General features: G+C 69.3%; 50 protein-coding genes (2 of these 50 only partly in view). 20 read left to right on the top strand and 30 right to left on the bottom strand.

Going from position 1 to position 56,111, the window contains the following annotated elements:
• The 5 genes in view from F0U63_RS46980 to F0U63_RS46960 are tightly spaced (at most 51 nt apart) and all read left to right on the top strand, a layout consistent with a single transcriptional unit that may run on beyond the window.
• A protein-coding gene (locus F0U63_RS46980; RefSeq protein WP_395841721.1) for an SNF2-related protein crosses the window boundary here: on the top strand, positions 1–2,363 show its 3' portion. Its footprint begins 586 nt before the window's first position; the window shows 2,363 of its 2,949 coding nt (coding positions 587–2,949); the start codon falls outside the window, past its left edge; the stop codon is at positions 2,361–2,363.
• A gap of 11 nt (positions 2,364–2,374) precedes the next feature.
• On the top strand, positions 2,375–2,746 hold the full coding sequence (locus F0U63_RS46975; RefSeq protein WP_395841719.1) for a hypothetical protein: 372 nt from the start codon (positions 2,375–2,377) through the stop codon (positions 2,744–2,746).
• 51 nt (positions 2,747–2,797) lie between these two features.
• A complete protein-coding gene (locus F0U63_RS46970) occupies positions 2,798–3,430 on the top strand; it encodes a hypothetical protein (protein WP_395841717.1) in 633 nt (210 codons plus the stop codon).
• 39 nt (positions 3,431–3,469) lie between these two features.
• On the top strand, positions 3,470–3,859 hold the full coding sequence (locus tag F0U63_RS46965; RefSeq protein WP_395841715.1) for a hypothetical protein: 390 nt from the start codon (positions 3,470–3,472) through the stop codon (positions 3,857–3,859).
• A gap of 29 nt (positions 3,860–3,888) precedes the next feature.
• On the top strand, positions 3,889–4,302 hold the full coding sequence (locus F0U63_RS46960; protein ID WP_395841713.1) for an Imm50 family immunity protein: 414 nt from the start codon (positions 3,889–3,891) through the stop codon (positions 4,300–4,302).
• Positions 4,303–4,317: 15 nt separating this feature from the next.
• Here the strand turns inward: F0U63_RS46960 and F0U63_RS46955 are convergent, their stop codons facing one another.
• Positions 4,318–5,418, bottom strand: a complete 1,101-nt coding sequence (locus F0U63_RS46955; RefSeq protein WP_395841711.1) for a sterol desaturase family protein — start codon at positions 5,416–5,418, stop codon at positions 4,318–4,320.
• A complete protein-coding gene (locus F0U63_RS46950; RefSeq protein ID WP_395841709.1) occupies positions 5,415–6,653 on the bottom strand; it encodes a phosphatidylserine/phosphatidylglycerophosphate/cardiolipin synthase family protein in 1,239 nt (412 codons plus the stop codon). The genes F0U63_RS46955 and F0U63_RS46950 overlap by 4 nt, the downstream gene beginning before the upstream one ends.
• A gap of 171 nt (positions 6,654–6,824) precedes the next feature.
• Here F0U63_RS46950 and F0U63_RS46945 point away from each other — a divergent pair, with 171 nt between their 5' ends.
• Positions 6,825–7,244, top strand: a complete 420-nt coding sequence (locus tag F0U63_RS46945; protein WP_395841707.1) for an immunity 26/phosphotriesterase HocA family protein — start codon at positions 6,825–6,827, stop codon at positions 7,242–7,244.
• Positions 7,245–7,392: 148 nt separating this feature from the next.
• On the opposite strand, the gene F0U63_RS46940 is transcribed toward F0U63_RS46945, so the two are convergent.
• Together F0U63_RS46940 and F0U63_RS46935 are read right to left on the bottom strand one after the other, a co-directional pair.
• Positions 7,393–10,206, bottom strand: coding sequence for a TonB-dependent receptor domain-containing protein (locus F0U63_RS46940; protein WP_395841705.1), 2,814 nt, complete (start codon positions 10,204–10,206; stop codon positions 7,393–7,395).
• Positions 10,207–10,235: 29 nt separating this feature from the next.
• Positions 10,236–11,213, bottom strand: coding sequence for a hypothetical protein (locus F0U63_RS46935; protein ID WP_395841703.1), 978 nt, complete (start codon positions 11,211–11,213; stop codon positions 10,236–10,238).
• A 313-nt stretch (positions 11,214–11,526) separates the two neighbouring features.
• Between F0U63_RS46935 and F0U63_RS46930 the strand changes: the two genes are divergently transcribed.
• Entirely contained in the window at positions 11,527–12,195 is a 669-nt protein-coding gene (locus F0U63_RS46930; RefSeq protein ID WP_395841701.1) for a PaxA, read from the top strand.
• Positions 12,196–12,217: 22 nt separating this feature from the next.
• Here the strand turns inward: F0U63_RS46930 and F0U63_RS46925 are convergent, their stop codons facing one another.
• The 5 genes from F0U63_RS46925 to F0U63_RS46905 all read right to left on the bottom strand — a co-directional run bounded on the left by F0U63_RS46925 (position 12,218) and on the right by F0U63_RS46905 (position 18,095).
• Positions 12,218–12,859 (bottom strand): DnaJ domain-containing protein, encoded by a 642-nt coding sequence (locus F0U63_RS46925; protein WP_395841699.1) that lies wholly within the window; start codon positions 12,857–12,859, stop codon positions 12,218–12,220.
• 13 nt (positions 12,860–12,872) lie between these two features.
• On the bottom strand, positions 12,873–14,408 hold the full coding sequence (locus F0U63_RS46920) for an Hsp70 family protein (RefSeq protein WP_395841697.1): 1,536 nt from the start codon (positions 14,406–14,408) through the stop codon (positions 12,873–12,875).
• A gap of 29 nt (positions 14,409–14,437) precedes the next feature.
• Positions 14,438–16,390: a serine/threonine protein kinase gene (locus tag F0U63_RS46915; RefSeq protein WP_395841695.1), complete on the bottom strand. Its 1,953-nt coding sequence runs from the start codon at positions 16,388–16,390 to the stop codon at positions 14,438–14,440.
• Positions 16,387–17,529 (bottom strand): hypothetical protein, encoded by a 1,143-nt coding sequence (locus F0U63_RS46910; protein ID WP_395841693.1) that lies wholly within the window; start codon positions 17,527–17,529, stop codon positions 16,387–16,389. The genes F0U63_RS46915 and F0U63_RS46910 overlap by 4 nt, the downstream gene beginning before the upstream one ends.
• Before the next feature lie 128 nt (positions 17,530–17,657).
• A complete protein-coding gene (locus F0U63_RS46905) occupies positions 17,658–18,095 on the bottom strand; it encodes a hypothetical protein (protein WP_395841691.1) in 438 nt (145 codons plus the stop codon).
• Positions 18,096–18,498: 403 nt separating this feature from the next.
• Between F0U63_RS46905 and F0U63_RS46900 the strand changes: the two genes are divergently transcribed.
• The gene (locus F0U63_RS46900) at positions 18,499–19,179 is read left to right on the top strand and encodes a Crp/Fnr family transcriptional regulator (protein WP_395841689.1); all 681 of its coding nucleotides are present in this window, start codon (positions 18,499–18,501) and stop codon (positions 19,177–19,179) included.
• A 335-nt stretch (positions 19,180–19,514) separates the two neighbouring features.
• Here F0U63_RS46900 and F0U63_RS46895 read toward each other — a convergent pair whose 3' ends face one another.
• Complete coding sequence (locus tag F0U63_RS46895) at positions 19,515–20,159, bottom strand: hypothetical protein (RefSeq protein WP_395841687.1); 645 nt, start codon at positions 20,157–20,159, stop codon at positions 19,515–19,517.
• A 179-nt stretch (positions 20,160–20,338) separates the two neighbouring features.
• Here F0U63_RS46895 and F0U63_RS46890 point away from each other — a divergent pair, with 179 nt between their 5' ends.
• A complete protein-coding gene (locus F0U63_RS46890; protein ID WP_395841685.1) occupies positions 20,339–21,262 on the top strand; it encodes a WD40/YVTN/BNR-like repeat-containing protein in 924 nt (307 codons plus the stop codon).
• Positions 21,263–21,289: 27 nt separating this feature from the next.
• Here the strand turns inward: F0U63_RS46890 and F0U63_RS46885 are convergent, their stop codons facing one another.
• Both F0U63_RS46885 and F0U63_RS46880 read right to left on the bottom strand, forming a co-directional pair.
• Positions 21,290–21,979, bottom strand: coding sequence for a suppressor of fused domain protein (locus F0U63_RS46885; RefSeq protein ID WP_395841683.1), 690 nt, complete (start codon positions 21,977–21,979; stop codon positions 21,290–21,292).
• Between the two features lie 96 nt (positions 21,980–22,075).
• Positions 22,076–23,266, bottom strand: a complete 1,191-nt coding sequence (locus F0U63_RS46880; RefSeq protein ID WP_395841681.1) for a GNAT family N-acetyltransferase — start codon at positions 23,264–23,266, stop codon at positions 22,076–22,078.
• Positions 23,267–23,444: 178 nt separating this feature from the next.
• On the opposite strand from F0U63_RS46880, the gene bioA reads away from it, so the two are divergent.
• The 3 genes from bioA to F0U63_RS46865 all read left to right on the top strand — a co-directional run bounded on the left by bioA (position 23,445) and on the right by F0U63_RS46865 (position 26,227).
• Positions 23,445–24,782, top strand: coding sequence for an adenosylmethionine--8-amino-7-oxononanoate transaminase (gene bioA, locus F0U63_RS46875; protein ID WP_395841679.1), 1,338 nt, complete (start codon positions 23,445–23,447; stop codon positions 24,780–24,782).
• Positions 24,783–24,875: 93 nt separating this feature from the next.
• Positions 24,876–25,136: a GlsB/YeaQ/YmgE family stress response membrane protein gene (locus F0U63_RS46870; protein ID WP_002623802.1), complete on the top strand. Its 261-nt coding sequence runs from the start codon at positions 24,876–24,878 to the stop codon at positions 25,134–25,136.
• 353 nt (positions 25,137–25,489) lie between these two features.
• Positions 25,490–26,227, top strand: coding sequence for an alpha/beta hydrolase-fold protein (locus tag F0U63_RS46865; RefSeq protein ID WP_395841677.1), 738 nt, complete (start codon positions 25,490–25,492; stop codon positions 26,225–26,227).
• 3 nt (positions 26,228–26,230) lie between these two features.
• Here the strand turns inward: F0U63_RS46865 and F0U63_RS46860 are convergent, their stop codons facing one another.
• Entirely contained in the window at positions 26,231–26,815 is a 585-nt protein-coding gene (locus F0U63_RS46860; RefSeq protein ID WP_395841675.1) for a GNAT family N-acetyltransferase, read from the bottom strand.
• Between the two features lie 46 nt (positions 26,816–26,861).
• Here F0U63_RS46860 and F0U63_RS46855 point away from each other — a divergent pair, with 46 nt between their 5' ends.
• A complete protein-coding gene (locus tag F0U63_RS46855; protein WP_395841673.1) occupies positions 26,862–27,740 on the top strand; it encodes a 5'-3' exonuclease H3TH domain-containing protein in 879 nt (292 codons plus the stop codon).
• A 1-nt stretch (position 27,741) separates the two neighbouring features.
• On the opposite strand, the gene F0U63_RS46850 is transcribed toward F0U63_RS46855, so the two are convergent.
• Genes F0U63_RS46850 through F0U63_RS46840 form a run of 3 tightly spaced genes read right to left on the bottom strand, consistent with a single transcriptional unit; the run spans position 27,742 to position 31,468 of the window.
• Positions 27,742–29,046, bottom strand: a complete 1,305-nt coding sequence (locus F0U63_RS46850) for an acetyl-CoA carboxylase biotin carboxylase subunit family protein (protein WP_395841671.1) — start codon at positions 29,044–29,046, stop codon at positions 27,742–27,744.
• Complete coding sequence (locus tag F0U63_RS46845; RefSeq protein WP_395841669.1) at positions 29,043–30,908, bottom strand: sulfatase-like hydrolase/transferase; 1,866 nt, start codon at positions 30,906–30,908, stop codon at positions 29,043–29,045. The genes F0U63_RS46850 and F0U63_RS46845 overlap by 4 nt, the downstream gene beginning before the upstream one ends.
• Positions 30,905–31,468, bottom strand: coding sequence for a hypothetical protein (locus F0U63_RS46840; protein ID WP_395841667.1), 564 nt, complete (start codon positions 31,466–31,468; stop codon positions 30,905–30,907). Before F0U63_RS46840 ends, F0U63_RS46845 begins: the two co-directional genes overlap by 4 nt.
• A gap of 378 nt (positions 31,469–31,846) precedes the next feature.
• On the opposite strand from F0U63_RS46840, the gene F0U63_RS46835 reads away from it, so the two are divergent.
• The 5 genes from F0U63_RS46835 to F0U63_RS46815 all read left to right on the top strand — a co-directional run bounded on the left by F0U63_RS46835 (position 31,847) and on the right by F0U63_RS46815 (position 38,482).
• Positions 31,847–32,224 carry a helix-turn-helix domain-containing protein gene (locus F0U63_RS46835; protein WP_002623795.1) on the top strand — a complete coding sequence of 126 codons (378 nt, stop codon included), beginning with the start codon at positions 31,847–31,849 and terminating at the stop codon, positions 32,222–32,224.
• A gap of 88 nt (positions 32,225–32,312) precedes the next feature.
• Positions 32,313–35,234: a TonB family protein gene (locus F0U63_RS46830; RefSeq protein WP_395841665.1), complete on the top strand. Its 2,922-nt coding sequence runs from the start codon at positions 32,313–32,315 to the stop codon at positions 35,232–35,234.
• 146 nt (positions 35,235–35,380) lie between these two features.
• Positions 35,381–37,336, top strand: a complete 1,956-nt coding sequence (locus F0U63_RS46825; protein WP_395841663.1) for a PAS domain-containing protein — start codon at positions 35,381–35,383, stop codon at positions 37,334–37,336.
• Positions 37,337–37,352: 16 nt separating this feature from the next.
• Positions 37,353–38,009: a hypothetical protein gene (locus F0U63_RS46820; RefSeq protein ID WP_395841661.1), complete on the top strand. Its 657-nt coding sequence runs from the start codon at positions 37,353–37,355 to the stop codon at positions 38,007–38,009.
• Between the two features lie 2 nt (positions 38,010–38,011).
• Positions 38,012–38,482 carry an SMI1/KNR4 family protein gene (locus F0U63_RS46815; protein WP_395841659.1) on the top strand — a complete coding sequence of 157 codons (471 nt, stop codon included), beginning with the start codon at positions 38,012–38,014 and terminating at the stop codon, positions 38,480–38,482.
• 241 nt (positions 38,483–38,723) lie between these two features.
• Here the strand turns inward: F0U63_RS46815 and F0U63_RS46810 are convergent, their stop codons facing one another.
• The 7 genes from F0U63_RS46810 to F0U63_RS46780 all read right to left on the bottom strand — a co-directional run bounded on the left by F0U63_RS46810 (position 38,724) and on the right by F0U63_RS46780 (position 46,560).
• On the bottom strand, positions 38,724–39,308 hold the full coding sequence (locus F0U63_RS46810) for a head protein (protein WP_395841657.1): 585 nt from the start codon (positions 39,306–39,308) through the stop codon (positions 38,724–38,726).
• A gap of 212 nt (positions 39,309–39,520) precedes the next feature.
• A complete protein-coding gene (locus F0U63_RS46805) occupies positions 39,521–40,435 on the bottom strand; it encodes a metallophosphoesterase (protein WP_395841655.1) in 915 nt (304 codons plus the stop codon).
• Between the two features lie 205 nt (positions 40,436–40,640).
• Entirely contained in the window at positions 40,641–42,089 is a 1,449-nt protein-coding gene (locus tag F0U63_RS46800) for a hypothetical protein (RefSeq protein ID WP_395841653.1), read from the bottom strand.
• 240 nt (positions 42,090–42,329) lie between these two features.
• Entirely contained in the window at positions 42,330–43,019 is a 690-nt protein-coding gene (locus F0U63_RS46795) for a hypothetical protein (protein ID WP_395841651.1), read from the bottom strand.
• Between the two features lie 176 nt (positions 43,020–43,195).
• The gene (locus tag F0U63_RS46790; protein WP_395841649.1) at positions 43,196–43,819 is read right to left on the bottom strand and encodes a hypothetical protein; all 624 of its coding nucleotides are present in this window, start codon (positions 43,817–43,819) and stop codon (positions 43,196–43,198) included.
• A 1-nt stretch (position 43,820) separates the two neighbouring features.
• Positions 43,821–44,699: a hypothetical protein gene (locus tag F0U63_RS46785; protein WP_395841647.1), complete on the bottom strand. Its 879-nt coding sequence runs from the start codon at positions 44,697–44,699 to the stop codon at positions 43,821–43,823.
• 976 nt (positions 44,700–45,675) lie between these two features.
• Complete coding sequence (locus F0U63_RS46780; RefSeq protein WP_395841645.1) at positions 45,676–46,560, bottom strand: hypothetical protein; 885 nt, start codon at positions 46,558–46,560, stop codon at positions 45,676–45,678.
• Positions 46,561–46,627: 67 nt separating this feature from the next.
• Here F0U63_RS46780 and F0U63_RS46775 point away from each other — a divergent pair, with 67 nt between their 5' ends.
• Both F0U63_RS46775 and F0U63_RS46770 read left to right on the top strand, forming a co-directional pair.
• Positions 46,628–49,156: a TonB family protein gene (locus F0U63_RS46775; protein ID WP_395841643.1), complete on the top strand. Its 2,529-nt coding sequence runs from the start codon at positions 46,628–46,630 to the stop codon at positions 49,154–49,156.
• Positions 49,153–49,980, top strand: a complete 828-nt coding sequence (locus F0U63_RS46770; RefSeq protein ID WP_395841641.1) for a hypothetical protein — start codon at positions 49,153–49,155, stop codon at positions 49,978–49,980. Before F0U63_RS46775 ends, F0U63_RS46770 begins: the two co-directional genes overlap by 4 nt.
• A gap of 33 nt (positions 49,981–50,013) precedes the next feature.
• Here the strand turns inward: F0U63_RS46770 and F0U63_RS46765 are convergent, their stop codons facing one another.
• The 7 genes from F0U63_RS46765 to F0U63_RS46735 all read right to left on the bottom strand — a co-directional run.
• A complete protein-coding gene (locus F0U63_RS46765) occupies positions 50,014–50,775 on the bottom strand; it encodes a hypothetical protein (RefSeq protein WP_395841639.1) in 762 nt (253 codons plus the stop codon).
• Positions 50,772–52,112, bottom strand: a complete 1,341-nt coding sequence (locus F0U63_RS46760; protein ID WP_395841637.1) for an AAA family ATPase — start codon at positions 52,110–52,112, stop codon at positions 50,772–50,774. The genes F0U63_RS46765 and F0U63_RS46760 overlap by 4 nt, the downstream gene beginning before the upstream one ends.
• A gap of 75 nt (positions 52,113–52,187) precedes the next feature.
• Complete coding sequence (locus F0U63_RS46755; RefSeq protein ID WP_395841635.1) at positions 52,188–53,414, bottom strand: Ig-like domain-containing protein; 1,227 nt, start codon at positions 53,412–53,414, stop codon at positions 52,188–52,190.
• Between the two features lie 101 nt (positions 53,415–53,515).
• Positions 53,516–54,247: a putative metal-binding motif-containing protein gene (locus F0U63_RS46750; protein WP_395841633.1), complete on the bottom strand. Its 732-nt coding sequence runs from the start codon at positions 54,245–54,247 to the stop codon at positions 53,516–53,518.
• 43 nt (positions 54,248–54,290) lie between these two features.
• Positions 54,291–54,941, bottom strand: coding sequence for a hypothetical protein (locus F0U63_RS46745; protein ID WP_395841631.1), 651 nt, complete (start codon positions 54,939–54,941; stop codon positions 54,291–54,293).
• A gap of 6 nt (positions 54,942–54,947) precedes the next feature.
• The gene (locus F0U63_RS46740) at positions 54,948–55,523 is read right to left on the bottom strand and encodes a hypothetical protein (protein ID WP_395841629.1); all 576 of its coding nucleotides are present in this window, start codon (positions 55,521–55,523) and stop codon (positions 54,948–54,950) included.
• A gap of 59 nt (positions 55,524–55,582) precedes the next feature.
• A protein-coding gene (locus F0U63_RS46735; protein WP_395841627.1) for a hypothetical protein crosses the window boundary here: on the bottom strand, positions 55,583–56,111 show its 3' portion. Its footprint extends 161 nt past the window's final position; 529 of the gene's 690 nt are visible here — the last part of the coding sequence; the start codon falls outside the window, past its right edge — the gene reads right to left on this strand; it ends in the stop codon at positions 55,583–55,585.

The raw sequence follows: 56,111 nt of genomic DNA, 5'->3' as shown, positions 1-56,111 counted from the left end.
CCATCGCCGTCTCGGATGAGATCGTCTACCCGCGCGCGCTGGTGGAGGATCGGGGCGGGCAGTTCGTCATCACCGTGGCGAAGGATCCGCGCATCACCGACGTGGTGAGCCCGGGGGTCGCCGTCTGTGGTGACGCACTGGCCCGTTTGGGCGAGACGAAGGTGACGGGCGCGTGGCTGGAGAACCTGCCGAACACGCGCACCTACCCGGCCGAGCAGATCGGCGAGATCTCCTCCAAGGTGCTGCCGGAGCTGGCCAAGCGCATGCCCATCGACATGCGCAGCCGGCGCCTGCCGTCGCTCGACCGGGATCTCAAGCCGCGCATCCTGGTGGAGTTGCAGCAGTTGGAGTCGGGCCTGTCGGTGATGCCCACGCTCGTCTATGGCGCGCCGCCCTCGGTGCGCATCGACAACGGGCGCATGGTGTACCTGCGCGGCTCGGTGCCCGTGCGTGACGAGGTGGCCGAGCAGAAGCTCATCCACCAGTTGCGCGACGAGCTGAACCTGGTGCCCGGGCGGCGCGTGACGGTGCAGGGCCAGGAGATGGTGCGCTGGGCGGACAAGCTGCGGCGCTGGCGGGGAGACCTCGCCGGAGACGCGTCGGGCGTGGTGAGCCCGGACATGCGGCTGGTGCCCTCGCTCCGCGTGGAGTCCAACGCGCAGGGCCCCGGCATGCCCGAGGTGCGCTTCACGCTCGACTTCCAGGTGGAGGGCGTCAAGGGCGGACCGAAGACGGTGGACGCCGCGGCGGTGGTGCGTGCCTGGAACGAGGGACTGGGGCTCGTGCCGCTCGAGGGCGGTGGCTGGGCGCCGCTGCCCCGGGCGTGGCTGGACAAGAATGGCGCGCGCGTGGCGGATCTGCTCGCGGCGCGGCAGGCCGATGGCAAGGTGGCCGCCTTCGCCCTGCCGGAATTGAAGACGCTGTGCGAGACGCTGGAGCAGCCGCCTCCGCCGGGGTTGGATCGCCTGGCGCCGCTCGTCGAGGGCTTCGAGAAGCTGCCAGCGCCCGTGTTGCCGGCGGATCTCACCGCGACGCTGCGCGCCTATCAGTTGCAGGGTGTGAGCTGGCTGGGCTTCCTGAAGAGCGCGGGGCTCGGCGGCATCCTCGCGGACGACATGGGTCTGGGTAAGACGCTCCAGACGATCTGTACGCTGGGTCCGCGCTCGCTCGTCGTGTGTCCCACGAGCGTGCTGCCCAACTGGGCCGGGGAACTCAAGCGCTTCCGCCCCTCGCTCAAGGTGTGCGTGTACCACGGGCCCGGCCGAGCGCTGGACGAGTCGGCCGATGTGACGATCACCACGTATGCCTTGTTGCGGCTGGACGCGGCGGTGCTCGGGGGGCGCACCTGGGACGCGGTGGTGCTCGACGAGGCGCAGGCCATCAAGAATCCGGAGAGCCAGGTGGCACGCGCGGCGTTCGGCCTCCAGGCGAACTTCCGTCTGGCATTGAGCGGCACGCCGCTGGAGAACCGGCTGGAGGAACTCTGGAGCCTGATGCACTTCACCAACCCGGGGCTGCTCGGGGCGCGCCGGCAGTTCGAGGAGAAGGTGGCGCGGCCCATCGCGGATGGGCAGAAGGGCGCGGCGGAGGGGTTGCGCCGGCGCATCCGTCCCTTCGTGTTGCGCCGGCTCAAGCGCGAGGTGGCGCCCGAGCTGCCGCCGCGCAGTGAGTCCGTCATGCACGTGTCGTTGGATGAGCGCGAGCGCTCGGTCTACGACGCGGTGATGGCGGCGACGCGCGCGGAGGTGGTGGCGCTGTTGAACGAGGGGGGCAGCGTGCTCAAGGCGCTCGAGGCGCTGTTGCGGCTGCGTCAGGCGGCGTGCCACTCGGCGCTCGTGCCGGGCCAGAGGGCGAACACGTCCTCGAAGGTGCAGACGCTCGTGGAGGCGCTGGGCACGGCGGTGTCGGACGGTCACAAGGCGCTGGTGTTCTCGCAGTGGACGTCGCTGCTGGATCTCATCGAGCCGCACCTGAAGACGGCGGGGATTGCGTTCGATCGGTTGGATGGCTCGACGGCGAACCGGGGCGAGGTGACGGAGCGCTTCCAGGGACAGGATGGGGCGTCGGTGCTGCTCATGTCGCTCAAGGCGGGCGGCACGGGTCTGAACCTGACGGCGGCGGACCACGTGTTCTTGATGGATCCCTGGTGGAACCCGGCGGCCGAGGCACAGGCGGCGGACCGGGCGCACCGCATCGGGCAGGAGCGGCCGGTGATGGTCTACCGGCTGGTGTCGCAGGGCACGGTGGAGGAGCGCATCCTGGGGTTGCAGGAGAAGAAGCGCGCCCTCTTCGAAGCGGCCCTGAGTGAGGCCTCCACCGCGACGGCCATCACCCGGGACGACTTGCTCGAACTGTTCGCCTGAGCGGCCCACGAATGTTCAAGCCGGGACCTGACACCGAGGGGCTGCGCCAGGAACTCGAGAGTTCGAATTCCTGGCTGTTCGAAGGCCAGAACTCGCGGCTACTCTCCGCCTTGAGGGCGGTACGCCCTGGATGGAAGAAGGCCTTTGTCGTGGACTGGATTCCAGAGCAGGGCGAAGACATCTACACGGTGGTCGTCGGTCCGGAGCTCCTGGTGGTCGTCGAGGTGGACAGGTTGTCAGTCTCGGTGGAGCCAATCGTCGAGGTATTTTCTGTTCGTGACTACAAGAAGGCTCATCCGTCTCTGACGGTCTCGAGTCGGCGCAAGCTCGAGTTGGCGCTGGAGATGTTGCGGCAGTTGGAGTCAACCACGAGCGTGGAGTGAGCACTGAGCGTGCGCGAGCCACCGGATGGGTGGGGCGTGAGGGGGGGCATCATGGGGATTTTCTTCGCGGACGGACGAGAACTGCTCGAGAAGTATGTTTCGGGTTCAAGAGAGTTCTTCTCCTCCATTGAATGCCAGTTGAACGTCTACAAGGCCAGGCCCGTGGGGCCTTCTGGCTTTGACCAGTTCCCGGAGGGACATGCACTGGTCGAGCGGATGCTCCGCGATTCCATGATCCTTTCTTCGGGAGAGGCCTCCGTTCCGCTGTTGCATCCGCTCGATGGAGATGGCTTCAGCATCGTACGAAAGGAGGCATTGAGCGGCTGCCTCTCTTTCGGGTCGCCCGACTCCGACTTGCGGAGGGAAGTGGACGCTCTCGAGCATCTCCGCCGGGAGTTGAAGAAACAGGCGTTGCGCGAACGTTACGGACACCCTCTTTCGCCCGACCCACCCGCCGCATTGAAGGACCTCTTCCAAGGAAGATGGATGGACTCGAAGCTCCTCGAGTTCGTGCTGCGGCATTCGTCACATGCCTGTATTTGGAATTGGGGGGAGTTTGGCCTCCACTTCTTGAGCCTCAGCCTCACCAGGGGAGGCTCACGCGATTTCATCAAGACTGCCGCGAGTGAACAGGGAGTTGCGTTGATCGACGCCGGCTCCATCGACAAAATCCCAACCTGGTGACGGAACTCGTGTCCGTGGTCGGGCCCCGAGGAGGACAGGATGAGCGCATTCCATCTGGACGTGCATGATGCGGAAGTCGTGGCGGTGGAGAACCACCGCGAGGCGAAGAGGCTGATCTTGAGACTGCGGACGCCCGATGGCACGGACGCCCTCCTGGAGTTTTCGGGAGTGGAGGACGTGGAACTGGGACCGTTTCGCGAGCAGAATGTCTTGCTTGATTTATATGTCTGGTCCGCGTCGCGTGAGGGAACGAGCGAGCGATGTCGCGAGTTGGAGATCCCGGCTCGGTGTACGCGAGCCATCCTGGCCGGTGAGTTGGTGCTTTACGAAATTGATTCGTCCGTCGGGCTCGGTGGATACGTCCTCGCGAAGGATGCAAGGGGCGCCCACGGGCGAGAGAGCAATCTCTCAATCGAGTCTGGGCGGTGAACGGTTGGTTTCGATTTTGAGGAATGTGTATGGACTGGGTGGATTTGCTCGATAAAACGGTATTTCTCCGAAATTTGTATCCGGTCGCGCCTTCGCTGCGGAAGGTGCGAGTACTCGAGGTGGGACTGTTGGCTGATGATGGCGACACGGTGAGTATCCGGTTCGATTTGACCGATTTCCCCGCCGCGCCTCCGCTGAAGTGGATCAAAGCGTGTGCCAACACGGCTCAAGTCAGGCTGCTGTGTATTGGTGTGTTGGACCTTGAGCTGCGGGGATGGACCTCCAACATCATCGCGGACATCGACATCGCGAGGAGCGAGGAGAAAGGCCTGATCGTGACGGCCTCGGCGGAGGGGGTCCGCTTCCGAGGTGTCTTCGAGTTCATCTGGGTGGATTCGGTTTCGGGCTACATGCAGGAGGTTCGAGCCCTGAAGCCCCTGTAAACGAGGCCGTGGGGCTCAGAGCGCCATGATCAGGAAGGGCGCCGCCACGAGCCGCAGTGCCTCCACGGGGCGTGCCCATCGCCGCCCCTCCAGCACGCCCCCGAGTCCTCCCAGCGAGGCGAGGAACCAGGCCACGAACGCGAGCCGCACGGCTGGGGACAGGGAGGAGATCCGCACCTGGAACGCCAGGATGAGGGCCAGTGACAGGCTGCCCACGAGCAGCACGTAGATCGCCACCCGGCGCGGGGCGTGCACCTCGAAGCGAGGCCGATCGGGAGGGACGTCGAGGGAGGTGGCCTCCACGCCGGGAGGAGTCCACTCGGGGGGCATGAACGGCACCTTCAGCTTGTCGAGGAAGCGGGGCGTCTCGCGGATGGTGGCCGCGAGTTCCCGGAAGGGGCTCAACGCGGCCACGAGAGGGTTGAAGGTGCCCACCGGTTTGACGGTGCCGTAGGTCACCCGTTCACGCTCGGCCTCGAAGGTGCCGAACATCCGGTCCCAGATGATCAACATGCCGCCGTGGTTCTTGTCGAGATAGCGCCCGTTGCAGGCGTGGTGCACGCGGTGATGCGAGGGCGTGACGAAGATCCACTCCAGGGGTCCGAGCGTGCGGATGAGCTCGGTGTGGACCCAGAACTGGTAGAGCGTGTTGAGCGCCACGGCGGTGGCGAACATGGCGGGGGGGAAGCCCAGCAGGGCGAGCGGCAGGTAGAAGACGCGCGAGAAGAGGGGCTGGATGGGACCCTGCCGCAGGGCGACGGACAGGTTGTAGTCCTCGCTCTGGTGGTGGGGCGCGTGGGCGGCCCAGGTCAGGCGGATGCGGTGCGAGGCGCGGTGGAACCAGTAGTAACAGAAGTCGGTGCCGAGCAGCAGCACCACCCAGGCCCACGCGGCCGTGGATGGGATGTCGAAGAGGCGCAGCGAATACAGCGTCACATAGGAGCCCGCGAGCAGGCCCGCGCTCACGGCGGCGAAGACCGTCTGGGCCGTGCCGAGGCACAGGTTGGCGAAGACATCCGGGCCGCGGAAGACGCGCCGGTGCTGGAGCCTCCCGCCCAGCCACTCGATGGCCATCAAGATGAAGAACAGGGGCGTGGACAGGAGGATGAGGTTCATGGCGAGCCGCTGATGTTGGGCGCGGTGTACGTGGCGTGGGGATCCACGGTAGAGGCATACGGGCTCGTCCAGTTGTCCGAGAAGAAGCGCTCGAGCTGGCGAGCGAAGGCCTGCCCCTCCACGATGACGCCCACGTTGCGGCTCTGGGTGAAGTAGTCCTTCTCCCAGTTACTCGTGCCCACCCACGCCCGCTCGCCATCCACCACCAGATACTTGGCGTGCACCACGCGAGCGAAGGGAACGAAGCCTCCCGACCAGGGCGGCACGGTGAACAGCTTCACCGTCAATCCCGGCGGGGCCTGGAGGGCTTGGAGTCCCTCGATGGTGCCCTTGCGCTGGCTCCAGTCCGCGACGAGCAGTTCCACCGTCACTCCGCGCGCCGCGGCCCGCTTCAGCGCGTCCTCCAGGTCGGTGAAGACGGTCCCATCGCGTCCCTTCGTCTTGTAGGTGAGCACCTGCACCCGCACCGAGCGCTTCGCGCCATCGATGAGGCCCACGAGCGTGGGCAAGTCCCACGTGCCGGGGTCGGGCAGGTAGCCCTGGGGGCTCAGCGCGGGCGTCACCGACACCTCGCCTCCCTCGACGCGAGCGGAAAACGGGCCACCCGCCGAGGTAGCCACGGTGGGCTTGGGCTCTCCTCCCGCCAGGGCCCAGTCCTGCTCGAAGACATCCGCGAGCGCGCGCACGATGCCGGGGACGTGCACGCGCAGGCCCAACTCCTGGATGTGCTCCAGCGAGCGCCAGTCGAAGTTCTGGCTGCCCAGGTACGCCTCGCGCCCGTCCACGACGAAGTACTTCGCGTGCAGCACGCCGCCCATGGAGGCCGCCGTGTCCATGCGGCGCACGGTGATGCCGGGCCGCTTCGCCAGCCGCTCGAGCGTCTCCGGATAGGTCTTCGCGAACTTCTCCTCGGCGAGCACGCGCACCTTCACGCCCCGGTCCGCCGCGGCCTCGAGGGCCTGAATCACCGTCTCCAGGCGGCTGCCCGGCGCGTTGCTCAGATAGAACTCGGCGAGGTCGATCGAGCGCGTGGCCCCGTTGACCATGTCTGGCCAGACCTCCCAGGCGTCGGGGATGTCCGGGTGATCCATCCGCGCTTCCACCGGGCTGCTCTCCACGAGCACCAGCTCGGGGCCGTCGGTGGGGCGTGGAGTGGGGTGCACCGCCCGGGTCGGCGTGGTGCACGCGAGGGACAGCACGAGAGGAAGGAAGAGGCCACTCCGGAAGCGGAACATAGCAGCGGCACTCTAGACGATGGCCCGCCACGCGGCGATTCCGCTCATGCTGCGAGTGATTGAGCGGCTTGGGTCAGGACCCGTGGGCTGTATATAGGAAGCCCCTCGAGAGGGGGGAGGACCATGAACGAGAAGACGAAGCGAAAGCGGATTCGGCGAGTGGAGGGGGCAGTGGTCTCCATCGACCTGGGGGACGGAACTCATGGCTTCGGGCGGGTGCTCGAACGTCCCCTCTTTGCTTTCTATGATCTGCGCGGTGAGCGCATTCCGCCCATCGAGGAAATCATCGCCAAGCCCGTGCTCTTCAAGATCTGTGTCATGGACCATGCGGTCACCGCGGGAACCTGGCCGGTGGTGGGGAGCAGTCCCTTGGAGCCCTCCATGCGGGAGAGCCCGTTCTTCTTCAAGCAAGACGGTCCCGGCAGATTCTGGCGCTATCGCTCAGGTCAGGAGACGCCCGCTTCGCGGAGTGAAATCGAAGGTCTCGAGCGAGCCGCGGTGTGGGAGCCCATCCATGTGGTGGACAGACTCAAGGACCACTTCGCGGGCCGCGAGAACATCTGGGTCAAGTCCTTGATGCCCCAGGATTGAAGCGGACCGGGTGAACCCTGGGGAATTCGTGCCTGGGGTTCATCGCGGACCTCGCTTCGCACTGGTCGCGTTTCCCCAAGGAAGGGGAAACGCTCCGGTGGGCGAGGCGGTATCCCAGAACCGCTCGGGACACCGCCTCTGCTTACGGCTAGTTGCGGAAGCGCAACAGCAGCTCCGCCTGCAGGCCGCCGTTACGGCCGCGAGACAGGCCGTAGTTGGAGTTGGTGGTGGCGTACTGGTCGATGATGCTGGTGGTGGCGGTATTGTTGAGCACGTTCACCACCATCGCGGTGATCTCGAACTTGTTCTTGATGTTGAACAGGCGGCCCACGTCGTAGCGGGCCTGGGCGTCGATGACGAACAGGTCGGGATTGCGCAGCTCGGAGATGCTGTAGGGGTCGTTGAAGTTCGCCACGCCCCGGTTGACCGCGTAGCCCGTGCCGCGCGGCGAGCGGTACAGGGTGGTGTTGGGGTTGCTGAGAGACTGGTACTGCCACAGCGGCGTGCCGGTCAGGTAGCGCATGCGCACGCCGAAATCGAGACCGAAGGAGGTCGCGTAGTTGACGGCGCCCTTGAGCGTGTGGCGGATGTCGTCCGGCGTCGGGCCCTCGAAGAGGTACTTGGTGCGCGGGTTGTTGCCGTAGCCGTCGAAGTAGCTGGCCACGGTGCCGTTGTTGAAGCCCAGGGTGTAGCTGGCCAGCAGGTCCCACCCGCCCAGCTTGCCTTGCGCCCACAGGTCCACGCCCTTGTAGTCGCGCCACGCGTCATCCGGGTTGTTGATGCGGTACACCGAGCGCGCCACGCCATCCACGTAGCCGACGATGCGCGTACCGGAGACGTCCCAGATCTGGTTGATCTCCTCGTCCACCCACATGTTGTTGTAGCGGCGATAGGTGAGGTCCGTGCCGAGCGCGACGCCCTCGCCCACCTCGCGGTGCAGGCCGAGGCTCACCTCATCCACGCTCGTGGGCGTGTGCGTCTTGTCGAAGGAGCGGCCATTGGCACCACCGGACTGGCGGCAGTCGTTGGACAGGGTCTCGCCGGGGCCGCACGGGGTGAACTGGCCGTTGCGGAAGGTGGAGGTGTACTGGAGGATGTCCGGGTTGGCGCGCTGCGCGATGAAGACGTCGCCGACCTCGTTGGAGCGGCCGTAGTGCGCCTTGAGCAGCGTCTTGCGGTCGTTGGTGATGTCATACGTCGCCGACACGCGCGGCCCGATGCCCACCAGGTTGGTCACGAAGGCGCCATCGTTGCCGTAGAGTCGGCCCACGTCGGCGCGCAGACCGGCCACCAGGGTGAGCTGGCGGTTGACGGTCCAGCGGTCCTGCGCGAAGAGGCCCAGCTGGGCCACGCCGGCGCTGGTGGTGTTGCTGCCCAGCTCGTTGTTGGTGCCGTAGTAGCTCGTGCGGGTGTTGCAGAAGCCGAAGGTGCTCGGGTCGTCCGGGTTGCAGATGCCGCCACGGTCCGTGTAGCGGTAGTTGCCGGTGGTGCCCACGTTCAGCTTGCCCGACAGGTAGCCGAGCTGCACGCCGCCCTTGAGCTGGTGCGCGCCGGCCTTCACCAGGACGGTGGGGTCGAACTGGAAGCGCCACTTGTCCTCGGTGGAGTAGTTGCCCGCGATGCTGCTGGACAGCGAGCCCGAGGAGCCGGTGGTGAAGAAGTTGTCGCTCGCGTCCGCGTGCGAGATGGCGTTCATGTCATCGTTCTGCGGACCGAAGTATGCGTGCTTGTAGGTGGCGCCCGTCTGCAACTGGAAGAGGACGTTGTCGTTGAAGTTGTGGTCGTAGTTGCCGATGAGGAAGTAGCCGCCGCGATCGATGCGCGACTCGGCCTCGGGCGCCGTCGTCGCACTGCCGATGTTGTTGGTGATGGTGTTGTTGTCGATGTTGAAGGCGAAGGACACGCGGTCACGGCTCGTGGGCTGCCAGGTGAGCTTGAGCCGGGCGAGCTTCGTCTGGGTGTCGCGGGGCCGGTTCTCCTGCTGGCCCCGGATGGTCAGGGGGATCTCGCGCAGCGAGAAGTTCCACTGGCCGCTGGCGTAGAACCACAGCCGGTCCTTGACGATGGGACCACCGAAGGCGAGCAGGGGCGCGTAGAACGTGGTCTCCGCCTGCCGGGTGGTGCTGTTGAGCAGGTTGCCGGTGCTCACGGGCTGGTTGGAGGCGTACTGCGTCTTGGCGGCGCTCCAGGCGGGCTGCAGCACGAGCGTCGCGTCGTAGGTCCAGTTGTTGGAGCCCGTCTTGGTGACGATGTTCTGCACCACGCCCAGCGCGTTGTACTGCGCGTCCAGGCCACCGGTGATGACCTCGAAGTTCTCCACCGCGTAGTAGTTCATCGTGGCGGTGATGGAGCCGTCGGACACGTCCGTGGTGTCCATGCCGTCCACGTAGAACTTGCCCCAGCGCGACAGGCCGCCGCGAAGGCTCGGGGCGTTGCCCGGGCCCACGCCCGCCACGAGCTGGGCGATGGTCTGCACCTGGTTGTACACGGGCGTGGCCGCCGCCTTCTCCGCCGTCACCACCGCGCCCGTCTGGGCCGAGTCCGGGTTGATGATGGGGTTGACGCGCTCCTTGATTTCATAGGTGGCCACCGCCTGCGTCTCGGTGAACACCTCGAGCTTCACGTCCACCGGCGTCGTCTGGCCCAGCAGCACGGAGATGTTGGTGATCTTGATGGGCGTGAAGCCCTCGACCTTGACCTCGATCGTGTAGCCCTGGCCGGGAGGCACCTGGGTGAACTCGTAGCGGCCGTCCTCGCCGCTGCTGCGCTCCTGGGGCTGCTGGAGCGCGGGGCCGCTGAGGGTGAGCGGCACCTCGGACAGCGGGGTGCCGGTGGGGTCATACACGTAGCCGGACAGCCGGCCGTAGTTCTCGCCCGCGGCGAGCGCGGGCAGCGGCAGGACGGCGAGCGCCAGGAGCGCCAGCAATAGCGCCCGGCCGCGAAGCGGAAGGGAAGTCGTCATGGGGGCGATCTCGGAACGGGAAAGGGGCTTCACTGCTGGGGCTTGGGCGCCAGGAAGAGCACGCCGGTGTAGGTGTTGACCTGGCTCATGATGACGGTGCCCTCGGGGCAGGGCTCGGCGTAGCAGAGCGTCGTGGGGTTGGGCGGGACCGACGCGGCGGCGGCCTCACGCAGTCTCACCACGGGGGACCAGTCCGCCTCACCGGGGCGGGCCTGGAACAGGAGCCTGGCGTCGGGATCGGTGGGCTGGGCGCCCGACGTGGTGGGCTTGATCCACACGCCGTCCATCGTCTTCACGTTGCCGTTGTCGGCCACGGGCACCGGCCCGCCATCGAAGTAGGCGAGCAGCAGGCCCTTGTACCAGCCCCACGAGGTCACCACCGGGTTGGCTGCCGGGGAGGGCGTCACGGGCAGGTACGTCAGGTCCACCACCGCGCGCAGGGACAGGGTGTCGCTGTCGTCGGGGGAGCCGCCGAAGACGCCGTCCTTGAGCGACTGGTCATTCTTGATGGCGTTGCAGGTGTACTGCGACACGCCCGCCCAGTTCTTCACGCGCACGAAGGGGAGCACCAGCGGCGCGTTGTTCCCGGTGACCGCCAGCGGCAGCGTGTCGAACACGGAGTACTGCGTGTCCTCGCGGTACGCGTCGGTGCGCTGGTTGTATTCCTTGCCAGGCTTGCAGCCTTCCGGGAAGTCATAGGCGATCGCCTTCACCGAGTCGGCGGCGAGGGTCGCCTCCGGCAGGCTCGACTTCGCGATGAGGCCCAGGTTGTAGAAGGGCCGCTCCTCGCCATTGAACCAGGCCTTCACCTCCTGGTAGCAGAGCGCGGTGTTGAGGGCACCCGTCTTGCTGTCCCGGGCGCCGCAGCCATTGCGAGGCTTGAACCGCGCGTCGAACGCCGTGCCATCGATGAAGCTCTGGTATGGATCGACCGGCTGCGAATCACCACACGACATGGCACTCAACGCCGTCAATAGCGTGAGCGCCCACTTCTGCTTCGTTCGCACGAGAGCCTCGGGGGAAATGGAGGAGGGGGCTCACGGCACGAACGCCCGACTGCGCGCGACACCGCGGCCGGGACGGTCATCTATCAACACTTCGTACCAATTTCCAATAAGGGGGTGGCTTTTCACATGGAGTTCACCCCTTGACCCGGGGAGTAGGGAAGACAGCGCCTGGGACTGTGGTATTGAGAGGAAGACCCTCTCAGCTCCAGGCCCCATGTTCGAGCAGCAGACTGCTTCCACATCTTCCCACTTGGCCGGTCCTGCCCTGTTTTCCGTGGTTGTCCACGTAGGGCTGATTGCTGCGTTGGTGTTGATGGCCACGCCGAAGGCGAAACCAGAGGAGAAGAAGGAGGTGGAGCTGACGTTGATGCGCCAGTTGCCTCCGCCTCCGCCACCGCCTCCGCCGGGTGGTCCGCGCCCCGTGGTGCAGCAGCAGCGCAAGCCCACGCCTCGCAAGGAGATGGTGCTGCGCAAGCCGGAGAAGATCGAGCCGATCAAGGAAGAGCCGAAGAAGCCCGAGCCCGAGCCGGAACCCGAGCCGGAGCCAGAACCCGAGCCCACGCCCGCGGCGGAGAATCCAGCGGGGGTCGCGGGAGGCGTGGAGGGCGGAGTGGCCGGGGGAGTGGTGGGGGGCGTGGTCGGTGGGACGGTGGGCGGGCAGCTGGGCGGCACCCTGGGTGGCACGGGCGAGGTGGTGAAGCCCAAGAACGTGCCCCCGTTCGTGATCCAACGCGACGTGGTGCGTCAGACGCCGCCGCGGCTGTCCGAGGTCTTCAAGCAGTCTCACCGCGGCCAGGGCACTCTCACGGGCCTCTACCGCATCTGCGTGTCCACCGAGGGCAATGTCTACGAGGTCACCGCGGTGAAGTCCGTGCCCGGCGCGGACTCGGACATCATCTCTGGCATCCGCGATGGCTGGCAGTACAAGCCGCAGAAGGTGCCGGTGTGCTTCCTCTACAACATCCCCATCACCATCCAGTGACGCGGGGCGCCTGGCGCCCCTTCTAGCGTCCCTTGAGGTAGCGGCCGGACTGCTTGTCGACGAGCTCGAGGCTCACCTGGGCTTCGCGGCACTCGGGGTGCAGGTGCAGGGCCTGCTCGAAGCTCTCGCGGGCGCGATCGAAGAAGCGGGTGCTCAGGTACTGGTGGCCGCGGCACACCAGCTCCATGGCCTGGTAGCGCGGCGTGGGCAGCAGCCGGGCGGCCCGGGAGAACATGCCGAGCGCCTTGCCGTAGTCCTGCGCCTCCAGGGCGAGCATCCCCAGCTTGTAGAGCTGCTGCGCCGCGGTGTCCGGCGGCGGCCGCGGCGAGGGCACGTAGACGGGCACGCCCCAGGCCGGGGTGGGCGCGGAGCCGGGGCGCACCGGAATGGAGGGCCGGAGCCGACTCGGGGCCATCTTCTCGCTCCACTCGCGCCGCTTGTCCGGCTGGCTCAGCGTCTCGAAGGCCTTCTTGGCCACGAGGAACACCTCCAGCGCCTGGGCCTTCTCCTCGGGGGATTTGGCGCGCAGCCGGTCCGGGTGCGAGTGCGCGGCGATGCGCAGGAAGGCCTTGCGGATGGCGGGCAGGTCCTCGGTGCCCTGGAGCCCGAGCACCGTGAAGGGGTTGGGCGGAGGCGTCTGATCCGGGGGTGCGTCCTGGGACATGGCGGGGGCCCTCTCAGGGGGAGGCGGCGGTGGGGGGGCGCAGCGTGGCCTGGGCCTTGCGGCCGGTGGCGGGCTCGCGCGCCGTCACCTGGAGGATACCGTCCGCGTCGATGGTGAAGTCCACCGCCACGCGCACCGCTCCGGCCGCCGCGGGCGTCAGCTCCGTGAGCCGCAGCTCGCCCAGGTAGCGGTTGCCATCCACCGTGGGGGACTCGCCCTGGTACACCTCCAGGTCCACGTGCGTCTGTTGATCGAAGGTGGTGGTGAACACCTTCGTCTCGCGCGTGGGGATGGTGGTGTTGCGGGGGATGAGGACGCTGAAGCGGCCGCCCTCGGTGCGGATGCCCAGGCTGCGCGAGAGCACGTCCAGCAGCAGCACCTGGGGCGCCGCGGGCGAGTCCCCGGCGACGATGTCCGCCTCGAGCGCGGCGCCGAGCGCCACGGCCTCGTCGGGGTTGACGGAGCGCTCGCCGGGGCGGCCCAGGTAGCGCTCGGCGCGCGCGCGCACCGCGGGCATGCGCGTCATGCCGCCCACGAGCACCACGCGGTGGATGTCCGCGAGCGCCAGGCCCGCGTCGCGCATGGCCTGCTCGCACGGGCCGCGCAGCCGCTCCAGCTCGCGCTGGGACAGGTTCTCCAGCAGCGTGCGCGAGAAGGACGGCAGGGACAGGTGCAGGGGCTCGCCCCCGCTGGTGGTGGTGAGGTAGGGCAGGTCGAGCGCCGTCTGCTCGCGCTCGGACAGGACGCGCTTGGTGGACTCGGCGGCCTCCTTGAGGCGCCAGAGCGCCTCGGGGTGGGTGCCCAGGTCCTGGCCCGTCTGCTTGAGGAAGATGCGGCGCAGCGCGTCCACGAGCAGCTCGTCGATGTTGTCGCCGCCGAGTTGGTTGTCGCCGCACGTGGCGAGCACCTGCACCACCTCGCCCTCCACGTGCAGGAGCGAGATGTCGAAGGTGCCCCCGCCCAGGTCGAACACGGCGATGTTCTCCGCGCGCGACTCGTCCACGCGGCAGGCGAGCATGGCGGCGGTGGGCTCGTTGAGCAGCCGGTGCACGGTGAGCCCGGCGCGCTCGCCCGCGAGCTTCGTCTCCTGGCGCTGCACCTCGTCGAAGTAGGCGGGCACGGTGATGACGGCGCCATCCACGGGCTGGCCGAGGTTGTTCTCGGCGCTCTCCTTGAGGTAGCGCAGCACGTGGGTGAGCACCTCGGAGGGGCTCTTGAGCTGGCCGTGCACGCGCACCGCGGCGTTGCCGGCGGCGTCGGCGGCCACCTCGTAGGGCAAGAGCTTGCGCATGGCCTGCACGGCGGGGTCCGCGAAGCGCCGGCCCACCAGCCGCTTGGCGGCGAAGATGGTGTCGCGCGGGTGGAGCGCGGCCTGGCGGCGCGCGGCGCTGCCCACCGTCACCCGGCCCGAGGCATCGAAGGCGACGACGGACGGGGTGGTGCGCTCGCCCTCGCGGTTGAGCAGGACGCGGGCCTGCCCCGTGGCGGGGTCCACCCGGGCCATGCAGCTGTTGGTCGTGCCCAGATCGATTCCGAGAACGATTCCCATCGGCGCCCCTCGTCCGCCGGGCCGCTCTTTCAGGCCGATGCCAGCAGCCCGACCTCGGTGAAGAGCAACGCCACCCGGCGCAGGGCCACTTCATCCTCCGGACGCTTGAGTTCCGCAAGCGCGCCGGAGAGGGTATTGCCCGGCTTGTTCAGCAGCGAGGCGGCGCGCAGCTCGGAGGCCGACAGGCTCAGATCGTTGGCCGTCACGGGGGCATCCAGGTTGCGGTAGAGCGGCTTGTGGCGCAGCGGCTCCTGCTCGCGCACCAGGCGCTCCAGGGGGTAGTGCATGCGCAGGCCCTCGTTGAGCAGGGCCAGGCCCCCCAGCCGCTCCTCGGAGCCGTCGTTGATGGGCGTCTCGTGCTCGAAGAAGGCGTAGCGGCCGCGTGCCCAGGTGAGCAGGCCGAGCGCCACGGAGCGGCGGTGCTCAAGCGTCCACTCGGCGAGCTCCGCGGGGGACAGGGCGCGCGAGGACAGCAGCGCCTCCAGCAGCCGGCCGGAGAAGGGGCGCGTGCCCTCCACCGCGCGCTGCCACTGCTCGGCGGACAGCTTGCCCTTGCTCAGGAGGAAGGGGCCGAAGCGGTCCGCGGCGAGGCTCGAGCGCACGGCGATGATCTGCCCCGCCTTGAGGAACAGCTCCTTGTGGACGCGGTTGTCCTCGAAGTGCAGCCGGCCGGTGACGCGCGCGAGCATCAACCGCGCCATGACGCGCAAGGGGGAGGCGAGGGTGAGGTTGCCGGCGTAGCGGGGGCGGGGGGCGGTGGCGCGCCGGGCGGCGAGGCGCTCGCGGGCGGCATCCGCCGTGGCGCTCAGGCGCGGGAAGGCGGAAGGGGACAGGAAGGGGCCGCCGGACTGGGACACCTGCACGTCGGGCGAGAGCTTGCCGGAGGCGAAGAGCAGCTGCACGTCCTCCTCGCCCAGCTTCATGAGGTAGAGCCCGCCGCCCGGCTCGCGCACGGTGTACGTGGGGCTGGGGGCCGTGGGCGGGGCCTCCTGGGCGAGCAGGCCCGGGGGGATGGGCGGCTGCACGGGAGGCGCGCGCACCTCGGGCTCGTAGCAGGTGGCCATGAGCGCGGCGAGGTCGCGCTGGGACACGCGCAGGCCCGCAGACAGGAGGAACTCATCCAGCGCGTCGAGCACGTCGGCGGCCGTCTGGTAGCGCTCGTCCGGGTTGGCCAGCACGCTGCGGTTGACCACGTTGCACAGCGGCTCGGGCAGGAAGGGGGCCGCGTCCTGCAGGCGCAGGGGCCGGGCGCGCAGCGCCACCGTCTGCTTGAGCACGTCCATCACCGTGCCCTGCTTGAAGGCATGGCGCCGCGCGAGCATCTCGTAGAGGGTGATGCCGAGCGCGAACACGTCGCCGCGCCCGTCGGCCTTCTTGCGCGCGAGCTGCTCGGGCGGGATGTAGCCCGGCTTGCCGCGCACGTTGTTGGTGCTGCCCGAGTTGCCCACCAGCGCCACGCCGAAGTCCAGCAGCTTCACCTCTCCCTCGAAGGAGATGATGATGTTGGTGGGGTTGACGTCGCGGTGCACCAGGTGCAGGGGCTCGCCCGCGGCCGAGCGCGCGCGGTGCGCGTAGTCCAGGCCCTTGAGCACCTCCATGGCGATGTAGCAGGCGATGTGCACGGGGATGCCCTGGCCGCGCGCCGCCACGCGCCGCATCAGATCGTGCAGATCGCGGCCATGGATGAACTCCATGGCGATGAAGTACTCGCCGCGCTGCTCGCCGAAGTCGAAGATCTGCGCGATGTTCATGTGCTGCAGGAGCGCCGACAGCCGCGCCTCCTCGATGAACATCTTCACCGCGGACTCCTGGAGGATGGCCTCGGGGAGCACGCGCTTGACGACCACGGGCTTGGCGAAGCCACCGGCCCCGAGCGCCACGCCACGGTAGATGTCCGCCATGCCCCCGCGCCCCAGGTGGCTGAGCAGGACATAGCGGCCGAAGCGCGCCGGCAGGGTGGGGTGGCCAGACGGGTTGCTCATTTCCTACCGGTGGGACCGGGCTCGTTCTGCTCGGCGAGCACGTCGTTGAACATGTCCTCGCTGATGACGAGCGTGCCAGGGCGCTCCATCAGGGGGACGGTGGGGGTGATGCTGGAGGGCGTGCGGGTCGCGGTGGGCACCCGCGCGCTGGCCCTGGGCATGACGGGCGGCGGGGGCGGCGGCATCCCCGGAACCAGCGGCGACATGGTCGGCACCGGCGGAGGCAGTGACGGCGGGCCCACCGAGAACTCGTCGAGCGGCCCGAAGCGGATCTCCCGGCTGGTGGGTCTGCGCTCGGGCTTGGAGGGCGGCGGGGGCGGCGCGGGCGCGGCCTCCTCGTCCTCGGTGCCGAGCGACTCCAGCAGGTGCTGGGCGAGCTGCATCGTGTTGTTGCCGAACAGTTGCTCCGTGGGCTTCAGGGCGGAGCGCGGCCTCGCGGTGGGCTCCGGCACGGGCGCCGGCAGGGCCCGCTCGGAGGGAGGCGGCGCGGCGGAAGGCGCGGGCGGAGCCGGGGTGAGCAGGGCCACCATCTTGCGCAGGTCCGCGAGCGTCTGCTCCTTGGCCATCAGCGTCTCGTCCCGGGTGGCGAGGCCCCGCTCGAGCTCGGCCACGCGCTGGGCGAGCCGCTCCTTCTCGGCGCGCAGCCGGGCCACGTCGTCGTTGCCGGCGCGGGGCCGTTCGGCGGCTGATTCCGCGCCCTCCAGCCGCTGGCGCAGGGAGAGCAGCTCGCGCAGCCACATCCGCTTCTCCTCGCGCAGGAGGGCCTCGTGCTCGTGCCGGTCCGCGGCCTGCTGCTCGAGGCCGAGCTCCAGGTTCTCCCCCACGGCGCCGAGCGCCGCGCGCAGCTGCTCGAGCCCCTGGAGGGCGTGCTGCAGCCGCTGCACGCACTGGCCCTGCTCCTCGATGCGCTCGAGCAGCCTGGGCATCACGGGAGGCGACGTGTCGCGAGCGCTCCGGCGCAGCTCGTCGCGCTGGGTCTCCAGCCGGTGGAGCTCCTGCGACGCCTGCCGCAGCGCGGCGGTGAGCTGCTCGGTGATGTGCTCGACCTGAGGGCCCAGGTCGGCACAGCCCCGCCGCGCCGTCTGGAGCTCCGCCGGGAGGCCCTTGAGCGGCTCCCTGCTGGTTGCGTTCCTCATCACGCTGCGTTCACTCCCTCCACGAGAAGCGGTGCGCCATGAGAGCCCGCGCCCGCGGGATGATACCGCACCCTTCCGTACGGGATTCCAGCGGACGTGGCTCGCCCGCTGCCCAGCCAGCCGTGCGGTGTTCACTTGCCGCGAGAGGACGAGGGCTGGGAGGTGGAGGGCGGGCCCGGCGAGGTGGAGGGCACATCCGGCCGCAGGCGCAGGGGAGGCAGGGACTCGAAGTTCTCCAGGGCGAGTTGCCCGAGACTCGCGTTCGCCTCGGGCAGCCGCTCGATGTCCTCGGCGAACCAGGGCGTGTCGAGGATGGCGGCAGGGGGAGGCGGCGGTGGCAGGGGCGAGGCGGTGGGGGCCCGGGCGGGCGGCCTGGCCTCGGGCTCGAGCCCCTCGGTGTCGATGTCGGACTGGGACAACTCCACCGTGAAGGTGCGAACGGGCTGGGCGTCGGCGGGCCGGGGACCGGGCACCTCCACCATGGGGCGGCGACGGGGGCGGGCGGCGCCTTCCGCGGCGGCCGGGGAGGGCTCGGGCGTGCGCGGCACGTCCAGGGGACGCACACTCACCTGGAGCGCGGCCCCGCACCCCGCGCAGCGGATGACCTGGGTGCCCGACGGCGTGTTCGGTACCAGTGTCCCACAACGGGGACATTGGGGCGGCCGGGGAGTGGGAAGGGTGGATGATGCCTCTGCGGTCATGCTCGTCGGTTTTCGAGGACCACCTTCGTGGCATCCACGCGTGCTGCTCCCCATAGGCGTTACACCCGCCCCCCCTCTCTTGGCAAGCGGACCCTGGGGGTGGGAATGTGTCATGGCCCCTCGCTCGGACTGTTGGCCCGCGGTCCTCGCCATGCCCACGAGCGAGCATTCCGCGCGGGGAGGGTCACCAAATTCCTTTTGGTCCCGGGAACCAGCAAGTAGAGACTTCTCCGCTTGCCAGTTCTCCCTGTCTGGTCGCCGAGGTTGATTCATGCCGCCCTATTCGCAGCTGCTGGCGCAAATCCCCATGTTCGAGCAGCTCTCGGAAGAGGACCTGGGGCAGCTCTCGGGGCTGATGCAGCAGCGGCGCTACGCCAAGGGCGAGGTCATCTTCCACAAGGGAGACGTGGGGACGGCCTTGTTCATCGTCCGCCGGGGCGAGGTGGCCATCCGGTTGAGCTCCTCGGAGGGCCGGGAGGTCATCCTCTCGATGCTGCACCGGGGCGATTCCTTCGGTGAGCTGGCGCTGCTGGATGGAGAGCCGCGCTCGACGGACGCGGTGGCGCGCGAGGAGACGCACCTGTTGAGCCTGCACCAGGAGGACTTCCGGCGCTTCCTCTCGGAGCGGCCCCGGGTGGCCATGGGCCTGCTGGCGGTGCTCAGCCGCATGGTGCGGCGCGTCACCCAGCTGGTGCATGACGCCGCCTTCCTGGAAGGGCGCGCGCGGCTGGTGCGGGTGTTGCTGGAGCTGGCGCGCATCCAGGGGCAGCCGGGCCCCGGGGGCGTCGTGCTGCCCAAGCGCACCCAGGTGGAGCTGGCCAATCAGTGTGGCGTGACGCGCGAGAGCGTCAACAAGTGGCTGCGCCACTACGTGCAGGACGGCCTGCTCACCCTCGACGGCGGGCAGATCACCCTGTTGGATGTCGAGCGCCTGCGCCGGGACATGGAGTAGGACGACCACGGGACCGCGCCCCCTTGGCGCGGCCCCCTCCCTCTCCCCCTGGGCTCGTCGACGTCGGCCGTTTCCCCCCCTCCACGGCCTCGGCGTTCTGCTCTCCCACGTGAGGCCACCCCTGAAGCGTGGCCTTCGCGCGTCCACGCCCGGGCGGAGTGCCCTGGGCGCGGCGTTCGGGATCGACGGAACGCGAGTTCCCGAGCCCAGGTCTCTTTTTAGCTCCAATGAAAGCGGAGGGCTGTGAACGGCTTCACAGCTTGGGTGTGAAGCCGTTCACAGACAAGCGCGGCCGTTTGTGCATGTTCCGGCCGCGGGAGCCGCGAGGGCGAGGCTCAGAAGGTCGCGCCGAGGTTGAGGGTGCCCGTGTAGGTGCCGCCGTTGCTGAAGGCCTCGTTCACCGGGGTGCCCGGGGTGGTGGAGGGCACGGCGGTGGCGAACTGCTGATCGATCAGGACGTTGTAGTTCACGCGCGCATCCGCGGTGAAGTCGCCGATGTGCAGGCGCAGTCCGCCGCCGAGCGGCACGTTGCCCACGGTGTCGTCCTGGAAGCCCGCGGCCTCGGCGCGGACGTTGTAGCGGCTGAGGCCCACGCCCGCGAGCACGTAGGGCTGCAGGGGCGCGGCGGTGAGGCCGAGGGTGGCCACCGCCTGGGCGCCGTTGCGCATCACGTCCGGGCCCCGCGTGGTGCCGGACGTGGTCACCGTGCCGCGGTTGAAGTTGTTCGACGCGCCCGAGTAGCCGAGCTCCAAGCCCAGCACCTTGGACGGACGGAGCATGAGCGTGGCCCCGTAGGCGGCGCCCGGGCGGATGTCCGCGCCGAGCGCGCTGGTGTAGCCCTCCACGCCGCCGCCGACGAGCACGGACACGCCGCGCATGTCCGCGCTGGACTCCCGGTTGTCCTCACGGGCCAGGGCCGTGCCCGCGCCCAGGGTCAGCACCGCCATGCCCGCCACCACTCCCACTGTTGCCTTCTTCATGTGTTCCTCCCCCTTTGAACTGGCAGGAAGCTGGAGGGGGTCCTCGCCGGGCGCCACCGGGCAGGCAGGGAGGCGGGCCCCCGGGCGCTCCTGTCTTGCCTCCCTCACCTGTTCGCTTCCCTGCTCTGGAAGGGGCTGGCATCTTCCCGCCGCACTTCTTCGCATTCCGAGGTTCACGCGTGCCGGAGAGAGACTGGGAGCGTCTGGGAGAGCTGGCTGGAGGCCTGAAGGCCAGTGCGGTCGGAGTGGGCCCCGAGGGCTTGGGGTGGGTGGGGGGGGTGGAGGAGCCCGCGGAGGGGGGCCTGTTGGAGCGGATGAAGGCGCGGCGCGCCCGGCTGCTGCGCGTGGCGGCGGGCAGCCCGACGAGCGTCTGGGAGGGCGCCGGTTGGGTGCAGGCCCTGGATTGCTCCGGCCCGGTGGGCGCGGCCATCGTCGGCACGCTGCGCGCCTCGGGCACGGGCTCGGACTACCACCTGCTGGTGTCGGTGGATGGGGGCCGCGAGTGGCAGGCGCGAGGGCTCGTGGGCGCGCCGACCCTCACGCAGGTGCTGGCCATCAGCGAGCGGGAGCTCTGGGTGCTGGGGGCCGGGTTCCTCGGGCGCACCGCGGATGGGGGCGCCACGTGGACGGAGGTCCGCCTGGCCGGCGAGCGGGAGCCGCGCACCGAGCGGTTGCGGCGCGTGGACGGGGGCGTGGCGCTCCTGGGGCAGGGCCTGTCGCTCTCGCTGGACGGAGGCCAGACGTGGAGTCCCCGCGAGGTGGGGGCCGCGCGCGTGGTGGACGTGGACGGGGCCTTCGTGGCCGCGCTCGTGGAGGGCCAGACGCGGGTGGGCGAGCGTCAGGACACCGGGGTGCGCTGGGGCGAGCCGTTGCCCGCGGGCCGCGAGCCGGTGCGGCTGGTGGCCACCGAGGGCGTGCTGCGGGTGCTCACCCGCGGCGTGGACCCGGCCCGGGGCAGCGAGCCCGCGCTGCACGTGAGCGAGGATGGGGGAAACACCTGGTCCCATCACCCGCTGCCGCTCGGGCCCCGGGTGGACATCTCCGGCCGGGAGTGGGCCCTGGGCGTGGACGCGGGCGGCGTCCTCCTGGGCCGCCTCGCGTGAGCGCCGGGCTTGCGTGAGGGGTGAGCGTTAGAGCGGCACCTGCTCCCGCCCCGGGTGGGTGATGTAGCCGGTGCCCGCCGCCACCAGCTTCGCCATCAGCCGATCCATGCCGTTGGAGCGGCTGAAGGCCATCTCGTTCTTCGTCACGCCCACCAGCGTGAGCAGCTGCACGCGGCCCGACTCGAGCTGGAAGTGCGCGGGGCGCGAGGGATCCGTCACGAAGACGAAGCCGTTGAGCTTGGAGTCGCCGCCCGTGAGCGTGCCCTCCACCGGGTAGCGGTGCCCCACGGCGAACAGCCGCGCGCACACCAGGTTGTAGGCCATCATGTCCATCAGCCGCAGCACCGGCCAGCGCTCCTCCTCGGGCGTGTGGATGACCATCTCGTAGCCCAGTCCACTCGGCGCCCCCTCCTGCACCTCTTCTCCGGGGGCCAGGGTGAAGGGGTTGGACAGGCCGCTCGTCACGTACGTCCAGTAGGGATACTCGGGCGTGGGCGGCGCGACCCGCACGCCCATGGGACCCCAGTTGGGATCAAGCTCCTTCGCCGCGGAGGGCTCGTCGCTGTCCATCCACGCTTCCAGCGCACCCGTCTCGTCCAGCGTGTAGACCTCCTCGCTGATGTTGCCGAAGAGCTTGGGGTACTCCACCTCGTCCCGATCAGCCCAGCAGTCCTCATACCACTGCACGAAGGCTTCATCCGTCTCAGGCGCTTTCATAGCGGAACGACTCTAGAGCGGGTTGCCCCCGGACCCTTCACTTTTCCGTCACAATCCATCGCCCGTCCCACAGAAGGGCGGGCGGGCGGGCGGCCGTCACGCCCCCGAGGCCCGGCCGGGCAGGGGCCAGGGCTTGAGCCCCGCGAGCTGCTCGGCCTGCTCGACGGCCGGTTGCAGGTGCGCGTGCTCGCGGTGGAGGAAGTCGCGCACCGCCTTGTCCAGCGTCCGGTTGAACAGCAGGTGCGCGCTGTGCACCGCCGTGGGCTCGAAGCCCCGGGCGATCTTGTGCTCGCCCCCCGCGCCGGGCTCGAACACGCGGCGCCCCGCCCGGATGTTGTCCTCCACCGAGTGGTACAGGCACACGTGGAAGTGCAGGAAGGGATGCTCCTCGTGGCACCCCCAATAGCGGCCATAGAGGCGCTCGGGCGTGGCGAGGTTGAAGGCCCCGGCGATGACCTGGCCCGCGCGCTCGGCCTGCACGAGCTCCACCGTGTCCGGCATCGCGCGGAAGATGCGCACGAAGAAGTCCTCGGTGAGCTGCACCTGCCCCCAGGGCCCCCGGCTCGCGCACGTGGCCTCGTAGAAGCCGAAGGCGCGCCGGGCATGCTCCGGGCCCACCTCGCCCCCGCGCACCGTGCGCACGGTGATGCCCTGGGTGGCCGCCGCCGCCCGCTCGCGCTTGATTTGCGAGCGGCGCTTGGAGTCGAAGCGCGAGAGGTAGTCGTCGTAGGTGCGGTAGCCCGGGTTCTTCCAGTGGAACTGCAGGGTGATGCGGCGCGCGAGCCCCTGCGCTCCCAGCATGTCCGCCTCGTCCTCGCGCGGGTAGAGGAAGTGCACCGAGGAGCAGCCACTCTCCTTCGCGCTCTCCACCGCCGCGCGCAGGAGCAGCAGCCGCAGCGCGGGCACGTCCTCGCCCGGGGCGATGAGGAAGCGCGCGCTGGTGGCCGGCGACAGCGGCGCGCCCACCACGAGCTTGGGGTAGTACGCCACGCCGAGCCGCTCGGCGGCGCCCGCCCAGGAGAAGTCGTAGATGTACTCGCCCATGCTGTGGTGCTTGCGGTAGGCGGGCGAGGCCGCCACGAGCTTGCCGTCGCGCCAGAGCGTCAGGTGCTGTGGCTCCCACCCCGACTCGAGCGTCGCGCTGCCGCTCTCCTCCATGGCGGCGAGCCACTCATGGCGGATGAACGGAGGCGCCTCGGGTCCGGCGAGGGCGTTCCACTCGGTGGCGGAGACATCGGTGATGGATTCGAGGAGGCGGAGGCGGAGGTTGGCGGCCACGGGCTCCATCTAACGTGTCCCTGCCGCCCGCGCCGCTCCTCCGCACCCCTGGTGCCGCTCGGCGGACAGTCAGGCCACCCCTCGCCCGGCACACGGGCCCCCGTCCACCCCCGCTCCACTCCGGACGCGCTCCCGGCCGGGCCTCGTGGTAGGCACGCGCGCCCCGGTGGCAGTCGGAGGACGTGGAATGCAGCGCTCGGAAGTCGTCGCCCTGGACAAGCGGCATGTGTGGCACCCCTACACCCCGATGGACGAGTACATCGCCCGGACGGATCCCCTGGTCGTCGTGGGCGCCGAGGGGCCCTACCTGTTCGACGCGGATGGCACGCGCTACCTGGACGCCAACGGCTCGTGGTGGGTGTCCACCCTGGGGCATCGCCACCCGCGGCTGGTGCGCGCCCTCACCGAGCAGGCCGGAGCCTTTCCCCACACCTCGCTCGCGGGGGTGACCCATGCGCCCGCCGCGCGGCTGGCCGGGGAACTCGTCGCCCTGGCTCCGGGCGCGGGACGGGACGGGGTGCCCGAGGCGGAGCGGCTCTCGCGCGTCTTCTACTCGGACAACGGGAGCACGGCGGTGGAGGTGGCCATCAAGATGGCGGCCCAGTACTGGGCGCAGAACGGACGGCCCACGCGCACGCGCTTCATCACGCTCTCGGGGGCCTTCCATGGCGAGACGATCGGCGCCACGAGCGTGGGCGGGGTGGAGGTGTTCCGCGACGTCTTCGGGCCGCTGCTCTTCGACGTGGTGCACGTGCCCTCCCCGGCCGAGCCCGCGGGGTGGGAGCGCGCCTTCGCCCAGGTGGAGGCCACGCTGCGCGCGCACCCGGAGGAGATCGCCGCCGTCATCCTCGAGCCGCTCATCCAGGGCGCGGCGGGCATGCACGTGTACGCGCCGGCCTTCCTCCGGGCGGTGCGCGAGGCCACGCGCGCGGTGGACACCTTCCTCATCGCCGACGAGGTCTTCACGGGCCTGGGGCGCACGGGGGCTCGCTTCGCGTGCGACCTGGCGGACGTGGTGCCCGACCTGCTGTGTCTGGCCAAGGCGCTGTCGGGGGGCCTGATGCCCTTCGCGGCGACGCTGGCCACCGAGCGGGTGTTCTCCGGCTTCGGGGGCGGGAGCGAGCGGGCGCTGTATTACGGGCACTCGTACTGCGGCAACCCGCTGGGCGCGGCGGTGGCGCGCGAGGTGCTCGCGGTGTACCGGGACGAGGACGTGCTCGGGCAGGTGGCGCGCAAGGCGCCCCGGGTGAAGGCCGCCTTCGAGCGCATGGCCGCGGACATCCCCGGCGTGACGCGGCCTCGGGCGATGGGCCTGGTGGGCGCGGTGGACCTGGGCGGCGGAGGCTACCTGGCCCGCGCGGGCTGGCGGGTGTACGAGGCGGCGCGGCGGCGCGGCCTGTACCTGCGCCCCCTGGGCGACACGGTGTACGTGGCCCCCGCGCTCAACATCCCGGACGCCGCGCTGGACGAGCTGCTCGCGGGCGTGGAGGCCAGCCTTCACGAAGTGGCTCGCGCGGGCGTCTGATCCTCCGGGTACGCAATAGAAACTCGCCCCCGGTCGTACTTCATGCACACTGGGGTCTTCATCACCCCATTCTAAGGTCGAGGAGGAGCGGAGATGGGCTCGGGCCTGTGTTCGTGGATCATCTTGGGATTCTTCGCGGGCCTCATCGCCCGCGCCGTCATGCCGGGCCGTCAGGCCATGGGCATCATCGCCACCACCCTGCTGGGCATCGGCGGCTCGTTCATGGGCGGCTTTCTCGCCTCGGTGATCCGCGGCGGGAGCTGGCGCTTCTTCCAGGCCAGCAGCTTCATCGGCGCCATCATCGGCGCCATCGTGCTGCTCTTCATCGGCTCCATGATGTCCGGCAGACGTTAGGCATCGGACCTGCTTCTGGTCCGGATTACCGCCTAGAACGAAAAAAGCCGCGAAGACGGTGAAAAAAGGAATACCTCCAGGTATATTGGAGGTGCAGTCAGCGCAAAACCCCTCCAAGGTGCTTCTGGCTGCGGGCTGGCCGCGCACGGACTCGTTGAATGGGAAACCACCGGGTCCGCGCGCGGCCGCACTTTTCTTCCCGGCCTGTCACGCCGCGCGGCCGAGGTGATGGAAACGCAACCCTTGCCCCGCGGTCCCTCTGGCGGGGGCTACCGGTCCCCCCGCGCGGAGGTAGCTTCCGTCACTCGTCCGACCCTCGCCCCTGGCGGTGGACGGACAGTCCGAGGAGCTCCATGGGCGCGGTCACGATGGTGCTGGTGGCGTGGTTGATGACGGGCACGCCAGGGCAGGAAGCGTCTCCTCCGGGCACTCCGGGCTCGTTCGTCGCCAAGACACTCACCCTGCGCGGGGTGTCGTATTCCTACTCCGTCTATCTGCCACCCCACTACCGCCCCGGACAGGTGTGGCCGGTGATCCTGGCGCTGCATGGGGCGAACTCGCGCGGCACGGAGGGCACGCGGCAGCGCTCCCAGCGGCTGGCGGCGGCGGTGCGGCTGTATCCCGAGCGCTACCCGGCCCTGCTGGTGCTTCCCCAGTGTCCGCCCGGTGCGGACTGGAGCGGGGACGTGGCGGACTTCGCCCTGCAGGCCGTGGACAAGACGCTGGCCGAGTACGGAGGAGATCGCCGGCGGGTGTACCTGACGGGGGAGTCCATCGGGGCCCAGGGGGCGTTGCGCTTCGCGGCGCGCTTCCCGGAGCGCTTCGCCGCCGTGGTGTCGGTGTCCGAGCGCTCGGCGGATCGCTCCGTGGTGGAGCGGCTCAAGGGCGTGCCCCTGTGGATGTGGCACGGCGACGCGGACAAGGAGGTGCCCGTCTCCGAGAGCCGCGCCTTCCTGGAGCTGTTCAAGGCCGTGGGCAACACCTCCGTGCGCTACACGGAGCTGCCCGGCCTGGGCCATGACATCTTCGACACCGTCTACCTCGACGAGGCGGTGAGCACCTGGCTCTTCGCCCAGCGGCGCTCCCAGTAAGGCTCAGTCCTCGGGCGGCTCGGGCGCCACGCGCGCCGTGAGGATGTGATCCCTCCAGCGGCCCTCGATGAGGACGGACTGGCGCGCGAGCCCCTCGACCTGGAAGCCCACGCGGCGCAGCACCGCGGCGCTGCGGTGGTTGTCCGGCAGGTGGTTGGCCATCAGCCGGTGCAGCCCCAGGGGCCCGAAGGCATGGTCGCACACGGCGCTCACCGCCTCGCTCATCAACCCCAGGCCCTGGTGGCGCGCGTCGAGCCCGAAGCCCAGCTCGGCGCATTGCAGGGGCCCGCGGCGGATGTCGTTGAGCGACACGCTGCCCAGCACCGGGCTCGTGGTGGGTGGGGCCTCGCGTGACAGCAGGAAGAGGCGCAGGGCCAGACCGCGCCGCCAGTCCTCGGCGTCCTGGGCCAGACGCGAGCGCCACCAGGGGAGGGTGAAGAAGTTGTCCGGGCGCGAGGGCGACACGGGCCCCAGGTGCTCGCGGTTGGCGAGGTGGTAGGCGAGCACGCGCGCGGCGGCATCCGGCGGCAGCAGGGTCAGCAGCAACCGCGGCGTGGTGAGCGGGGCCTGGGAGATGTCCGGAGGCATGCGGCTTGGGAGCGCAGGTACGGCGGATAGGCTACACCTGTGGCCCATGCGCCTGCACCTCGTCGATGGGACCTACGAACTGTTCCGTGCCCACTTTTCACCTCGTCCTGGCGTCCAGGCTCCGGACGGCCGGGACGTGAAGGCCACGGTGGGGCTCGCCGCCTCGTTGCTGGCGCTCCTGCACGACGCGCACGAGGCGGTGAGTCACGTGGCGGTGGCCTTCGACAACCCCATCCACTCGTTCCGCAACGAGCTGTTCGCCGGGTACAAGTCCGACGAGGGCGTCCCCCCGGAGCTGCTCGCGCAGTTCGACGCGGCCGAGGAGGCGGTGCGCGCGCTCGGGCTCACCGTGTGGTCCATGAAGGAGCTGGAGGCGGATGACGCGCTGGGCACCGCTGCCGCGCGCTGGGCGGGCCAGGTGGAGCAGGTGCGCCTGCTGACCCCGGACAAGGACCTCGGGCAGTGTGTGCGCGGCCAGCACGTGGTGCAGGTGGACCGCAAGCAACACAAGGAACTGGACGAGGCGGCGGTGCGGGCGCGGCTGGGCGTGGCCCCGGCGAGCGTGCCGGACCTGCTGGCGCTCGTGGGCGACGCGGCGGATGGCATCCCCGGCCTGCCCGGCTTCGGCGAGAAGGGCGCGAGCCTGCTGCTCGGAGAGTACGGCCACCTGGAGCGCATCCCCGAGGACGCGGCCACGTGGACGGTGCGGCCCCGGGGCGCGGAGAAGCTCGCGGCCACCCTGCGCGCCCATCGCGAGGAGGCGCTGCTCTACCGCCGGCTCGCCACCGTGGTGACGGACGCGCCCCTGCGCGAGTCGCTCGAGGACCTGGCCTGGGCGGGCGTCCCCCGCGAGCGCTACCTCGCGTGGTGTGACGCGATGGGCCTCACCACGCTGCGCTCGCGCCCCCAGCGCTGGGCACCGTGACTCACCCCCAGGTGAAGGGCAGCATCCGCTCCACCTGCTCGTAGCGCGCGAGCAGCTCCTCGCGCGTGGGGGCGCCCAGGTTGACGATGCAGTAGCGGTAGCTGCCCACGTCCTGGTCGTGCTCCGACAAGCGCTCCCCCGGCGCGCACAGCACCTGGATGACGATGCCCGGAAAGCGCTCCTTCACCCGGGCGAGCTCCTCCTCCGAGGGCACGCGCGCCACCCGCGCGTCGCTGAAGCGGCGCATGACGAAGCTCGCCACCGCGCCGTCCCGCCCCGCCCGCCGCCTCCAGGGCACCGGCCGCCCCACCGCCAACGCGAGCTGCGCCTCGTAGGTGTTCATCCCGTCCACCCGCTCGTAGAGGTCCGCGAACTGGTAGGACATGCGCGGGTTCACTTCAATCACCGTCACCCGATCGCTCGCCGCGTCGTGGAACATCTCCACGTTGAAGCACGCGTGGTTGAAGCCGCTGCCCTCCATCAGCCGCGCCGCCACTTCGCGCATCCGCGCCTGCACCGGCTCGGGCAGCACCGAGGGGTACTCGAAGCGCTGGAAGCTGATCGTCCCCGGGTACATCACCGAGTCGACGATTCCCATCACCACGGCCTTTCCCCCCTCGACGAAGCCATCCACCGTCACCTGCGTGCCCGTGAGCGGTGTCTCGCCGATGAAGTACCAGGCGGGCACCCGGGCATCCGTGTAGCGCTCGAGCAGGTGCTGGTAGGGCCGCAAGAGCAGGTGCTTCTCCAGGCGCTCGCGCCACGAGAAGCGCACCGCCTCGCGCCACTCCCGCACGTCGTTCACCCGCCGCGCGCGGATGGACATGGTGCCCTTCACGGGCTTGATGAACAGCGGATAGCCGAGCCGCTCCATCCGGGGCGGTCCGGCGAAGGGATGCAGGGGCTCGAAGTCGGGCGTGGCCTCGGGCACCCACGTCTGCTGGATTTGACGGCTGTAGTACTTGTGGCTCAGCCGCACCACGACCTCGGGCGGGGGCACCGGCAGGCCCAGCTGCTCGCCCACGAGCGAGGCCAGCATGCAGCCCGGATAGTCCCCCGTGCCCACCACGCCCGCGAGCCCCTGGCCCCGCCACGCCTCCGCCGTGCGCTCCACCCAGCGGAACACGTCGAAGCGCAGGCCCTCCCAGAGCGAGGGGCTCTCCACCAGGCGCTCCCCGTCGTAGAGCAGCTCGTAGCGCTCCTCGAAGCGCGTCTCCAGCGCCACCTTGTCCCAGGCTCCCGGGCAGAGGACGAGCACCCGGGGGCGCTCGGGCCGGGATTGCGGTGCGAGCGGTGCGATCCTCACGTGACACCCCGCAGGCTCATCAACCGGGACACCAGCGCCTCGAGGTACGCCTTCTCCGCCCCGGAGACCGTCTCCACGTGCTGCTCTTCCCAGTCCATGCGCAGGCACCGGTCCAGCGTCAGGTCCACCATCAGCTTCTCCCCCCTCAGCAACAAGCCATAATGAGACGTGGTGCGGCGCGAGGGATGGCCCGCCCACACGAGCAGCTCGGGCCGCCGGTCCTCGTGCAGCAGGGACTCGCCCCACACGGGCGTGTCATGGCCGAGCCCCAGCAAGTCCACCACCGTGGGCAGCACGTCGAAGTGCGAGGAGAAGGCCACTTCCCGCGCGGGCAGCCGCGGGTGGTGCATCACCAGGGGCACGTCCAGCTCCTCGCGCGTCACCGCGCTGCCGTGGGACTGGTAGCCCAGCGCGCCGAACGCCTGGCCATGATCGCTGCTGAGCACCACCAGCGGCTCCTCGATGAGTCCTCGCTCGCGCAGGCCGTCGCGCAGCGCTCCGAAGAGCCAGTCCCCCTCCTCGATGCCATTGAAGAAGCGGCCCCGGTCCTCGGCCATGTCGAAGCGGTGGAAGCGCTCCGGCTCGGCGACCCGGTAGGGCACGTGCGTGTGCGTGGCGTGCACGTGCAGCAGGAAGGGCCGGTGTCCCGCCAGCACCGCCGCGAGCCGCTCGAGGCCCCGGGTCAGCAGGGCTTGATCCGCCGGCGCTCCCCCTCCCGGCGTCTCCAGGTCCTCCCGGTCGATGACATGGGAGAAGCCCGCCGCGTCGAGGATCTCCCGCAGGCCATAGTCGGCCGTGCGCGCGGTGGTGAGGTACACGGTGCGGTAGCCCGCCTCCCGCAGCGCGCGCAGGCTCGCCGAGGGGCCCTCGCCATAGCCGCTCGTGTAGAGCGCCCGGTGCGCGTTGTTCGTCGTCGGCGACACGCACGCGTGGTGGCGCGAGCGCAGCGCCCGGGGCCACAGCCCCTCCAGGAAGGGCGCGCGGGCTCCCCCCGGCCTGACGGCGTCCAGGTGGCACTGGCCCACGGACTCGAAGGTGAACAGCAGCACGTCCTCTCCCCGGAGCAGGCCGTGCGCGGCGCTCGGACGGGGAGGGCGCGGGGCCTGGGTGAGCAGCGGCGCGTGCTCCGGCCGGGGCTGGAAGCCGGGGGGCTCGGGCCGGGGTCGCTCGATGAAGAAGTGGCGCACCCCGTCGGGTCCCCCCGCGCGGCGCGAGGGAACGAGCCCCACCGCGGCCCATCCCCCCAGGCCCGCCACGGCCAGCGCCAGGGCGAGCGGTGGCGCCTGCCCTCCGGCCAGCGCGGCCAGGACGAGCAGCGCACTGGCGGCGAACACCTGCTGGCGCGCGCGCGGGGGGGCGCTGGTGGCGGCGGTGAGCGTCAGCCCGGCGCCGAGGACGAGGGCGAGCCCCACCGAGGGGGCTCCGGGCGGCGCGAGCGGCACGCCCGCGTGGACGAGCAGCGCGGTGAGGGGCAGTGTGGCGAAGAGGCGGTGGGCGGCGAAGAAGCGGCGGGCGAAGGCCAGCTCGGCCAGCTCCCGGTACAGCACGGAGAGGATGACGCTGCCCACGCCGCCCGGGCCCAGCTCGATGGTGAAGATGCGGAAGAGCACCGCGTCCAGCCACAGCGCGGCGAAGAGCAGCGTGCCCGTGAGCGTCCCCACCACGTGCCCCACCGGGCCGGCGAGGGCGAGCAGCGCCACGGCCAGCTCCCCGAGCGCCACCCACCCCACGTCCTCCCAGAGCAGCGCGGGCGTCTCGGTGAAGTCGCGGTATTTGACGGCCTTCACCAGCACCAGCAGGGCGGCCGCCGCCGCGGTCAGCTCCACCCAGAGCGCGGCGCACGAGGCCAGCGGCGTCATCATCTCAGGAAGCTCTTCCAGTAGTTGATGGCGTACCATACCGTCACGGCGGCGAGCGCCCCGCGCGCGGCCCCCGGGACGCGCGGCCACAACCACGCCGATACGCCGAGCACGAGCAGCGCCTCGCCGAGCGCCACCGCGCGGCCGTGGTAGCGCACGTCCCAGTAGGAGATGGGGCTGATGAAGCGGTACTGACTCAAGGGCAGGAAGTGACGGTGGGCGTCATGAACGTGGAGGGGGAAGTCCGCCAGGGCGTGCAGGAAGACGCTGGCGAAGAAGGCGGCCAGGGGCGCCATTCCCAGCGCCAGCGCCACGACTCCTCCCCCGAGCGACAGGGGCAGGGAGTGCGCGCCATGGATGAGGTTGAGCCAGAAGGGGCGCTGGTAGCTCTCGCTCCAGATGCGCTCGTCGCTCAGGCCGCGCACGTAGCGCTCGCGCAGGTAGAGCACGGCGATGGGCACGTCCGGAAGCACCGCTCCCACGAGGATGGGGACGGCGAGCGTGGGGGACGCGACGCCGCCCAGGAGTGCGAGGTTGAGGACCGCATGACCCGGAGTCTGCACGCCGCACAGCCTAGGCGGACCCGGCGCCCGGCGGTGAAATCGCCTTCCGACAGGCGGGCAAAACCCGGATAGTCCGCGACCCAACATTGGAGGGTGGTTTCGGGGTGGAGGTAACAGGTCCTCAACCAAGTCCAGGATGTGAAGGGTTCTCCCCTCACCTGTTGGCTCTGGTCCATAATCCCACCTGCCACATCGGGTTCGCCTCTGAGCAGGGTGCCCAGCGGAGCCGTGGGGCGGTGCGTGGGTTCTCCTCGGGAATTCGAGCACTCTTAGAGTCCCCCGTTCTTCCAACTACCCCTCTCATCCTGTCACGGGCCACCTGTCCGACCCTAAGCAGACGGCCTGATGGGTCGCCTTACGGAGGGCCAGGAAACCGCGATGGGACAACCTTCGACCAGCAAGCTCGCAGCGAATGTGGGCGAGCTCGCGCGAGAGGCGCGGGTTCGTGCGGGACTGACCCAGGCGGACGTGGCGGAGCGGGTGGGGCTGGCGACCGAGGTGTACGGGCGGCTGGAGCGGGGCCGGATGTTGCCGAGCGTGCCGTCGCTGCGGCGGTTGTGCATCGCGTTGCGCATGCCGTCCGACTCGCTGTTGGGGCTCAACACCGGCGAGGTGCCGACGTGGGCGGCCGAGTCCACCCCGGAGGAGTACGACGAGGTGCCCGAGCTGCGCCGCCTCATGCGCACCCTGCGCAAGCTGGATGGCACCCAGCTCAAGCTCATCGGCCTGGTGGCCTCGGCGCTGCAGAAGCGCTAGCGGACGCACATCTCCCCCGCTTTGGGACTTGTCTTCGCGGGGCGAGCCCTGGCCTCATGGTCCCCCTTTCCCGGATGGGGGTTTGCGCATGGTGGTCGACGAGCGGCGATGCGGCGTGGGCGGTGCTCTCCCCCTGCTGGGCGTGTTGCTCGCCGTGCTGCTTCCGCTCGCGTCGGCCCGCGCCCAGATGCCCACCTCGCCGCAGGGCAGCGTCGGCGAGCTGACGGACGTGCCCCGCTCCACGGAGGACGCGGGCGTCGTGTCCACCGAGCGCGACGTGCTGCGCGAGGACGGCGGTTTCACCCTGGGCGGCGCGGAGGGCTCGGATGGCGGCACCCCGCGCTTCGAGCCTCCGGCGCTCCTCTCCGACTCGCCCGCGCGCTACCCCGAGGCGCTCGCCGCCCAGCCGGTGGCGGGCACGGTGCGCTTGGAGCTGCTGGTGGCCGAGGACGGCGAGGTGGACGAGGCGCGGCTGCTCCAGGGGGCGCACCCGCTGCTGGATCAGGCCGCGCTGCACGCCGCGACGCGCCTGCGCTTCTCCCCCGCGAAGGTGGAGGGCGTGCCGGTGCCGGTGCGGCTCACCTTCGAGTACCACTTCCAGGCCCCCGTGGCCCCCGCCGACGTCTCCTCCTCCGGCGAGCGTCTGCCGCCCATCTCCTTGCGCGGCCTGGTGCGGACCAAGGGCAACCGCCAGCCCATCATCGGCGCCGTGCTCGAGTTCGACGGGGTGCGCGACGCGCCCGTGGAGACGGACGCGGACGGCCGCTTCGAGGCCCGGCTCGCTCCGGGCACGCACACGGTGCGCGTCACCGCGGCGGGCCACAAACCCGGCTTCTTCCGCGAGAACCTCCAGGCCGGCGAGGCGCTCGAGGTGGTGTACGGCCTGGAGCCGCTCGTGGTGAATCCCTACGAGACGGTGGTGCGCGGTGATCGCGAGCGCACCGAGGTGTCCCGCGTCACCCTGCATGACGCCGAACTGCGCGAGATTCCCGGCACCCTGGGAGACCCCTTCCGTGTCGTCATGCTCATGCCCGGCGTGGGCAGCATGCTCTCGGGCGTGTCCTACCCGGTGGTGCGCGGCAGCCAGCCGGCCGCCACCGGCTACTTCCTCGACGGCATCCGCGTCCCCATCCTCTTCCACCTCTTCCTCGGGCCCGCGGTCATCCACCCGGACTTCATCGACACCATCGACTTCTATCCCGGCAACCCGCCCACCCCGTATGGCCGCATCACCGGCGGCGCGGTGGAGGGCCGGCTCACGCGCCCGCGCGATGATCGGCTGCACGGCAGCGCCTACGCGGACTTCCTCAACGCCGGCCTCTTCCTCGAGTACCCCTTCCAGTCCACGGGCACCAACGTCTCGGTGGCCGGACGCCTGTCGTACACGCCCTGGCTGATCGCGCTCGCGGCCAACGCGCTGCAGCCACCCGGCTTCAACGACTCGAAGCTGGTGCTGGACTTCTACGACTACCAGGCGCGCGTCGAGCAGAAGGTGGGGCAGGGCCGGCTGCGCCTGTTCGCCTTCGGCTCCTCGGACACCTTCGGGTCCCGGGCGGTGACGGACGAGGGCTCCACCCAACTGCTGTCCGTGCTCTTCCACCGCCTGGACCTGCGCTACAGCCACCCCGTCGCCGGCGGCGAGCTGGAGGGCGGGGTCACCGTGGGGTTGGATCGCTTCGCCGTCCAGGGCGACAGTTTTGGCGGCGACGGCCTCACCGTGAACGTGGACCAGCGCAACGTCACCGCCCGTCTGCGCTACGCGCGCGAGCTGGGCCAGGGACTGTCGCTGCGCGGTGGCCTGGAGGTGGAGAACATGCGCGCGCTCGTGTACCTGCTCTCGCGCAGCCAGCTGCCGGAGGGCGGCATCGAGGAGGTGCGCATCGATCAACCCCTGGCGATCGCCACCTTCAGCGGCTTGTGGTCCGAGCTCACCTGGAAGCCCGAGGGCTCGCGCTGGACGCTGGTGCCGGGCCTGCGCCTGGACAACTACTACCTGTCGGGCGGCGTCAACGCGTTCGTGGCCGAGCCGCGGGTGACGGCGCGCCACAAGCTCACGGACACGCTCACGCTCAAGGGCGGCGTGGGTCTCTACCACCAGACGCCCACCACGCTCATCAGCCTGCCCGTCATCGACATCGGGGCCCTCAAGCAGGGCCTGCAGCAGGCGGTGCAGATCTCCGCGGGCGTGGAGTACCAGGGCCTCGCGGGCTTCGACGTGAGCCTGGATGGCTACGTCAACCCGCTGCCGCGCACCGTGGAGCTCACGCCCTTCGGCGCCGAGTCCCCGCCGTCCAACCCGGAGCCGCCGCCGGATCCCGGCGACGGTGGGCCCGGACGTCCCCGGCCGCCCCCCCTCACCGGGGGCCAGGGCTCCGTGCGGGGCCTGGCGCGGCAGGAACAGCCCATTCCGGGCATCAGCGGGCTGGGCGAGCCCAGCCGGGGCCTGTCCTATGGCCTGGAGCTGCTCATCCGCCGTCCCCTGGGCGGCAACTGGTTCGGCTGGCTGTCCTACTCCCTGCAGCGCAGCACCCGCCGCACCCGCTTCTACCGCTACGACGCCAACGGGCAGGCCATCGGCGAGGCCGAGGGCAACCTGCCCTACGTCTTCGACCAGACGCACGTGGCCAACCTGGTGCTCAGCTACAAGTTCGCCAACAACATCACCCTGGGCGGCGTGCTGCACTTCAACTCCGGCCGGCCCGAGACCGGCAACCTCACCAGCCGCACCCAGGTGGAGGGCACGGACCTGCTCGGCCGGCCCGCGTGGGTTCCCGTGGACCTGGACCGGGCGGACCGGCTGCCACCCTTCTTCCGCTTCGACCTGCGGCTGTCCAAGGCGTGGGCCTATGAGACCTTCTCGCTCGAGGCCTACCTGGACATGCTCAACGTCACCCTCAGCCAGGAGGTGCTGGCTTTCAGCTACGAGGGTGGTTTTGGCGTGCCCTTGAACAAGAAGCCCACCTCCGTCCCCATTGCCCTGCCCATCCTCGGCCTCAAGGGTCGTTTTTAACGGTAAAAACGGGAATTCGGCGCGAGGAGACGGGATTTCGAGCCGGCTCCCATGCCATACTGGCATCCGTTCGTACCCGTGCCTCCCGGGGCTTCTTGCCCGGCTGGGAGCGGGTCGACGGGGGGAAGCGCGTGAACACAGCGGGAATGGCCAGGCTCACTCACACCGGGGCCTTACACGGGGAGTATCCCGACCCATACATCCTGTTCCAGTCGGTGCGGAGCGAGACGGGCATCCTGCTCGACTTCGAGTGGACGGCGTTCAACGCGGCGGCCGAGCCGTGGATGCCGGGCCCGTCGCGGGCACTGACGGCGTGGCAGGGGGTGGTGGGCCTGCCGGAGCCGGAGGTGCTCGGCGCGGTGGTGGAGGGGGGCGCGCCGCTCGGCTTCGAGCTGCACGTGCGGCGGGGAGACGAGGAGCGCTGGTTCCAGGCGCGGGCCGTGAAGCAGGGGGACGGGTTCGCGTTGTGGCTGTCCGACCGGACCGAGGCCCACGAGCGCGAGCGCGTGTTGCGCGAGGCGCTGGAGCGGGCGCGCGAGGCGCTGGAGCAGGAGCGCAAGGCGCGTGAGCGCGAGGCGTACCTGTCGCTGGCGCTGGAGACGGCGCACATGGTGACGTGGGAGTGGTCGGAGGCGCGGGGGAGCTTCTCGCTGTCGGCCAACGCCGAGGACTTCTTCGGGGCGCCGCCGGAGGGGCTGGGCAGCACGGTGGAGTGGCTCCTGGGACGAGCCCAGCCCGAGGAGCGGGTGCGCATCGCCGAGGCCTTCGCGCGGATGCGCTCCACGGCGGGGGCCCATGCCTTCCAGTTCGAGGGCCCGTGGCCGGACGGCACGGTGCACACCTACGAGGTGGTGGGCCAGTCCTTCCATGAGGAGGGCCTGCCGTTGCGCGTGCTGGGCGTGGCCATGGACATCACCGCGCGCCTGCGCTCGCAGGAGGCGGTGCGCGCGGCGGAGGAGCGCTACCGCCTGGCGGCGCTCGCCACCAACGACGTGCTCTGGGAGTGGCTGCCCTCCACGGGCCACATCTACTGGAGCGAGGCCTGCCACCGGATGTTCGGCTACCACCCGCAGGAGATGGGCGACGAGGCCTGGTGGGCGGAGCATATCCACCCGTTGGATCGGGAGCGCGTGGTGGGCAGCCTGCATCGGCTGGTGGCGGAAGGGGGCGGGTCGTGGACGGCCGAGTACCGCTTCCGGAGCAAGGATGGCACGTACGTGGACGTGCTGGACCGGGGCCGGACGGCGCGAGACGCGCGCGGCGGGGTGCCGCGGATGATCGGCTCGATCATGGACATCACCGAGCGCAAGCGGGCGCTGGAGCGCATGGCGGAGGAGGCGCGCTTCCGCGAGCGCTTCATTGGCATCCTCGGGCATGACCTGCGCTCGCCGCTGCATGCGATTGCCTTGTCGGCGCGGGAGCTGGGACGGCGGGGAGTGCCGGTACTGCACCAGAGGCTCTTGCAGCGCATCGAGACGAGCGCGGCGCGCATGGGGAACATGATCTCCGACATCCTGGATTTGACGCGGGCGCGGCTGGCGGGACGGATTCCGCTGCACCTGTCGGCCACGGGCTTGCCGCAGGTGTGCCAGCAGGTGGTGGAGGAGATGATGGCGGTGCACCCCGAGCGCACGCTGTTGTTGGATATTGAAGGGGCGTGCGAGGGGGTGTGGGACTTCGAGCGGCTGGCGCAGGTGGTGAGCAACCTGGTGGGCAACGCGTTGGAGCACACGCCGCTGGACACGCCCGTGCGGGTGCGGTGCCGGGAGGAGGGGGCGGGGTGGAGGGTGCTGGAGATCTCCAACCGGGGGACGCCCATTCCGAGCCACCTGTTGGACACGCTGTTCGATCCCTTCCGGCAGGCGGGGCCGGCGAGGACGGGACGGGGGAGTGGATTGGGCTTGGGGCTGTACATCGTCCAGCAGCTCGTGCTGGCGCATCAGGGCACGGTGTCGGTGAGCTCCACGGCGGAGGACGGCACGACGTTCACGGTGCGCCTGCCCCGGGACTCGCAGGACGCGCCCGCCGCCGCGCCCGAGGCGCTGCAAGGGATGGGGGCCCTTCCCTTCCAATCCATGTCCCAGGAGTCTCCCACGGAGTAGGTCCAAGAAGCTTTCCATGAAGCTGCCCGGGACGGCGGTGTTGCTGGTGCTTTTCTCTGGATGCGTGACTGCTCAGGGCTCGGGAGGGTCCGGCCCTGCACCTTCACCAGGAAGCCGACCCGCCACGAAGAAAGAGCTGCCTTGGTTGAAAGTGCCGGGCGGACAGTTGAAGACGACTCTTTATTATGGACCCTGGCAATGCAGACGGGAGTTCATGACCGGATGCCAGAAGGAGTGCGTCCAGCAGGGCTACCAACTCATGGGCTGCATGTGGCTGGTCGACATCAAACTGGACTGGGAGGGGCGCTTGATTGCCTTGCCCATCCCTGTCGCAGGCGGTAGCCGCTATGCTGTCTACCACTGCTGTTGCAACTATCCCGTCTTGCCGAAGGTGAAGAAGGAAGCTGAGCGCAAGAGGTGGGACAACATTCGAGACACTTTCCGGGAGAAGTGGAGCAAGAAGTTTGGAGATTGGCCGACCGAAAATGGTCCTTCGTGGCCGGGCCATCACATCCGGGATCTCTGGCATGGTGGTGATCCGGTGGATCCCAACAACATCATTCCCGCGCAGCCGGATGTACATAAAGTGTTCAACGATCAGTACCCTGTCTGCTATGACGGCAAGGCGCCCTGGAATACAGCAGGGGTCGATCTGCCCTACACGGACAACTGACGATGACGACACCCATGAGAAGCCTGCTTGAGGAGGTCTCTCGTGACCATTTTCCGTGTCCCCCCGCTTCCCCCGAGGACATCGAGGAGTTCGAGCGCCGGGTGAACTGGAAGTTGGACCCAGACCTGCGGGCCTTCTACCTGCACTGTAATGGGGCCTCTCTGATTCGGCGGGAGGATTCGCCCTATGAAATCCTGCCGTTGTCGAAGATTGTCCGCGCCCGGGTGTCTATCCGAGGAATCGATGATGATTCGCGTGGTCCCGCTTCGATGTACAGTGTCTGCTACGTCCGCGATGGAAACTATGTCGTTCTAGACGTGAGCCGACAGGTGGATGGGTGCTACCCACTCATTGATGGAGACCGCGAGACCTGGCCCAATCTGGAATACTGCACACAGATTGCTAGCTCATTCTCGGAGTTTTTGGAACAAGTGCTGAGCACCCGGCGCAGTCTTTATTGGTTGGGGGAATGAAGTCCCTATGCTCTGATTTAGTGGACGCAGGTGTTGCTAGACGGCGAGACGTTGGTCTTTAGTTCGCCGGAATACGCAAGCAGGCGGTAGTGGCGGCGCTTCCATCTCCTAGCGCCTTCACCGGATGTGCCTCCTATTTTCCCAGCACGACCTTACAGCCGTTGCATACCTTCGAAAGCAAGGGGCACCGTTTTACAGGTACGTTTTCTCTTCGCGCTGCGTCCCTCTCAATCGGAGGGCGTCAGGCTGATTTGCCGTCAAGTCTTTCTTGCTCAGACTTCGCGGCCATGGAGATGGGGTACATCACGCGGAGATTCACCCGGTGATGGTACACGACGAGGTGGTAGTCCTCTTCGATGGTGATGAAGACCTGACGTGGTGGCTCGGATTGATGGTCAAGCCACGCCTGGGCTTCCTCGTGCGTCTTGAAGGTCGCGACCGGAGCGGGAAGCCCCTCTCGAATCATGTCCGCGAGATAGAACTCCAGAACGGGATGGGAGATCAGCCTGCGGTGATTCATCTCCGGGATGTACATGACGATGTGGTACTCGCCCGCGATCAACACATAGGCATGATGCGGTGGCCTGGAGGTGGCCTTCAGCCAGGCATCAGCCGTCTCGCGCGTGTCGAAGGTCGCGACCACGAGAGGAGGCGCCTGGGCCTCAAGGCTCTCGCGATAAGCCTGGAAGTCGTAGGTCTGGCCGGTCGCTGACACGAACCTGAGCGCATCCATGGCGAGGAGAAGCCGTTCCTTCTCTTCAGGGGAGGGCGTTTCCTCCCAGCGTCGCCCAAGGGATTCGAGTGCTTCAAAGGGGTTCGTGCCCATGGGCCGCAGTGTTCCTCTTCCTGGACGGGGTTCTCCAGGGCAGCCCAGCACACTCCTGCCTTCGGTCAACATTCCGACAGGTTCAGGGTCTCCGCCAATTCTTTGGACGACGGCTTCCTCGTCCCCTCCGTGCACCTCGCCCTCGGACAGTGCGTTGCGCCACTGTCCGAGGTGCGTGGTCTGCTTTTCGGATCAGACGAGGGACGGCAACTTCAGTGCGCGCTCGCCGCCTCGGCGTGGCGCAGGGTGAAGAAGGCCACCTCGGGATAGGTGCCGCGGCGCAGGTACGGGCCGCCAAAGCCAAAACCCAGACCCATGTTCACGTACAATTGATTGCCACGCACGTGGTAGTGGCCCTGGATGTACGGCTGGCCCGCGCGCCGGAAGATGGCCTCCGTGAGCCCTCGCACCACGAACTGCCCGCCGTGCGTGTGCCCGGAGAACTGCACCAGATTGCCATTCTCGGGCAGCTTCTCGACGGTGGGCGGCGTGTGCGTGAGCACCAGCCGCGTGCCGGACTCGGGCGCTCCCCGGAACGTCGCCTCCACGTCGTCCCGGTGCGTGCGCCCGTCATCGATTCCCAGCACCGTCAGCGGCGCGCCCCGCACCTGCACCACCCGGTGCTCGTTCTGCAACACCGTGTAGCCCAGGCGCTCGAAGCCCGTGCGCAGGTAGTGCGCGTCCACCCAATGATCATGATTGCCCAGCACCGCGAACACCGGCCGGGTGAAGCCCGCCAGCAGCTCGATGACACGCGGCAGCGGCTTGGGGCTGTGCGTCACGTAGTCGCCCGTGAGGAAGATGACGTCCGGCTCGCGCGCGTTCACCTCGGCCACCGCGCGCCGGATGCGCACCGCCGACGTCGCCTGCCCCACGTGGATGTCCGACAGGTGCGCGATCCGCAGCCCGTCATGCTCCCGGTGCATCCCCGGCACGTGCAGCACGTTCTCCGACAGCGTGAAGTGATCCCTCCAGCGCAGCCGCGCCTCGGGCCGCAGCGGATCCGGCCCCGGCGCTTTCAGCTCGTTGCGCCGCATGGTGTTGCGCTGCAGGGACAGTGCGGCGGAGCCAGCAGCGGTCGGGGCGGTCTCAAGGGCGGAGCGGCGGCGGGCGAGTCTCAGGGCCATGCATTTCCTTCCGTCACGGAACGGCTGGAAGTGTAGAGGACACCGGCCACACCCGACGACAGGGGGGCTTGTGCCCGCTCGCCCGGTCTCCAGCCGGTGACAGCGAGCCCCAGCAAAAGGCGGGAGGGTGAAAAGAAATTCCCACCCTCGCCGGACGCATCCCCCCCTGGCCCGAGCGGGGGGGCATCGAGCAGCCAGGGGGTCCTCAGTTCCCGCGCAGCACCGTGAGGCCCGCGTTGGTGAGCACGTAGAGCATCGCCGGCTTCACCGTGGGATCATAGACGAGCTGTGTCACGGCCGCCCCGTCCACGCCGTCCACGTGGGTGAGCTGCTTCTGGGCATCCAGCTTCCACAGCCCGAAGCCCCGCGTGCCGATGAAGAGCGAGCCGTCATCCGTGGCGGCGAGCGAGGTGAGCGCGTCCGTGGGCAGCCCCGTCACCTTGGTGCCATGGGACTCGGTGCGGCGGGAGATGGTGAACTTCCACAGGCCGAAGTCCTTGCTGGCCGCGTAGTAGCTCCCGTCCGTCGTCTGCTGCAGCGAGCGCCAGAAGTCCTTCTCCTCCAGCGAGTTGAGCTCGGGCAGATAGGAATTGAGCTTCTCGACGTTGAGGGTCTCGCTCACCCGGTCCCAGTCCGCCAGCGCCACCGAGGGCGTCACCACGCCGAGGTTCCAGTCATTGCCGATGAGCACGTCCCCGTTCTGCGCGATGCCCAGGCCATAGGTGTAGCCCGCCATCTGTGTCTGGCCGCCATCGGGCTTGGGCTTGAACCACACCGGGTGCCGGTGGCTGTTGTACTCGAGCCCCCGGATGCGGGTGACGCCGTGGTTGGTGCCGATGTAGAGGTCTCCCCGGTGCTGGCCGCGCATCACCTTCACGCAGGTGAAGACGGAGCGGTCCTCGTCGAAGTGGTGATCGTTCGTGTTGCGGATGCCGATGTCGCGCGGTCCGTTGCTGCGCGCCGAGCGGCTCAGGTGCTCCTCCAGCACCACCTGCCCATCCGCCCCGAGCTTCACCACGTCCATGTCCCCCTTCAGGTACTCGTCGTACCGCACGGGGTCGAAGCGCGTGGGATCCGGGTCGTCGTACTGGGGGAAGTTGCTGCCATCCGGGCTGAAGATGAAGGCGGTGTCCAGCTCGTAGGTAAGGTAGCCCACGTAGGCCCGGCCCGCGCTGCCGCCGCAGATGACGCTCGAGCCCAGGGCCCGCCGGTCATACCCGAACCCTCCGGCCGCCTGGCCCACGCCGCTCGTCCACCGGGGGGCGCTGTCGCCGGGCCGCAGCACGCCGATGCGCTCTCCATCCAGCAGCCAGATGTTGTAGGCGTCATCCACCGCCACGCCCTGGATGTTGGCGCCGAGCCCGTAGCGGCTGGAGTAGTTGACGAGCGCCTCGTCCGGCCACGGGCCCACGGTGGGCTCCGCCGCGGGAGGTGGTGGCTCGGCGGGGGGCTGGGGCACGGGGGCGTTCGGCTCCTCCGCGGGCGGAGGCGGCTCGACGGGCCCGGGGTTCGCCACGGGCTCGCTCGTTGGAGGAGGCACCTCGGCGACGATGGGCGCTCCGTCGCCTTCCGGTGGTGCCACCGGCTCCTCCGGCATCCCGCATCCCGTTGCCACCCACGCCCCCAACGCCCACGCCCCCACCCATCCGCGCATGTTCCGTCCTCTTCTTCCGTGGGCCCGGCACGGGCCCTTGTCCTGCGTACAGCAAGCGTCATGCCCAGCAGGACAGTTGCCCGCGAGGGGAACGCCCGGGGCAGGGGAGTCCCCAGGGAGGGAAACGACTTTCACTCCCCAGGTCCTCGCACGGCCGTACGAGGGGTGGAAAAAGGGCCGGGCCCGCTCCCCGAGAGGGAAACGGGCCCGGCGTACGTCCCTGGCGGAACGTGCGAGGTGTTACTGCTGGGGAAGCGGCTGGGTAGACGGGGTGCTCGGCTGGGAATTGCTCGGGCTCACCGGGGCCTTGCTCTTCACGCCCTTGGGGCTGGTGGCGTTGAGTTCCACGGCGACGATCTCCTCACCCTCGAGCTGGAAGCGGGCGCGCACCTGCGACCCCTCGGGGATGACGCTCGAGTCGACCTTCTTCCCGTCGAGCATCACGATGGTCTCCTGGCGCACGTCCAGGTTGGCGTCCGGCAAGCCGGGGCGCACGAGCGTCACGCCGCCGCCCCCCGTGTTCTTCAAGGTGCCGGTGGCGGTGAAGGCCTTGTCCTTCTTGAAGGTGCCCTGGCTGGCGGTGGCCAGCCCCGCCTTGTGGGCGAGCTTGTCCGCCGTCTTCTCGGCGTCCTGCTTGACGTCCTTGGCGTCCTGCTTGACGTCCCGAGCCACCTCGCTCGCGTCCTTCTTGACGTCCCGGGCCGCCTCGTTCACGTCCTCCTTGGCGGCCTGGCCGCTCCCGCCGATGGCCTGCCCCACGTCCTTGGCGGTGTTGTCGATGGCCGGTCCCACGTCGGTGGCATCCACGCCGGTGGAGACGCGGCGGCCCTCGTTGCGCTTCTGCTCCTGTTGAGCCTGGGTGTTGTCCACCTGTTGGGCCATGGCGGCGGTGCTCAGCGTGACGACCAGGGCGGTGAGAAGCTTCTTCATGGTGACCCCTCCAGGGTTGGTTCAGTGGCCTGAATGACCTGCCGCGAAACGTTGGGGACGACACACCGCGGCGCCAACCCGGCCCATGCGACCTCAGGCGGGGAGCCGCCGCCCGAGAGGAGGGGGAGCAGCCGAGCAGGTGGCTGGTTGCGGGCTTAACGCCCTGATTCGCCACCTCATCGCACGATGAAGTCGAATCGTTCCACGGCCGCCTTGAATTCCTCCAGCGTCGCCCCCGAGCGCTTCGCCTCCGCTGGCGCGTAGAGCGCTACTGCGCTCGTGGTGGGCTGTTCCTTGAGCGGCCCATCGAGGGCCACCGGCACGAAGTCTCCCGGCCACGGCACACTCAGCAACTCCCGCCCGTGCTTGATGGGCTCCACGATGGTGAAGCACGGCCACTTCGGAAGCCTGATTGTCCGCATGTCGCAACTGTGGAAAACGCACTCATCAAGCCGAGCCTCCGAGAAGTCACAGTTCGCGATTCCACCGTGCTCCCACCACCTGTCCACGCCAGCTCGCTGACCGAACCCGATACCCGTAAACTTGCCGACGAACCGACACCCCTCGAATCGCATTGACGTGAGCCACTGGTCGGCCACCTCTCGCTTCGCTGTGATGGTGCAGTCGATCAGCCTCCCCCACATTGGCACCAACTGCCTCTCTCCGACGCCGAGGACCACGGTGCAACGCCGCAACGTGAGGTTCGGGCCGAGCCAGTAGATGGCTTCCTTGTCGGTCAGTTCGAGCCGCTCGCCCTCGATGACTCGTTCCTCGTAGCGGACGTTGGAACTCGCGTGCATGTCAGAAGTAAATCATGCGAAAGAAGGTGCTCGCCATTCGCCGCCCGTGAAGCTCGAAGTTCGACTCCGTGCCGGACAGAATCTCATAGTGGTACTTCTGCCCCGTAGGGCTCACCACATCGACGCCACGACTCTTCCAGTCCAACGACGGATACATCTTCCGGAGTTCCCTCTCCACCCACCGCCCTCGCGCCTGGCGCTCCAGCAGGTTCGCGCGGTGAACGAGCCCCCGTTGGAGCATCCGCCTGATGGCCCTCTCTTCCCTCACCCTGAAGTGCTGAGGCCCCCAGAGTGAGGCCACCTGTTTCGCCGCTTCCTGGAACTGGTCCCCAAAGGGATCCGAGGCGGGAATGTCGTTGACGGACACGCCCCGTGGCAGGTGCCACCGCTCACCGTTTCTCTCTACCTGCCTATTACCGCCGCGGTGCCGGTACACCTCGTTCGCAGGTACCCCGCTCGTGCTGGCGCTCGCCGCGCTGTTACGGCTCATCATCGCGCCGGCGAGGGCCCCCTCGGGCCCCACCGTGATCGCCAGGGCCCCCTCCGCAGAGGCGGCCACCGCCTTGACCTGGTCCAACCGCACCACCACCCACTTCGGCGCCCCCTGCCCCGCGAGCTGCACCTGAGCGAGCCGGAAGCTCGGCAGCGAGCGCAACGCCGGGCCTACCTCCGCCAGCGTCCTCCCCGACAGCGCCGTCACTGCAATGATTGTCGCCCGGGCCGCGTCGGTCCCCAGTACCTTCGCGAACCCCGCCCCCGCTTCGCGCAGCTCGTCGAAGGTGGTGGCCTCCCTCGCCTTCATGACGAGCTCCGCCCACCCGTCCATGAGGCCCCACACCGTGTCGATACCGAGCCAGGCCACCAGTGCCACCGTGAGCACGGCCGCCACTCCCTTGGTCGCCGGTTCCGGCAATAGCCACAATCCAAAGTAGAAACTCGCTGTCCACAAAACAGACGTGAGGAGCGCCTTGGGGCTCAGCTCTCGACCCAGTGCTGCGTACGTTTCGTCCAGGACTGAGCCAAAGGCCAGCGCCAGGGCCAGGGTGCTTCGGTCATCCGAGCGCAGATAGGGGCCATCCTCGAAAGTCCGAGGCAGTCGCCGCCTCCTCGGGCGATGCAGAACCGCCCATACATCGCGCGAAACTCGGCCTCGGCTCGCGGGTCGAGTTGAACAGGCCCCCACTGCTCCTCTGGCAGGATGGAATACACCCTCCCCCGGCCGCCGTCAGCCTGTGGGTCCACCTCCGCGCTGAATCTGCCCGCCCCCTCCACGTCTGAGATTGGCCGCACCTCTTGGGCCTGGCGCAGCAACTCCTGCACCTCGAGCAATTCCGCAGCTGCTTCCTGGGGCCCTCCCTGGAGCCTGCGCCCCCGCGCGAGTTGCTCCACGTGCTCCCGAAACTCCGCCTGGGTGATGGGGATGGGCCGTGTTCTCACTCGCCCGGGCGCGACTACCACCACGTCAAGAACTGGAATGCCCTCGAGTCCTGGCTCCGTAGCCGGGCCCGCTCGGGCCGCATCATCCTCGGGAACCTCCGGCCAGGTGCGGCTCCGCGACCCACCCATTCCCGCCATCGGGGCGTGCGTCGCGCACGCCGCTTGGAGAAGCAGGACGACCAGCCAGAACTCCCAGGCCACCCACCGCGGCCGCGTTCGTCGTCCCTGTCGGTTTGGTTCGGTGTGGCCGTGCGGTTTCTCCAAGTTTGGTGCCTCCCCCCGATTGGAATCGCCCCTGGAGAATAGGACGGAATCCTTCCAACCAGACAGGGAGGGACCCAGCCCGGCGGGCTGCACCGGCCATAACGCATGCGACTGTGCGTCGGCCCTACCCCCTGAACGGACCTGGTTCGGCTGGCTTAGCCCTCGTGGGCCACGGTGCAGACGCCTCCGCCATTGAGGTGTGCCTGGTCCACGATGCTCTGGGTGACGAACTCCTGGAGGGTCCGCACGGTGTAGGCGCCCGGCTCGTAGACCACGGGCTTGCCCTGGGCGTCCTTCAGCTCGCGGCCCTGGGCGTCGCGCAGGTCGAGCAGCCGCTGGGAGGCGAGCCCCTCGGGGGTGATGACCTTGTCGGCGTTGGCGGTGGCGGCCAGGGCGTCGAAGCGCAGCAGCACCCCGCGGTGGGTGCCCAGCCGGTCATAGAACATGTGCTCGGCGTGGATGGTGACCTCCGTCTGGGCCACGGAGTTCTCCGGCACCACGATGCCCAGCGTGCCATCCACCCCGTTGACGCAGTCCACCATGCGCGCGTTGACGGGAAAGCCCATGCGGAAGGTGTAGACGCCCACGTTCGCCTTGGTCGCGATCCCCTCCACCCAGTAGCTGTAGCCCTTCGTGCGCATGCGCTCCAGGTCCTCCGGGGACACGTTGCCGTCCGGCAGCGTCGTGTCCGCGCCAGGAGGGGCCACGCGGAAGCCCACGCTCCAGCGGCCCGCGGCGAGCCCCTCGAGGTGCGCGAGTGGCATGTCTCCCTTCTGCACGTCCACCAGCACCTGGCCGGCCGCGGTGCGCTTCTCCCCGGTGGCGGACGTCAGCGTGAAGTCGCCCACCGACACCAGGTACTTCGTGAACTGCACGGACCAGCCATCCTGGAAGAGGTGGTCATTGTAGCCGCGCTGGGTACCGTCTCCGCCACTCAGCGTCACGCGCACCTCGCCCTCGGCCGCGGGCTCGCAGCCCACACCCCCGAGCGCCAGCACCCCGAACAGCGCGCCCCGCTTCATCCACGATCGTGTGCTCATGCAACCGGGGAGTAGTTGCAACTGTGTTGCAAGTCAAGCGGACGGTGGTATACCCGGCAGCCGACCCATGTGGACCTCCTGTCTGTTGTTCTGCCTCCTGGGGGCCGTGGCCGCGCAGCCCGTGACCCCTCCCGTCGCGGTGGAGATCGCGCCTCCCGTGTTGCCCGCCGGGGAGCCCGCGCCAGTGGCGCCCGTCGTGGTGCTCCTGCGTCTGACCATCGACGAGCAGGGCGAGGTGTCGCGCGTGGACGTGCGCGAGTCGGCGGGGGCCGCGTTCGATCGCTCCGCCATGGCGGCGGCCCTGCGCTGGCGCTTCCAGCCCGCGAGGCAGGGGGACGTGGCCGTGGAGGTCCAGGCCGATGTGCCCGTCACCTTCGAGCCTCCTCCACAGCCCCCTCCCGCGCCGCCACCGGAACCCGCCTCGGAGCCGCCCGCCGTGAGCGAGTCCGAACCGACGCCGCCCCCGGCCGAGTCGCCGCCCGCCGAGTCCTCCGAGCCGGAGAAGCCCGCGTTCGCCACCACGGTACGGGGCAAGGCCGCCGCGCCGCCCCCGGCCGCGGTGGGGGACTTTCAAATCTCCGTGGGCCAGCTCGCCGACGTGCCGCGCCACTCCGCCTCGGATCTGATGCTGCTGGCGCCGGGCGTCATGCTCGCCAACCACGGGGGCGAGGGCCATGCGGAGACCATCTTCATCCGGGGCTTCGACGCGGGCGAGGGCAAGGACGTGGAGCTGCGCCTGGAGGGTGTGCCCCTCAACGAGGTGTCCCACGCGCACGGGCATGGCTACGCGGACACCTACTTCATCATCCCCGAGCTGGTGGACTCGCTGCGCGTCACCGAGGGGCCCTATGACCCATCCCAGGGCGACTTCGGAGTGGCGGGCACGGTGGAGTACCAGCTCGGCCTGAAGCGCCGCGGCCTCACCGCCTCGGCGAGCACGGGCAGCTACGCCTCGCGGCGGCTGTCGCTGGTGTACGGCCCTCCGGGGACGAGCGAGGCCAACTTCGTGGGCCTGCTCGTGCGTCAGGGGCCCGGCTTCGGTCCCAACCGGGCCTATGCCAACGCGGGGGTGATGGCCCAGATGGAGCTGCGCCTGGGCGACGAGACGCGGCTGCGGCTGTTGGGGTCGAGCTACGCGGCGCGCTTCTCCTCGGCGGGCGTGGTGCGGGAGACGGACGTGGTGGACGGGCGCATGCCGTGCGAGGCGGACGCGGACTCGCAGTTCTTCTGCCTCTATGATCCGAACCAGGGTGGGGCGGCGCAGCGGCACCTCGTGTCCGCGGAGCTGCGCTCGCGGCTGAGCGGGGGCGGGCGCTTCGTGCAGCAGGGCTTCGCGGTGATGCGGCAGATGCGCATCCGGGAGAACTTCACCGGCTTCCTCAACGACGTGCCGCCCATCGGCGAGTCCCAGCGGGGCGATGCCACCGAGCAGACCTACCGCGGCCTCACCGTGGGCCTGCGTGGCCGCTACACGCCGGGCGTGCGCCTGGGCGATCAGCCCCTGCCCCTGGAGCTGGGCTACATCGCGCGCTTCGACGACGTCCTCACGCGCTCGCGGCGGCTGCGCGCGCAAGGGGGAGCCCCCTACGGCACCCTCTTCGACAACCAGGTGCGCACCACGAACGTGGGCGCCTATGCCTCGTTGCGGCACGCACCGCTGTCCTGGCTCACCCTGCGCGGCGGAGTGCGGCTGGACACCTTCCTCTTCGCCGTGGAGGACCAGAACCGGCCCGCCTCGGATCGGCAAGGCCCGCGCATCCCCGAGGAGTCCATCGAGGCGTATGGCTTCTTCGCGAGCCCCCGCGCCACCGCCGAGGTGCGGCTGTCTCCCCAGCTCACCTGGCTCACCAGCGCGGGCCTGGGCGCGCGCTCCAGTGACGCGGCGGCCCTGTCCGACGCGGAGCTCGCCCCCTATGCGCGCGTGACGGCCGTGGAGACGGGCCTGGGCTGGCGGCTCGGCGGGGAGGGGCAGCCCTATGAGTTCGAGGCGCGCGGCGCCGTGTTCACCACGCGGGTGTCGCAAGACCTCGTCTTCGACGAGACGGCGGGCCGCAACCAGCCCGTGGGTCCCTCCCAGCGCCTGGGGGCCTTCGCCACCTCGCGCTTCACCTTGCTCGAGCGCCTGGACGTGCAGGGCAGTGTGGCCTGGGCCCATGCCACGTTGCCGGCCCCCGGCGCTCCGTCCTGGAAGGTCTGGGAGGGCACGGTGATGCCCTACATTCCCCAGCTCATCGGCCGGGTGGATGCGTCGCTGCGCGGCCAGCTCGACGTGGGCACCTTCCCCGTGAGCTGGATGCTCGCGCTGGGCCACAGCGCCATCGGCCCCAAGCCGCTGCCGCTCGATCGCTTCAGCGAGCCCATCTTCCTCTTCGACGTGGCGGCGAGCGCCCGGTGGAAGGCATTGGAGCTGGGCGTGTCGGTGGAGAACCTGCTCGACGCGCGCTGGCGCGAGGCCGAGTTCAACTACGTCTCCAACTTCCGTGGCCCGGACGCCCCGGCCTCGCTGATGGCCACGCGCCACTTCTCCGCGGGTGCGCCCCGCACCGTGCTCGCCACGCTCACCGTTCATCTGGACCTGCAGGAGGCCGTGCCATGACCCCGACACCACGCACCACCCGCCGTGCCTTCACCACCCTGCTCGGAGCCGCGCTGCTCGGCGCGGGGGCCGCGTGTGGGGGCTCGGGCACCGGCGGCCGGGGGATCGTCTTCCGCATGGGGCTGCGCACTGCTGTTGCTCCGGGGGAGACGCACCCGGGGCACTTCACCACCGACACCGGCTGGCGTGTGGAGCTCACGGCCGCGCGCATGGTGCTCGGTCCGATCTACCTCTTCGAGAACGCCTCGCCCTTGCAGCCGGCGCCCACGGGACGGTGGTGGCGGCGCCTGGGCGAGCTGCTCGTGCCCAGCGCGCACGCGCACGAGTCCTTCTTCTCCGGCGGCAGGGTGCTCGGGGAGTGGGACCGAGAGGTGGTGTTCGACCTGTTGGCGGAGCCGGGACAGGCGCGAGTGCTTGGGCGCTCACCGGGGATCGCCGGCCGGGCGCGCTCCCTGTCGCTGTTGCTCCAGCCGCCCTCGCGGGCCCTGGGCGCGGAGGCGGCGGCGCTGGAGGGGCACTCGGTGTGGCTGGAGGGCACGGCCGAGCGCGAGGGGCAGCGTGTGCCCTTCCTCGTTACGGTGGACTTCCCCGCGCCGGTGGAGATGCAGCGGGTGGACTTCGTGCCCATCGAGGTGGAGCTGGAGGAGGAGGGGCTGTTCGTGCTGGAGCTTCAGCCCCGGCGCTGGTTCGAGGGGGCCCTCTTCGAGCGACTGGAGATGCCCGAGGAAGGGGCGCGGGTGAAGGTGGCCGCGGAGAGCCAGGTGTACCGCGCGCTGTTCGTCAACCTGCGGCGGCACACCGCGTTCTCCGCGGCGTGGGAGTAGCCAGGACTGAGGACGGGCTCGAGAGGCGCGGCCTCATGGCCTCGGGAGTTCCAGCCCCCAGCGTCGCCGCTCGTCCTCGGGGAAGTAGTGGTCGAACACATCGTGAGCGAGCGCTGAGTAGAACATGGTCCGTTGGAGGGCCCGTCTGACATTGCGTCTCCAGGTGTCGCGCACGGCATGCTCGTTGCCCGTCTTCATCAACTCCTGAAGGTGGGTGACATCAGGTATCAAGTAATCCCTGACGTAGCTTTGGAAGAGTTCCAGGAGTGCCTGCCGGTCGAGTTCCAGCACACGAATGGTTTCCGCCCCCTTCACGCTCGCTCCACGAGGCCGGGGCAGCCAGCGATCTGATTTTTCGTCCCGTACGAAGTGGATCGAATCGAGGGGGTCCTCCGATGCCGGATCGACAAGTTGTGGTTGCTCCCCCTGCGGTGGACTCTCCTCGGCCTTGAGCCGGGTCTTCTCGTCCGCCAGGGGGAACTCGTCGTTTTTCGCCCACCGGTTGCAGTTCGGGCAGGCGAACAACAAGTTCTCCCACGTCCATGCGAGCCACCAGTACCGTGACGTTGGCCGGTAGTGTTCGAGGTCGTTGCCAACATTCTCGCAGACCTTCTCGCAGTAGCAGCACTTGAAGGCCTGTCGGCGCCAGAGTGTTTCTTTCACCGCGGTGTAGCGAGTCCCGAGTTCATCGCGGTCATAACCACTCGCGAGAACGATGGCCCGGAAGCGCTCGAGTTCGCCGCGCCGGACATCCGGTAGCTCAGTGGGCTCTGGACCCCTGTCTATCCGGATCATACCTGCTCCCGGGGCACCGGCTCGTAGGCGACCGGTACTCCTTCGGTCTGGAGCCACTTCCGGAGTTCGCTCATCTCCCCTTCTTCCGCGTCACTCCGGTAGGCGTCGGCGGCCAGTCGGAGGTAGCGGTGCAGTTTTTGTGCGTGTTCCTCCGGGTAGACAGACCGGATGTCGAAGAAGCGCTCATAGATCTCTCCCCCCGTGAGCAGGCGGGGCTGTTGCTTCGATTGAGCCCACCGCACGCTTCCCTCCTGATCTGCCTCCAGGATGAAGATCTCGTGTGACTCCAGCCCAGGTAGCACCATCGGTGAGTGGGTCGTCGCCACGAACTGGACTCGCGGCAGTGCGTGCCGAAGCGCACGGATGAGTCCGCGCTGCCAGGTTGGATGGATGTGGAGATCAATCTCGTCGATGAGGACGAGTCCCTCTATTTCATCCAAGGAAACTTGTTCTCCGGCCTCGCTCCAGACTTGTGCGACGAGGTCCACGACCCAAGCGATCGTGGACTGGTATCCCTGGGACATCCAGAGCGCGGGGATCCTGATTTTCTCACCCGAGGGAAGCCGCATGGCGAAGCGGTTCGCTTCGACGAATGTCTTCGAGTCACTGATGCCACCCCTTCCCATCAAGAGGAAGTCATCGACATCAGGAAGCAGTTCATGATCGACGAAGGCCTTTTTGAGTTGGGCACCGAATTCGCGGGCCGTATTGGCATCGAATCGGCTCACGAAGTCCGTGGCGATAAGAGGCAGGCCATCGAACAATGACTGTAGCCGGTCCAGGACTGGAACATAGACGCGTGACGAGGTGCTCAGTGGCTGTGGAATGTTGCGGCTCACGCCATACCCCGCGACAAACCACAGTTTCAATCCGGCCGCTCTGGCTTCCTGGAGTGGATCGATACCTTTCTGCGTTCCTTCTGGCAGCGGGTCCCTCGTCGATGCATCCACGAATCGGGAACTGCCGCGCAGCACTCCGAGCCGCGTGGAGGTCGTGAGCTTGCTTTCGAGGAGTGGCGGGTGCGGCGGTTTCTCTTCCAGGCCGGGATACTCGCGGTACCTGTGGAGGCGCTCACTGAAGCCGAAGGTCGCCTCGATGGTGACCTGCGCATCCTCGCGCCGTTTGTCCGGCATGGTGGTGATGTACGAAGTCCCAAGCTGATTGCCACGTTCGGGGCCGGTCGCGGCGAGGGCGATGGCCCTCAAGAGCGACGTCTTGCAGAGGCCATTCTCGCCAACGAACACCGTCCAGGGACGTGGCTTCCCTTCGTGCAGGAAGGAGATCTTCATGTCGCGAAGCAACTTGAGGTTCGCGACTGTCAGCTCGTGCAGATACATGCTGCCTCCGGGCGGCGGACGCTAGCAGAACCCGCTGGTCGAACCGATCCGGAACGAGGTGCTCGACTGCTCCGCTCAGTGGGCGTGGCGCTCGAGGATGAACTCGAACACCGCGTCCGGCGTGGGCCCGAAGCGCAGGAAGTAATCGCGGTTGCCCTGGGTGGCGGTGAACGAGGCCACGTGGGTGATGCCCGTGCAGACAGGCCGGGCGGCCTCGACCTTCACGGCGACGTCCTTGGACTCCATGCCGTCGTAGGCGCCCACGGCGAGCTCCCGGTCGAGATAGAGCACGATGTGCTCGTCCTGGTCCGGCTTCGAGACGAGCGAGGTGTAGCCGTGCCGCTGCTCGCCGGGCAGTGTGACGCGGTAGCGCGAGTGGCCCGTGTCGGTGAGGGGAGCGAAGCCGAACGGGGGCGCCTCGCCCGTCGTGGCCTGGATCGCCTCCGCCTCGTTCGCGAGCGCGTGGGTGCAGGCGTGCTCCAGCTCTCCGTCCCGCTCCGAGGTCGTGAAGTCCAGCCGGCCGTCCCCGAGCAATGCCGCGGAATCGAGCCGGTTGCCCACCTCGGCGCCGCGCAGGGCGGACAGGTCCAGGGTGTAGCGGGACTTCTCCTCCAGGGTGGCGCCACCGGGGCCGCCGTCCTCGGGGGCGGGCAGGGTGAGCAGCATCTCGCGGCCCTCGTCACGCCACTGACCGGTGATGACGCGCGGCGCGATGCTTGGGTCGGTGTGGTTCTCCAGCTTCACCTGGGCGTTGGTGGTACGCATGGGGACGCTGAAGCGCAGCGACAGTTGCTTGCGCTGATAGATGCCCGGGCGGCGTGCCTCGTGGTCGAAGTACAGCTCCAGGGGATACACGTCCTGGGCGCCCTCGGGGATGCTGGAGGCGGTGAGGACCGGACGCGGGCGATCCGTTCCGGTGCGGAAGCGCAGCGTGTGCTCCACGGGCCGGCCCTCGGCATCCTGGAAGCCCTCGAGCGTGAGGGTGTGCTCCTCGTCATGGCCGATGCGGGTGATGGGCGCGGTGAGCGTGTGGCCGGACCAGGTGGGCGCGCCGAGCTCCAGTCCGGAGGAGGGCCGCAGGGTCCCCTTGGACGTGTCCATGGGCCCGCTGAAGGTGAGGGACACCTGGGTGAGCGCACCGGGGAGCTGCGCCTCGTCGCCACCGGCGGGTGAGGTGGCCGTCACCGAGGGCGCACCCGGCTCCGGGTTGGGGTTCGCGGGGGCCGGCGGATCGTCGCCACAGGCGGACAGTGCCAGCAGGCAGGAGGACAACACGGTGGACAGCAGGGGAGCGCGACGCATCGTTGGGAACTCCTCGGGAGGGTGAAGGACAGGACACGAACGCGACCAGGGCGGCCCCCCAGGAGAGGGAGGCCGCCCCGGCGCGCTTCACTCGGGGACGATCAGTTGCTCAGCGAGCCGTTGCAGTTCTCGTCCACGCTGTTGCCCGGGATTTCCGCGGCCCCGGGGTTGATGCTGGCGTTGCTGTCGTTGCAGTCGTACCGGGCGGTGACGTAGCCGGCCGGCGGCACGCAGGCGGAGAGGATGGAGACGTTGTTGTTGCCGTAGGTGTCGCCGTCCGCGTCCTGGTAGTAGCGGGTGTTGTAGTCCTCGACGCGCTCGGGGATGACGCCCACGAGGTTGCCCGACGCGGTGCCGAGCTCCAGCGTGTACGTGGTGCCGGCGGTGAGGTTGTAGACGGTGTAGTTCGTCAGCCCGCAGCTGGTGCTCACCGTCTGGGCCAGGGCCGAGGCGAGCGTCGTGGCGCCGCTCTTGGCGGTGAAGGTGATGCTCTTGTTCAGGTAGAAGGCCCAGGAGCCCGTGGTGCCCGGGGTGAACTTCACCGTGCCCGTGGCGCCGGCGGGCAGCGTCACGTCGAACTGCTTGTGGGTGCCGCTGAGGGACGGCGTCGAGGCGGTCAGGCCGCTCGTGGCCGTCACGGCCACGTGGTCGGCGCTGGTGTTCGAGTGCAGGCAGGAGTGGCTGGCGATGGAGGGGCTGAGGGCGGTGCAGCCCGCCTCGAGTCCCTGATCCTGGGAGGTGAGCTCCAGCTCCTCGCCCTCGGGAGCGGGACCGCAGGCGGAGAGGGCCAGGCCCAGGAGCGCGCCCCAGGCGATGTGTCGCGTCGGCTTCATGGTGTCGTTCTCTTTCGTGGTGATGCGGCGGATGCCGCGGGGACTACAGGTGCTCGATGACGAGGTAGAGCTCGGAGTGCTCCGTGGGGCCGACGGTGACGGTGTACTGGACCTTGTCCGTCAGCTCGTAGCCGACCATCCGCACGAGCTCGCCCTGGCATGCGCCCTCGCGCAGCTCGGGGGGGATGGGCTCGGTGGCGGCCGGCTCCACGAGCTTCGTGCCCTCGTGGAAGGAGAAGGGCACGCCCTCGTGGCTCAGGTAGGCGATGAAGTCGCCCGTGGCGTAGGACTTGAACTGGAAGGTGCCCACGTACTGGCCTCCCTCCGGGCGGAGCTTCACGGTGTAGAACGTGTGGAAGGCGTCCACGCGTGGCTGGGCCGTGGTGCTCGCCATCACCGTGGCGTAGGGGCCATTGGTGACGTGCCAGCAGGCATGCTCGCCCTTGTCGCCGAAGTCGAACTCCGTGCGCGGCACGTAGTTCGGGTCCACCTCGCAGGCCAGTCGGTCGGTGGCCGCGAGGTAGCCGCGATCACAATGGCACCAGTCCCCCGTGGCCTCGCGGTGGATGTGGCCGTACGGCGCGCAGGGATCACCCTGGGGTTGGGGCGTTGGGTCGTCCGGCTCGGGCGTGGCCGGGTCGCAGGCGGCGAGGGCCGCGCAGGCCGTCAGCAGGAGGAGGGAGTCGAGGCGCATGGCGGCTTACTCGTGCTCGTGCTCGTGAGCGGCTTCCTCGACCAGGAGCGTGAACTGGGCGTCGCTCGCGCGGGAGGCGCGGAACTCGAGCCGGTAGTCCTTGCCCGCCTCGAGCGGGGCGATGGCGATGCTCTTGAGCGCGCCGCACGCGCTGGCCGAGATGTACGAGCGGCACTCCAGACCGACCTCGGTGGTGCCGTCGAAGATGCGCAGGCCCTGGTAGCGCGACAGGAGGAAGGCGTACTCGGTGCTCTCCTCGGCGGTGAAGATGACCGAGCCGCCGTACTGGTTGCAGCTGCCAGGCAGCGTGACGTTGTAGGCGGTGTGGGGGAGGTTCACGTCCACGAACGGCACGGTGCCCAGCGCCGCGGCGGTCACGGCCTGGAACGGGCCGCTCTCCGCGTGGATGCAGGAGTGCTCGATCACTTCCTCCGTCTCGGCCGGATCACACTGAGCGGCGAGCTCCTGCTGCTCGGTGGCCAGCTCCATGGCGGCCGCGTCCTGGGCCTCCGTCGTGCCACAACCGGTCATCAGCATCGCCAGGGCGCAGGTGGACAGGCCCGTCTTGAGCAGGTTCTTCATGGTGCGACTCCTTCTGTGGGTGGGGACTGCTGGGTGATGCGTGGAAAAGGGATGGCCGCTCAGCGCTCGGGGGGCAGCACGGCCCAGGACACGGAGACCTCGCCCGAGGGCAGGTACTCGGGGGGCAGTTGCATGTGGGGCCCCACGCCGCTCAGCTCCAGCCGGGGGACGCGCTGGCGGGCCTCCTCGTAGGAGGCCGCGTCCGGGAAGGTGACGCGCGTCACGCACCCGGCGGCGTAGCAGCGGGGCGACTCGGCGCGGATGGGCAGCACCTGCTCCTCGATGCGGGAGCGCCAGGTGGCCAGCGCCTCGCGGCCCTGCTTCGTCCACTCCGCCTGGCTCCCGCCCGAGGACTCGAAGGCGGCGAGCACGGCGTCACGGCGCTCGAGCGGGGTGGCGTAGCGGCCGCGCAGCGCGCTCACGATGCGCTGGCGCTGCTCGGGCAGCTTGTGCAGGGACCGGGACGTCAGTGGCCAGCGTCTCGCGGAGCGGCTGGTTTCCGGCGGGAGCAGGGGCGAGGACGAGTGCAGGGCGGAGGCCGCGACGGACTCGGGATGCGGGGGCGGGAGGTCCGCGGCCTGGGGAGGC

Origin of the sequence: Cystobacter fuscus (assembly GCF_044360685.1) — a bacterium.
Taxonomy (GTDB): Bacteria; Myxococcota; Myxococcia; order Myxococcales; family Myxococcaceae; genus Cystobacter; species Cystobacter fuscus_C.
This window is presented reverse-complemented; position numbering and strand designations above follow the sequence as displayed.

What these genes read in the sequence shown, in the direction of transcription:
- F0U63_RS46970 (WP_395841717.1), top strand. Translation starts at nt 2,798, where the DNA reads ATGGGGATTTTCTTCGCGGACGGACGAGAACTGCTCGAGAAGTATGTT.
- F0U63_RS46925 (WP_395841699.1), bottom strand. Translation starts at nt 12,859, where the DNA reads ATGTCCCAGGACGCACCCCCGGATCAGACGCCTCCGCCCAACCCCTTC.
- F0U63_RS46755 (WP_395841635.1), bottom strand. Translation starts at nt 53,414, where the DNA reads ATGCGTCGCGCTCCCCTGCTGTCCACCGTGTTGTCCTCCTGCCTGCTG.
- F0U63_RS46825 (WP_395841663.1), top strand. Translation starts at nt 35,381, where the DNA reads ATGGCCAGGCTCACTCACACCGGGGCCTTACACGGGGAGTATCCCGAC.
- F0U63_RS46975 (WP_395841719.1), top strand. Translation starts at nt 2,375, where the DNA reads ATGTTCAAGCCGGGACCTGACACCGAGGGGCTGCGCCAGGAACTCGAG.
- F0U63_RS46845 (WP_395841669.1), bottom strand. Translation starts at nt 30,908, where the DNA reads ATGATGACGCCGCTGGCCTCGTGCGCCGCGCTCTGGGTGGAGCTGACC.
- F0U63_RS46870 (WP_002623802.1), top strand. Translation starts at nt 24,876, where the DNA reads ATGGGCTCGGGCCTGTGTTCGTGGATCATCTTGGGATTCTTCGCGGGC.
- F0U63_RS46900 (WP_395841689.1), top strand. Translation starts at nt 18,499, where the DNA reads ATGCCGCCCTATTCGCAGCTGCTGGCGCAAATCCCCATGTTCGAGCAG.
- F0U63_RS46960 (WP_395841713.1), top strand. Translation starts at nt 3,889, where the DNA reads ATGGACTGGGTGGATTTGCTCGATAAAACGGTATTTCTCCGAAATTTG.
- F0U63_RS46810 (WP_395841657.1), bottom strand. Translation starts at nt 39,308, where the DNA reads ATGGGCACGAACCCCTTTGAAGCACTCGAATCCCTTGGGCGACGCTGG.
- F0U63_RS46865 (WP_395841677.1), top strand. Translation starts at nt 25,490, where the DNA reads ATGGGCGCGGTCACGATGGTGCTGGTGGCGTGGTTGATGACGGGCACG.
- F0U63_RS46940 (WP_395841705.1), bottom strand. Translation starts at nt 10,206, where the DNA reads ATGACGACTTCCCTTCCGCTTCGCGGCCGGGCGCTATTGCTGGCGCTC.
- F0U63_RS46760 (WP_395841637.1), bottom strand. Translation starts at nt 52,112, where the DNA reads ATGTATCTGCACGAGCTGACAGTCGCGAACCTCAAGTTGCTTCGCGAC.
- F0U63_RS46920 (WP_395841697.1), bottom strand. Translation starts at nt 14,408, where the DNA reads ATGGGAATCGTTCTCGGAATCGATCTGGGCACGACCAACAGCTGCATG.
- F0U63_RS46780 (WP_395841645.1), bottom strand. Translation starts at nt 46,560, where the DNA reads ATGAGCACACGATCGTGGATGAAGCGGGGCGCGCTGTTCGGGGTGCTG.
- F0U63_RS46820 (WP_395841661.1), top strand. Translation starts at nt 37,353, where the DNA reads ATGAAGCTGCCCGGGACGGCGGTGTTGCTGGTGCTTTTCTCTGGATGC.
- bioA (WP_395841679.1), top strand. Translation starts at nt 23,445, where the DNA reads ATGCAGCGCTCGGAAGTCGTCGCCCTGGACAAGCGGCATGTGTGGCAC.
- F0U63_RS46885 (WP_395841683.1), bottom strand. Translation starts at nt 21,979, where the DNA reads ATGAAAGCGCCTGAGACGGATGAAGCCTTCGTGCAGTGGTATGAGGAC.
- F0U63_RS46950 (WP_395841709.1), bottom strand. Translation starts at nt 6,653, where the DNA reads ATGTTCCGCTTCCGGAGTGGCCTCTTCCTTCCTCTCGTGCTGTCCCTC.
- F0U63_RS46775 (WP_395841643.1), top strand. Translation starts at nt 46,628, where the DNA reads ATGTGGACCTCCTGTCTGTTGTTCTGCCTCCTGGGGGCCGTGGCCGCG.
- F0U63_RS46880 (WP_395841681.1), bottom strand. Translation starts at nt 23,266, where the DNA reads ATGGAGCCCGTGGCCGCCAACCTCCGCCTCCGCCTCCTCGAATCCATC.
- F0U63_RS46740 (WP_395841629.1), bottom strand. Translation starts at nt 55,523, where the DNA reads ATGAAGAACCTGCTCAAGACGGGCCTGTCCACCTGCGCCCTGGCGATG.
- F0U63_RS46930 (WP_395841701.1), top strand. Translation starts at nt 11,527, where the DNA reads ATGGCCACGCCGAAGGCGAAACCAGAGGAGAAGAAGGAGGTGGAGCTG.
- F0U63_RS46770 (WP_395841641.1), top strand. Translation starts at nt 49,153, where the DNA reads ATGACCCCGACACCACGCACCACCCGCCGTGCCTTCACCACCCTGCTC.
- F0U63_RS46790 (WP_395841649.1), bottom strand. Translation starts at nt 43,819, where the DNA reads ATGCACGCGAGTTCCAACGTCCGCTACGAGGAACGAGTCATCGAGGGC.
- F0U63_RS46805 (WP_395841655.1), bottom strand. Translation starts at nt 40,435, where the DNA reads ATGGCCCTGAGACTCGCCCGCCGCCGCTCCGCCCTTGAGACCGCCCCG.
- F0U63_RS46860 (WP_395841675.1), bottom strand. Translation starts at nt 26,815, where the DNA reads ATGCCTCCGGACATCTCCCAGGCCCCGCTCACCACGCCGCGGTTGCTG.
- F0U63_RS46750 (WP_395841633.1), bottom strand. Translation starts at nt 54,247, where the DNA reads ATGAAGCCGACGCGACACATCGCCTGGGGCGCGCTCCTGGGCCTGGCC.
- F0U63_RS46745 (WP_395841631.1), bottom strand. Translation starts at nt 54,941, where the DNA reads ATGCGCCTCGACTCCCTCCTCCTGCTGACGGCCTGCGCGGCCCTCGCC.
- F0U63_RS46795 (WP_395841651.1), bottom strand. Translation starts at nt 43,019, where the DNA reads ATGAAGAAGCTTCTCACCGCCCTGGTCGTCACGCTGAGCACCGCCGCC.
- F0U63_RS46835 (WP_002623795.1), top strand. Translation starts at nt 31,847, where the DNA reads ATGGGACAACCTTCGACCAGCAAGCTCGCAGCGAATGTGGGCGAGCTC.
- F0U63_RS46855 (WP_395841673.1), top strand. Translation starts at nt 26,862, where the DNA reads ATGCGCCTGCACCTCGTCGATGGGACCTACGAACTGTTCCGTGCCCAC.
- F0U63_RS46895 (WP_395841687.1), bottom strand. Translation starts at nt 20,159, where the DNA reads ATGAAGAAGGCAACAGTGGGAGTGGTGGCGGGCATGGCGGTGCTGACC.
- F0U63_RS46765 (WP_395841639.1), bottom strand. Translation starts at nt 50,775, where the DNA reads ATGATCCGGATAGACAGGGGTCCAGAGCCCACTGAGCTACCGGATGTC.
- F0U63_RS46915 (WP_395841695.1), bottom strand. Translation starts at nt 16,390, where the DNA reads ATGAGCAACCCGTCTGGCCACCCCACCCTGCCGGCGCGCTTCGGCCGC.
- F0U63_RS46965 (WP_395841715.1), top strand. Translation starts at nt 3,470, where the DNA reads ATGAGCGCATTCCATCTGGACGTGCATGATGCGGAAGTCGTGGCGGTG.
- F0U63_RS46800 (WP_395841653.1), bottom strand. Translation starts at nt 42,089, where the DNA reads ATGCGCGGATGGGTGGGGGCGTGGGCGTTGGGGGCGTGGGTGGCAACG.
- F0U63_RS46955 (WP_395841711.1), bottom strand. Translation starts at nt 5,418, where the DNA reads ATGAACCTCATCCTCCTGTCCACGCCCCTGTTCTTCATCTTGATGGCC.
- F0U63_RS46830 (WP_395841665.1), top strand. Translation starts at nt 32,313, where the DNA reads ATGGTGGTCGACGAGCGGCGATGCGGCGTGGGCGGTGCTCTCCCCCTG.
- F0U63_RS46815 (WP_395841659.1), top strand. Translation starts at nt 38,012, where the DNA reads ATGACGACACCCATGAGAAGCCTGCTTGAGGAGGTCTCTCGTGACCAT.